This window comes from Pseudomonas sp. GW821-FHT07G10 (assembly GCF_059418545.1).
In genome coordinates, this window is record NZ_JBWKQB010000035.1 from 1 (window position 1) to 56,593 (window position 56,593).

Annotated in this window: 52 protein-coding genes and 1 pseudogene; 13 read left to right on the plus strand and 40 right to left on the minus strand. The window is 57.9% G+C overall.

The window, feature by feature from the left end:
* Window positions 1-190 precede the first annotated feature (190 nt).
* Window positions 191-1,060 (plus strand): XopAW family type III secretion system calcium-binding effector, encoded by an 870-nt coding sequence (gene xopAW, locus AC07O1_RS26690; RefSeq protein ID WP_495090739.1) that lies wholly within the window; start codon window positions 191-193, stop codon window positions 1,058-1,060.
* Window positions 1,061-1,143: 83 nt separating this feature from the next.
* Here the strand turns inward: xopAW and AC07O1_RS26695 are convergent, their stop codons facing one another.
* The 10 genes from AC07O1_RS26695 to AC07O1_RS26740 form a co-directional block, all read right to left on the minus strand.
* Window positions 1,144-2,196 (minus strand): AI-2E family transporter, encoded by a 1,053-nt coding sequence (locus AC07O1_RS26695; protein ID WP_495023167.1) that lies wholly within the window; start codon window positions 2,194-2,196, stop codon window positions 1,144-1,146.
* Between the two features lie 71 nt (window positions 2,197-2,267).
* The gene (locus AC07O1_RS26700; RefSeq protein ID WP_495090740.1) at window positions 2,268-3,086 is read right to left on the minus strand and encodes a DUF4892 domain-containing protein; all 819 of its coding nucleotides are present in this window, start codon (window positions 3,084-3,086) and stop codon (window positions 2,268-2,270) included.
* Window positions 3,083-3,742 (minus strand): glutathione S-transferase family protein, encoded by a 660-nt coding sequence (locus AC07O1_RS26705; protein WP_495090741.1) that lies wholly within the window; start codon window positions 3,740-3,742, stop codon window positions 3,083-3,085. The genes AC07O1_RS26700 and AC07O1_RS26705 overlap by 4 nt, the downstream gene beginning before the upstream one ends.
* Window positions 3,743-3,792: 50 nt before the next feature.
* Window positions 3,793-4,647: an alpha/beta hydrolase gene (locus tag AC07O1_RS26710; RefSeq protein WP_495010661.1), complete on the minus strand. Its 855-nt coding sequence runs from the start codon at window positions 4,645-4,647 to the stop codon at window positions 3,793-3,795.
* Entirely contained in the window at window positions 4,644-5,450 is an 807-nt protein-coding gene (locus tag AC07O1_RS26715) for an alpha/beta fold hydrolase (RefSeq protein ID WP_495010662.1), read from the minus strand. The genes AC07O1_RS26710 and AC07O1_RS26715 overlap by 4 nt, the downstream gene beginning before the upstream one ends.
* Window positions 5,451-5,561: 111 nt before the next feature.
* Entirely contained in the window at window positions 5,562-6,005 is a 444-nt protein-coding gene (locus AC07O1_RS26720) for a hotdog fold thioesterase (protein ID WP_495090742.1), read from the minus strand.
* Between the two features lie 30 nt (window positions 6,006-6,035).
* Window positions 6,036-7,703 (minus strand): AMP-binding protein, encoded by a 1,668-nt coding sequence (locus AC07O1_RS26725; protein WP_495090743.1) that lies wholly within the window; start codon window positions 7,701-7,703, stop codon window positions 6,036-6,038.
* A 128-nt stretch (window positions 7,704-7,831) separates the two neighbouring features.
* Window positions 7,832-8,281 (minus strand): phosphohistidine phosphatase SixA, encoded by a 450-nt coding sequence (gene sixA, locus AC07O1_RS26730; protein ID WP_494993889.1) that lies wholly within the window; start codon window positions 8,279-8,281, stop codon window positions 7,832-7,834.
* Complete coding sequence (locus AC07O1_RS26735) at window positions 8,278-8,625, minus strand: DUF4389 domain-containing protein (protein WP_494993890.1); 348 nt, start codon at window positions 8,623-8,625, stop codon at window positions 8,278-8,280. Before AC07O1_RS26735 ends, sixA begins: the two co-directional genes overlap by 4 nt.
* A gap of 19 nt (window positions 8,626-8,644) precedes the next feature.
* On the minus strand, window positions 8,645-9,670 hold the full coding sequence (locus AC07O1_RS26740; protein WP_495090744.1) for an NAD(P)H-dependent glycerol-3-phosphate dehydrogenase: 1,026 nt from the start codon (window positions 9,668-9,670) through the stop codon (window positions 8,645-8,647).
* A gap of 196 nt (window positions 9,671-9,866) precedes the next feature.
* On the opposite strand from AC07O1_RS26740, the pseudogene AC07O1_RS26745 reads away from it, so the two are divergent.
* The 7 genes and pseudogenes from AC07O1_RS26745 to AC07O1_RS26775 form a co-directional block, all read left to right on the plus strand.
* Window positions 9,867-10,874: pseudogene (locus tag AC07O1_RS26745) on the plus strand (TonB-dependent receptor domain-containing protein); the annotation flags it as partial.
* A gap of 36 nt (window positions 10,875-10,910) precedes the next feature.
* Window positions 10,911-11,843 carry an ABC transporter substrate-binding protein gene (locus AC07O1_RS26750; RefSeq protein ID WP_495090745.1) on the plus strand — a complete coding sequence of 311 codons (933 nt, stop codon included), beginning with the start codon at window positions 10,911-10,913 and terminating at the stop codon, window positions 11,841-11,843.
* Entirely contained in the window at window positions 11,840-13,741 is a 1,902-nt protein-coding gene (locus AC07O1_RS26755; RefSeq protein ID WP_495090746.1) for an ATP-binding protein, read from the plus strand. Before AC07O1_RS26750 ends, AC07O1_RS26755 begins: the two co-directional genes overlap by 4 nt.
* A 303-nt stretch (window positions 13,742-14,044) precedes the next feature.
* Window positions 14,045-14,560 (plus strand): 3-hydroxyacyl-[acyl-carrier-protein] dehydratase FabA, encoded by a 516-nt coding sequence (gene fabA / locus AC07O1_RS26760; RefSeq protein ID WP_494993894.1) that lies wholly within the window; start codon window positions 14,045-14,047, stop codon window positions 14,558-14,560.
* A gap of 11 nt (window positions 14,561-14,571) precedes the next feature.
* On the plus strand, window positions 14,572-15,792 hold the full coding sequence (fabB, locus tag AC07O1_RS26765; protein WP_495010667.1) for a beta-ketoacyl-ACP synthase I: 1,221 nt from the start codon (window positions 14,572-14,574) through the stop codon (window positions 15,790-15,792).
* A 270-nt stretch (window positions 15,793-16,062) separates the two neighbouring features.
* Window positions 16,063-16,479, plus strand: a complete 417-nt coding sequence (locus AC07O1_RS26770) for an OsmC family protein (protein ID WP_495090747.1) — start codon at window positions 16,063-16,065, stop codon at window positions 16,477-16,479.
* A gap of 62 nt (window positions 16,480-16,541) precedes the next feature.
* On the plus strand, window positions 16,542-17,429 hold the full coding sequence (locus AC07O1_RS26775; protein ID WP_495090748.1) for a pirin family protein: 888 nt from the start codon (window positions 16,542-16,544) through the stop codon (window positions 17,427-17,429).
* 139 nt (window positions 17,430-17,568) lie between these two features.
* Here AC07O1_RS26775 and AC07O1_RS26780 read toward each other — a convergent pair whose 3' ends face one another.
* From AC07O1_RS26780 to AC07O1_RS26795, 4 genes are all read right to left on the minus strand, one after another.
* Window positions 17,569-18,297 (minus strand): dienelactone hydrolase family protein, encoded by a 729-nt coding sequence (locus AC07O1_RS26780; RefSeq protein WP_495090749.1) that lies wholly within the window; start codon window positions 18,295-18,297, stop codon window positions 17,569-17,571.
* Window positions 18,298-18,367: 70 nt separating this feature from the next.
* Complete coding sequence (gene htpG / locus AC07O1_RS26785) at window positions 18,368-20,272, minus strand: molecular chaperone HtpG (protein WP_495090750.1); 1,905 nt, start codon at window positions 20,270-20,272, stop codon at window positions 18,368-18,370.
* Window positions 20,273-20,347: 75 nt separating this feature from the next.
* The gene (locus tag AC07O1_RS26790) at window positions 20,348-20,848 is read right to left on the minus strand and encodes a PaaI family thioesterase (protein ID WP_495090751.1); all 501 of its coding nucleotides are present in this window, start codon (window positions 20,846-20,848) and stop codon (window positions 20,348-20,350) included.
* Window positions 20,845-21,321: a PaaI family thioesterase gene (locus tag AC07O1_RS26795; protein ID WP_495090752.1), complete on the minus strand. Its 477-nt coding sequence runs from the start codon at window positions 21,319-21,321 to the stop codon at window positions 20,845-20,847. Before AC07O1_RS26795 ends, AC07O1_RS26790 begins: the two co-directional genes overlap by 4 nt.
* A 159-nt stretch (window positions 21,322-21,480) precedes the next feature.
* On the opposite strand from AC07O1_RS26795, the gene AC07O1_RS26800 reads away from it, so the two are divergent.
* Window positions 21,481-21,732 carry a hypothetical protein gene (locus AC07O1_RS26800; protein ID WP_495090753.1) on the plus strand — a complete coding sequence of 84 codons (252 nt, stop codon included), beginning with the start codon at window positions 21,481-21,483 and terminating at the stop codon, window positions 21,730-21,732.
* Between the two features lie 63 nt (window positions 21,733-21,795).
* Here the strand turns inward: AC07O1_RS26800 and AC07O1_RS26805 are convergent, their stop codons facing one another.
* The 12 genes from AC07O1_RS26805 to sdhC all read right to left on the minus strand — a co-directional run bounded on the left by AC07O1_RS26805 (window position 21,796) and on the right by sdhC (window position 36,379).
* Window positions 21,796-22,197, minus strand: a complete 402-nt coding sequence (locus AC07O1_RS26805) for an MAPEG family protein (protein ID WP_495090754.1) — start codon at window positions 22,195-22,197, stop codon at window positions 21,796-21,798.
* Complete coding sequence (locus AC07O1_RS26810; RefSeq protein ID WP_494993914.1) at window positions 22,197-22,934, minus strand: DUF599 domain-containing protein; 738 nt, start codon at window positions 22,932-22,934, stop codon at window positions 22,197-22,199. The genes AC07O1_RS26805 and AC07O1_RS26810 overlap by 1 nt, the downstream gene beginning before the upstream one ends.
* Window positions 22,935-23,207: 273 nt before the next feature.
* Window positions 23,208-24,521 (minus strand): branched-chain amino acid transport system II carrier protein, encoded by a 1,314-nt coding sequence (brnQ, locus tag AC07O1_RS26815; protein ID WP_495090755.1) that lies wholly within the window; start codon window positions 24,519-24,521, stop codon window positions 23,208-23,210.
* 430 nt (window positions 24,522-24,951) lie between these two features.
* Complete coding sequence (gene sucD / locus AC07O1_RS26820) at window positions 24,952-25,833, minus strand: succinate--CoA ligase subunit alpha (RefSeq protein ID WP_494993916.1); 882 nt, start codon at window positions 25,831-25,833, stop codon at window positions 24,952-24,954.
* Entirely contained in the window at window positions 25,833-26,999 is a 1,167-nt protein-coding gene (gene sucC, locus AC07O1_RS26825; protein WP_008148602.1) for an ADP-forming succinate--CoA ligase subunit beta, read from the minus strand. The genes sucD and sucC overlap by 1 nt, the downstream gene beginning before the upstream one ends.
* Before the next feature lie 232 nt (window positions 27,000-27,231).
* Window positions 27,232-28,668: a dihydrolipoyl dehydrogenase gene (gene lpdA, locus AC07O1_RS26830; protein WP_494993917.1), complete on the minus strand. Its 1,437-nt coding sequence runs from the start codon at window positions 28,666-28,668 to the stop codon at window positions 27,232-27,234.
* Between the two features lie 110 nt (window positions 28,669-28,778).
* The gene (odhB, locus tag AC07O1_RS26835) at window positions 28,779-30,011 is read right to left on the minus strand and encodes a 2-oxoglutarate dehydrogenase complex dihydrolipoyllysine-residue succinyltransferase (RefSeq protein WP_495090756.1); all 1,233 of its coding nucleotides are present in this window, start codon (window positions 30,009-30,011) and stop codon (window positions 28,779-28,781) included.
* Between the two features lie 42 nt (window positions 30,012-30,053).
* Window positions 30,054-32,885: a 2-oxoglutarate dehydrogenase E1 component gene (locus AC07O1_RS26840; RefSeq protein ID WP_495090757.1), complete on the minus strand. Its 2,832-nt coding sequence runs from the start codon at window positions 32,883-32,885 to the stop codon at window positions 30,054-30,056.
* Between the two features lie 262 nt (window positions 32,886-33,147).
* Window positions 33,148-33,852 (minus strand): succinate dehydrogenase iron-sulfur subunit, encoded by a 705-nt coding sequence (locus AC07O1_RS26845; RefSeq protein WP_494993920.1) that lies wholly within the window; start codon window positions 33,850-33,852, stop codon window positions 33,148-33,150.
* Window positions 33,853-33,863: 11 nt separating this feature from the next.
* Window positions 33,864-35,639, minus strand: a complete 1,776-nt coding sequence (sdhA, locus tag AC07O1_RS26850) for a succinate dehydrogenase flavoprotein subunit (protein ID WP_495090758.1) — start codon at window positions 35,637-35,639, stop codon at window positions 33,864-33,866.
* A gap of 3 nt (window positions 35,640-35,642) precedes the next feature.
* Window positions 35,643-36,011, minus strand: a complete 369-nt coding sequence (gene sdhD, locus AC07O1_RS26855) for a succinate dehydrogenase, hydrophobic membrane anchor protein (RefSeq protein WP_494993922.1) — start codon at window positions 36,009-36,011, stop codon at window positions 35,643-35,645.
* Entirely contained in the window at window positions 36,005-36,379 is a 375-nt protein-coding gene (gene sdhC / locus AC07O1_RS26860) for a succinate dehydrogenase, cytochrome b556 subunit (protein WP_494993923.1), read from the minus strand. The genes sdhD and sdhC overlap by 7 nt, the downstream gene beginning before the upstream one ends.
* Before the next feature lie 363 nt (window positions 36,380-36,742).
* Here sdhC and gltA point away from each other — a divergent pair, with 363 nt between their 5' ends.
* A complete protein-coding gene (gene gltA, locus AC07O1_RS26865) occupies window positions 36,743-38,032 on the plus strand; it encodes a citrate synthase (RefSeq protein WP_494993924.1) in 1,290 nt (429 codons plus the stop codon).
* 310 nt (window positions 38,033-38,342) lie between these two features.
* Here the strand turns inward: gltA and AC07O1_RS26870 are convergent, their stop codons facing one another.
* The 5 genes from AC07O1_RS26870 to AC07O1_RS26890 form a co-directional block, all read right to left on the minus strand.
* Window positions 38,343-40,001, minus strand: a complete 1,659-nt coding sequence (locus AC07O1_RS26870) for a cation acetate symporter (RefSeq protein ID WP_495090759.1) — start codon at window positions 39,999-40,001, stop codon at window positions 38,343-38,345.
* A complete protein-coding gene (locus tag AC07O1_RS26875) occupies window positions 39,998-40,309 on the minus strand; it encodes a DUF485 domain-containing protein (protein WP_494993926.1) in 312 nt (103 codons plus the stop codon). The genes AC07O1_RS26870 and AC07O1_RS26875 overlap by 4 nt, the downstream gene beginning before the upstream one ends.
* Window positions 40,310-40,555: 246 nt before the next feature.
* A complete protein-coding gene (gene ycaC / locus AC07O1_RS26880; protein ID WP_494993927.1) occupies window positions 40,556-41,182 on the minus strand; it encodes an isochorismate family cysteine hydrolase YcaC in 627 nt (208 codons plus the stop codon).
* A 56-nt stretch (window positions 41,183-41,238) separates the two neighbouring features.
* Window positions 41,239-41,922 carry an isochorismatase family protein gene (locus AC07O1_RS26885; protein ID WP_495090760.1) on the minus strand — a complete coding sequence of 228 codons (684 nt, stop codon included), beginning with the start codon at window positions 41,920-41,922 and terminating at the stop codon, window positions 41,239-41,241.
* Between the two features lie 83 nt (window positions 41,923-42,005).
* On the minus strand, window positions 42,006-42,872 hold the full coding sequence (locus tag AC07O1_RS26890) for a pirin family protein (protein ID WP_495090761.1): 867 nt from the start codon (window positions 42,870-42,872) through the stop codon (window positions 42,006-42,008).
* A 107-nt stretch (window positions 42,873-42,979) separates the two neighbouring features.
* Here AC07O1_RS26890 and AC07O1_RS26895 point away from each other — a divergent pair, with 107 nt between their 5' ends.
* Complete coding sequence (locus AC07O1_RS26895; protein WP_495090769.1) at window positions 42,980-43,888, plus strand: LysR substrate-binding domain-containing protein; 909 nt, start codon at window positions 42,980-42,982, stop codon at window positions 43,886-43,888.
* A gap of 144 nt (window positions 43,889-44,032) precedes the next feature.
* Complete coding sequence (gene dkgB / locus AC07O1_RS26900; RefSeq protein WP_495090762.1) at window positions 44,033-44,836, plus strand: 2,5-didehydrogluconate reductase DkgB; 804 nt, start codon at window positions 44,033-44,035, stop codon at window positions 44,834-44,836.
* A gap of 22 nt (window positions 44,837-44,858) precedes the next feature.
* On the opposite strand, the gene AC07O1_RS26905 is transcribed toward dkgB, so the two are convergent.
* The 9 genes from AC07O1_RS26905 to AC07O1_RS26945 form a co-directional block, all read right to left on the minus strand.
* A complete protein-coding gene (locus AC07O1_RS26905) occupies window positions 44,859-48,107 on the minus strand; it encodes a transporter substrate-binding domain-containing protein (protein ID WP_495090763.1) in 3,249 nt (1,082 codons plus the stop codon).
* Window positions 48,108-48,734 (minus strand): response regulator, encoded by a 627-nt coding sequence (locus AC07O1_RS26910; RefSeq protein WP_495010688.1) that lies wholly within the window; start codon window positions 48,732-48,734, stop codon window positions 48,108-48,110.
* Between the two features lie 340 nt (window positions 48,735-49,074).
* Window positions 49,075-49,521, minus strand: coding sequence for a response regulator (locus tag AC07O1_RS26915; RefSeq protein ID WP_495090764.1), 447 nt, complete (start codon window positions 49,519-49,521; stop codon window positions 49,075-49,077).
* Between the two features lie 190 nt (window positions 49,522-49,711).
* Window positions 49,712-49,918, minus strand: a complete 207-nt coding sequence (locus AC07O1_RS26920) for an MgtC/SapB family protein (RefSeq protein WP_495090765.1) — start codon at window positions 49,916-49,918, stop codon at window positions 49,712-49,714.
* A gap of 154 nt (window positions 49,919-50,072) precedes the next feature.
* The gene (mgtA, locus tag AC07O1_RS26925) at window positions 50,073-52,838 is read right to left on the minus strand and encodes a magnesium-translocating P-type ATPase (protein ID WP_495090766.1); all 2,766 of its coding nucleotides are present in this window, start codon (window positions 52,836-52,838) and stop codon (window positions 50,073-50,075) included.
* A gap of 649 nt (window positions 52,839-53,487) precedes the next feature.
* The gene (locus tag AC07O1_RS26930; protein ID WP_495090767.1) at window positions 53,488-54,225 is read right to left on the minus strand and encodes a thioesterase II family protein; all 738 of its coding nucleotides are present in this window, start codon (window positions 54,223-54,225) and stop codon (window positions 53,488-53,490) included.
* A gap of 210 nt (window positions 54,226-54,435) precedes the next feature.
* Window positions 54,436-54,855, minus strand: coding sequence for a glycine zipper domain-containing protein (locus tag AC07O1_RS26935; protein ID WP_495090768.1), 420 nt, complete (start codon window positions 54,853-54,855; stop codon window positions 54,436-54,438).
* A gap of 208 nt (window positions 54,856-55,063) precedes the next feature.
* Window positions 55,064-55,300 carry a hypothetical protein gene (locus AC07O1_RS26940; protein WP_494993938.1) on the minus strand — a complete coding sequence of 79 codons (237 nt, stop codon included), beginning with the start codon at window positions 55,298-55,300 and terminating at the stop codon, window positions 55,064-55,066.
* Between the two features lie 158 nt (window positions 55,301-55,458).
* Window positions 55,459-55,830, minus strand: a complete 372-nt coding sequence (locus AC07O1_RS26945) for a cupin domain-containing protein (RefSeq protein ID WP_494993939.1) — start codon at window positions 55,828-55,830, stop codon at window positions 55,459-55,461.
* Window positions 55,831-56,114: 284 nt separating this feature from the next.
* Here AC07O1_RS26945 and AC07O1_RS26950 point away from each other — a divergent pair, with 284 nt between their 5' ends.
* Window positions 56,115-56,471 (plus strand): hypothetical protein, encoded by a 357-nt coding sequence (locus AC07O1_RS26950; RefSeq protein ID WP_494993940.1) that lies wholly within the window; start codon window positions 56,115-56,117, stop codon window positions 56,469-56,471.
* The last annotated feature ends 122 nt before the right edge of the window (window positions 56,472-56,593 follow it).

Below are 56,593 nucleotides of genomic sequence, written 5' to 3' on the forward strand. Positions count from 1 at the left end.
GGCGAGGAACAGCAACGCAGGATATGGGCTGCTGGCGCCGAAGTTGACTAACAGAACTAGCCACACAGGCCACTAGGTACTGCCTTGTGTACCTGTCGGTACAAAACTCACATACCCACGACAACTTCCCCCTTGAGGCTGCATAAGCCGGTGCACCCACCGGTTTTATCCATACGCAAGGAGTGAGCCCATGATTGGTAGCGTCAGCAACTATTCGAGCTATACCAGTACCAGCAGCACCACTGCGACGAACAGCGCCCGCAGTCAGCAATTCCAGAAAGAGCTGTTCGCCAAACTCGACAGCAACGGTGACGGTTCGGTCGATAAGGACGAACTGAAAAGTGCCCTCTCGCAGAAAAGCGATAACGGCGTTCTGGTCAGCCTGACCAAAAACTTCAGCAAGCTGGACAGTGACAGCAGCGGCAGCCTCAGTAGCGAAGAAATGGCCGCTATGGCTCCCCCGCAACCAGTTGCCAGCGATCAGGCGCCGGATACTCAGCTGGCCGATGCGCTGATCAGTGCCCTGGACAGCAACGGTGACGGCGCCATCAGCAATGACGAGCTGAGCAGCGGCCTGACCAACGCTGGCAGCACTGCCGACAGTTCAAAGATATTCTCGGCGCTGGACAAGAATCAGGATGGCAGCGTCAGCAAAGACGAACTGGCTGCCAGCCTCGCCCCGCCACCGCCGCCACCTCAGCAAACGTCCAGTTCAGAGCTTTTCAGCCAGCTTGATGCAAACGGCGACGGCAGTGTCAGCGCCAGTGAACTGAGCAGCGCGCTGCAAGCCAGCGACAGCAGCTCCAACACCTCTAGCGCCTCCAGCAGCACCGACAGCAGCGCGGCGCTGCTCAAAGCACTAGACACTGACAACAGCGGCGGTATCAGCAGCGATGAGCTCAAGACAGCGCTGCAAGCAGGTCGCAGCCAGGACAGCAGCTCTCAGAGTGACAAGGCCAATATCGCTGAAGCCTTGAGCAAGATGATCGCCAACCTGAGCAAACAGTATCAGCTGAACAACGTGGCGACCGTCGGTACAAACCTGAACGTCGCGACGTGAGTCAAAAGCCAGGTAGCGTCGAGTGGTGAGCGAACGCCGCGTCCCCCCTGTAGGAGCGTCGACCGGCTGCTCCTACATCAGCATCAGCGCTTGTCGTCCACTCGCGCCTGACTGACACTCCAATCCGTCAACAGGCTATAGGCCACAGCCAGCAAGGTCGGGCCGATGAACAGGCCGATAAAACCAAACGCAATCAATCCGCCAAACACCCCGAGCAGCACGATCACCAGCGGCAGCGTGCCGCCGCGGCTGATCAGGTACGGCTTGAGCACGTTGTCCACGCCACTGATGATCAGTGTCCCCCAGATCCCGAGGAACACCGCCATGCCGTACTCGCCTTTCCAGGCCAGCCACGCGGTAGCGGGAATCCACACCAGCGGCGGCCCCATTGGTATCAGGCTGAGCAGGAAGGTGGCAATGCCGAGCACCAATGCACCGGGCACACCGGCAATCAGGAAACCGATCAACGCCAGGATCGCCTGTGCAGCGGCAGTGCCGATAACGCCGTTGACCACCCGCTGCACCGTGCCAGCCACCAGTTCGATGTAGTAACCGGCACGATCACCAATCAGCCGTTCCAGCAAGCGATGGACAAACATCGCCAATCGCGGCCCGTCTCGATAGAAGAAAAACACGAAGACGATGCTCAAGGTCAGCTCAAGAATCCCGCCCCCGATCTGCGCGCTGCGTGCCAGCAACCAATTGCCGACCTGCCCCAGATATGGTTTGACCGCGACTATCATGGCCGCGCCCTGTTGGTCGATGCTGTTCCAGATTCCTACCAGCCGCCCGCCGACAAGGGGGACAGCCGCCAGCCAGGTGGGCGCCTGAGGAAGACCATCGACCTGCACATCTTTGATAAACGCCACGACGTCGCGCACATGATCTGCCAGATTGAAACCAAGCCAGACCAGCGGAACCGCCACCAGCAACATCCAGCCCAGAGTCAACAGCGCAGCGGCCAGGGATTCGCGGCCATTCAACCAACGGGTTAGCAAGCGCATCAGCGGCCAACTGGCAAACGCCAGTACCGCGCCCCAGAACATTGCCGACCAGAACGGCGCCATCACCCAGAAACTGGCACCGAACAGCACCAGGAGCAGGATCTGCACCAGCAGACGATCGTTATTGACCATGAAAGATCTCGTGAAAGATGAACGAATAAGAGAGTAGGCGAACGGCCTGGGGCCGTCCGCCCTGAGGGAGCTTAACGCAGTAATTCGACGTGCAGACCTGCCGCTCGCGCGCTGCCGGTCTCCATCCGCGCCGCTCGCACGCCCTGCCCGATCAGCGCCTGCCGCCAGGCCTCGGCGTTAGGGCCGGAAACACTGACCCGCATCGTCGTATCGAGGTTCAGCCCGCGCGACAGCAAGGTCAACCAGACAGGTAACGGCTCACCGTTCAGCTTCGGAAAGTCGAGCTCGCCGGTATCCTTGAGCTGACGCAACAAAGTTGCTGAAGTCGGCATCAACTCGCCAAGCGGTGCGCTGGCGTCAAACTGCTCGACATGCAGGTAAGCCCGGCGATTGCCGCGGGTGATGCTGTACAACGCCACCAGCGAGTTGTCCCGAGGCGCCGCCAGACGCAACAGCAGATACGCCTGCTGATCGTCGGTGCCATACAACTTGGCGTTGCGGAAGACTTCGTTGGCCCACAGGTTGCTTTCCCCGCAATCACGGGCCTGGCACCAGAACAACAACTCGGCGCCCTGCTTCTGCAAGGCCTCACGGGCTACGGTGAAGGCTTCGGTTGAAGAATGCTCGGGCGGCAATTCGTAGGTCACCGAGGTGGCTTGCCCGCGAACGCTGACCTGGCCGTCGTAGCGCAGCTGACCACTGATTTTACGGATCGCTCCCAATGGGTAGATCCGCTCCACGTCTGCCGCTGGCCGGTAGTCGACGATCTGCGCATCGGCCAAACGCGGCACCAACGGCAAATCGTGACTCCCGGGCACATCGGCGGCGAACAACAAAGGACTGAAACAGCACAGACCGAAAATACGGATTAAACGCATGGGTACTTTCATCGAATCAACATGGCCTGGGCGCCCTTGACGACACTGGCGTCGTCGATGCGTGGTGGCACCTGCAAGCCGCGCTGCACCGCAGGACGGGCCTCCATGGTTGCCATCCAGCGCTGCAAGACCGGCAAGCCGTCTACCGAGACACCGGACCACTCATAGCCTCGGACCCACGGATACGTCGCGATATCGGCAATGCTGTAATCACCGGCCAGAAATTCGACGGCGTTCAGGCGGGTGTTGAGCACTTCATACAAACGGCGGGTTTCATGTTGATAGCGGTCGATGGCACCTTGAAGTTTTTCCGGGAAATAGCGAAAAAACACATTGGCCTGACCTTGCATCGGGCCGATGCCCCCCATCTGGAACATCAGCCACTGCATGACCACCGAACGCCCCTTGGGGTCTTTGGGCATGAGTTGCCCGCTCAGTTCGGCCAGATAGACAAGAATCGCACCGGATTCAAACACGACGAAATCGCCATTGGCACGGTCGACAATCGCCGGAATCCGGCCATTGGGATTGATCTTGAGAAAGTCTGGAGCCTTTTGCTCCTTTTTGTCGAAACTCAAGGCATGCACCGTGTAGGGCATGCCGAGTTCCTCGAGCACGATAGAGACCTTGTGGCCATTCGGGGTCGCAGCGGTGTAGAGATCTATCATGGTTGTCTCCCATTTCAACCCGCCCAGCCTCGACAGTTGCCCGCTGCAAGTCAAGGAACGGCGAAGAACCGATTGAAACAGTCTGCAACAAGGGCGGCGCCGGGCTCATCATTCAGGTGCAAATGATGGCCGCCGGGCAGCTGTTCACGGCTAAAGGGTAGACGCTCCAGCAATTCTGGATGTTGGGCCAGCATGCCATCCTCGGCGATCACCAGTTGGGTCGGGCAACTGATGCGCTGTACGAAGGCCATTGCCTGTTCTTCTGTCAGACGTAGCGGCGAAGCCAGGGTCAAACGGCTGTCGCTGCGCCAGGTATAGCCCCCAGGCACGGGCATGAGTCCGCGCTGGGCCAGCAACTCCGCAGCTTCGCGGCTGACGGCGACCAGGCCTTTCATTCGCGCTTCGATGGCGCGATCCAGCGTGCTGTAGACCGGTTTGCGTTTGTCTTGCAGATTCAGTTGAGCCTGTAGGGCCATACCCAGGCGTTCGGCGGCGTTTTCGCCTTTGGCGGTCGGAGGAATGACTCCGTCGATCAGCGCCAACTGCGTCACACGCTCCGGCAGAGCGCCAGCCAGCACCAGCGAAACAATCGCCCCCAGTGAGTGCCCGAGCAGGGCAAAGCGTTTCCAGCCAAGTTGCTCGGCGACTTGCAGCACGTCGTAAACGTAGTCCCACAGCGCGTAACCGGCACCCGGCGGTCGATGTCCGGAATGACCGTGCCCGGCCATGTCCAGAGCAACGATGCGCAACCCCTTTAGCTTCGGCGCCAGGCGCGCGAAGCTGTTGGCGTTGTCCAGCCAGCCATGCAAGGCAATCACTGGCACGCCGTCTTCGGGGCCAAACAGATGCGCGGCCAGCTCAATATGCGGCAGACTCAGACGAACTTCTTCAACAGGAGTTTTCATGCGCAACTCCGCTCACTGCGGCCTTCCCAGCGACTGAACAGACTCTTGAGCAGCGTGGCGGTGTCCTGTGGGCGTTCAAGGGGAAACATATGCCCGCCAGGCATGGTCAGCGACTCGCCGTGAGGCAACCGCCCCACCGAGCTTGCGTGATGGCGCATCACCACACGGCTCTGGCTTCCGCGAACCACCGCCAGCGGCACTTTCAACTGCCGTGCGCGGCCGGGACTGGTATGCGGGACGCCACGGTAAATGCTGATTTCCGTCGCCGGATCGAAACTCAAGCGCAGACGATCACCGACCTTGTGCAGACCATGTTGCAGGTAAGCGTCGAAACATTCCGGGTCAAAGCCGCGAAACAGGGTTTTACCGGCGAAATAGTGCCGCGCGGACTCCATATCAGCGAATTCTTCCCGCCGCCCCAGGGTCCGTCCGGCCGGGGTCAGCCGGTCGATAAAACCGAAGCGCTTGGCTGCACGTATCACCCACTGATCAGCGCGGGTCAGCACTGGAGAATCAAGCATCACTACGCCGCGATAGAGCTGCGGGCAACGCAAAGCCGCATGCAGATGCAGGACGCCACCGAAGGAATGCCCGACACCCCACACAGGCGCAGGCTGCTGCTCAAGGTGATGAATCAGCTCATCCACCAGATTCTGCCAGTTATCGTCCACCGGGAACCGTGGGTCATGGGCATGCTGCGGCAAATGCGCGACGTCATATTCCGGCGCCAGCGCAGCGAACAACTTACCGTAGGTGGCCGAAGGGAAACCATTGGCGTGAGCGAAAAACACCTGCTGCGACATACCCGCGCATCCATAAACGAAAACAGGTATTGATTGTCCGCAAGACACTGCTCAACAGCAATGACCGTAACTGCCAGGAATGGTGACACTCAGGCCAACGCTATGGGCTTTTCAGCGGGCTGGAGGTGTTTCACCCAGCGGCACCACGGCCATGGTCAGCCGGGAGACGCAACTGGCCTTGCCTTCATCGCTGCTCAGGCGGATGTCCCAGACATGAGTGGTGCGGCCGATATGAATCGCTCGCGCTACCGCTGTCACCCGTCCGCTGCGCAACCCGCGCAAGTGGTTGGCGTTGATTTCAAGACCCACGCAATAGAACTTGCTGGCATCGATACACAGGAAACTGGCCATGGAGCCGACCGTTTCGGCCAGCACCACCGAGGCGCCGCCATGCAGCAAGCCATAGGGCTGATGGGTGCGATGGTCGATGACCATGCTTGCAGTCAGGGACTCTTCATCAAAGGATTCGAAACGGATATCCAGTATTTCGCCAATGGTGTTTTTCTGGATCGCGTTCAGTTGTTCAATGTTGGGAGTGGTACGCCACAGACTCATTGCTACATCCTTTATGGGTTTTATATCGTGTCAATCCTGCCACAGCACCGCTTCGCAACGCTCGCTCCACTCCTGGAAGCGCGCGCCATAGGCAGTCTCGATCACGTTGCGTTTGATTTTCAAGGTTGGAGTCAGGAAACCGTTTTCCACCGCCCAACTGTCTTTTACCACCACCAACCGACGCAAGCGTTCGTGTTGATCGAGCACGCCATTGACCTCTTCAAGCAAGGCTTCCAGGCTGGAATGCAAACTACTGCGAGCCGCACTGGCAGCATCTTGAAGGCCGACCGCCGACAGCACACACAGCCCCAGCGGCGCGCTCAAACCGTCACCAACCACACACACCTGCTCGATTCGTGAATGCACCGCCAGACGATTTTCGATCGGTGCCGGCGCAACATATTTGCCTTTGCTGGTCTTGAAGATTTCCTTGATCCGTCCGGTCAGCCGAAGATTGCCTTCGGCGTCCCCCTCGCCTTTGTCGCCGGTGCGCAGGAAACCATCTTCGGTGATGGTTTCAGCGGTTTTCTGCGGATCCTTGAAGTAACCGAGCATGCTCGCCCCGCTACGCACCAGCACTTCGCCCGACGGATCGATACGCACCTCGACTTCCGGACAAGGTCCACCGATCCAGCCTGGTTTGTGCGAGCCTCCACGACCGACGTGGGAATAGCCGCAATTCTCGGTCATGCCATAGACCTCCAGCACATCCAGACCGAGCCGTTGGTACCACTCAAGCAAGGTCTGTGGCACCGGCGCGGCACCGGACAAGGCAATGCGCAAGGCATCGAGCCCCAACCCGACAAGCACTTTGTGTCCTACCCACCGGCCAATGACCGGCAAGCCCAGCAGGAAATCCAGGCGTTTGGCGGGCATTTTGCTGTACACGCCCATCTGGAACCTGGTCCAGATCCGCGGCACACCGAACAGCGCGGTAGGCCGGGCGCGCTTCAGGTCAGTGAGGAAAGTGTCCAGGCTCTCGGCAAAAAATACCGTTTGCCCTGTGTAGATCGACGCCAGTTCGACAAACATTCGTTCGGCCACATGACACAGCGGCAAGTACGACAGCAGTCGATCCGACGCCCCCAGACCAAACAGTTGCGTGCCGTGGGTGGTGGCGAAACCGAGATTACCGAAGCTATGCATCACACCCTTGGGCAGGCCGGTGGTACCAGAGGTGTAAATGATCGTCGCCAATTGCGAGGCCGTGGGCAGCGGGTCGTCCTGAATGGGTGAACTGCGTTGCAAGTCGGCCCAGCTGAAATCGAACGCCCCTGGCGGACATAGCGGCAGACTGATGGTCGGCAATCCGGGCTTGACCCCGGACGCCATGCCCGGCCAGTCATCCAGCTTGCCGATAAACACCAGCGCCGACTCTGAATGTTCGAGCACCTGGGACACCGAGTCGGAGGTCAGGTTGGGATACAGCGGGACGGACACATGTCCGGCCATCCAGATCGCCAGGTCGGCGATGATCCAGTGCGCACAGTTTTTTGAAATGATTGCGATATGACTGCCTGGCGGCAGCTCCCGTGAGCGGAGCCAGTGAGCTGCACAGCGGGCCTGATGGCCGACATCGGACCAGCTCAGGGTTTCGACCTGCCCGCCACCCAGCGGCTGAACCAGAAAACGCTGGCGGGGATGACGAGCTTCACGCTCGTAGAACACTTCCAGCGGCAAACGAAAAGTGCGAGACATACGCCCCCTCCCTTTTGTTTTATGTGGAGGCAAGCGTAGTCAACCAAGCAGTTGCTTGGTTGACTATTTCACAGAGAAGTCAGGGAGCAGAAGTCATGAACTTGTGGCGAGCGGGTTCGACTTTATGCTTACGGATGTTTGACACTTTTGAGAGTCATCAAACCCGCCAGCGGCCAGTCACCTTCGAGTTCGGCCAGGCCAGCGGTGCCCACCCGCTGCAGTTCGCGCCAGTGACCGTGTTGCAGATAGGCAATCAGGTTGCTGACCAGCGGGTTATGGCTGACCAGCAGCACGTTGTCCAACGAGTCGAGCTCATCCACCACTGCCGGCGGATCGTTGTCGGGAGTCAGCCACTTCACGGTGTGGACCTCAGGCTCGAAGCCCAGGGCTTCGCGCACCAATTGCGCGGTCTGCTGCGCCCGAGTGTAAGGGCTGGCGTAGATGGCGCTGATCGGTTGGCCGATCAGCTGCGCAGCGCTGCTCAGCACTTCCTTGCGGCCATTCTCGGTCAGGTTGCGTTCGGCATCGCTGCCGGCGTTGGGCTCGGCTTCACCGTGACGCAGCACCCAGAGTTTCATAGCTTCGGCTCCTCATCCCGTGCCGGATGCGGTGCAGGCGGTACGGCATGCGGCGCTTCGCCTTCGGGTGCGCGCGGGGTCGGCCAATCGGCGAACGGCCAGGGTTTCTGGTCACTGTGGAAACTGCCGAAGCGACCGATCTGCGCCAGGAACTGGCTCAGGCTGTCGCCGAAATTCATCAGGCTGGCACTCGGCGCACCGTAGATCAGCCGGTAAATGAGTTGCACCAGCACCACAGCGCCGAGGATGAATTGTGCCACTTGCCAGACCAGTACATACACGAGCATCCACATCACACGCAGCAAAATGGACTCGTATTTGGCTTCGTTCTTTGGATCGTTCATGTCTCGCTCCTTGTCGTGCTCAATTGAAACCACTGGTGGAGATAAAGTCGACATCGGTTTTCGGCTCGCCGCGCATCAACAACTCGATAATCTGGTTGAGCGTGCGCCCTTCGAACAAAATCGCATGCAACCCGGCGACCAACGGCATGTAGACCCCCAACTCCTGAGCCTTGACCTTGAGCACCTTGAGGGTGTTGACGCCCTCGGCGACTTCGCCCAAACGGGTCACGGCGTCCTCCAGGCTCAAGCCCTGGCCAAGGGCAAAGCCCACTTGATAATTGCGGCTCTTGGGTGACGAGCACGTGACAATCAAGTCGCCAACCCCGGCCAGGCCAAGAAAGGTCATGGGGTTTGCGCCCTGACTGACCGCGAAACGGGTCATCTCCGCCAATGCCCGAGTGATCAGCATACTCTTGGTGTTTTCACCCATGCCCAATGCTACGGCCATGCCGGCAATGATCGCGTAGACGTTTTTCAGTGCCCCGCCCAACTCCACACCAAATCGGTCGGCGCTGGCGTAAACGCGGAAAGTACGGCCATGCAGCGCCGCCTGGACGCGCTGGCAGAGTTCTTCGTCTTCACTGGCGACCACCGTAGCGGTCAATGCGTGCTCGGCCACTTCCCGGGCCAGGTTCGGCCCGGACAACACGCCGATTCGTGCTTGCGGAGCGATTTCTTCAAGAATCTCGCTCATCAACTTGAAGGTCTGTGCCTCAATGCCTTTGGTCAGACTGACCAGCAGTTTGCCGCTCAGGCGCTCGGCATGGGGAGCCAACACCGAGCGCAACGCGCTGGATGGTAACGCCACGAAACACAGATCGCAGTCGATCAGCGTCGCCAGCAGGTCAGTGACCGGCTCCACCGCAGGGTGAACCTTGATGCCCTTGAGGTAGCGCGGATTCTCGCGGTGCACCCGAATGGCCTCGGCCTGTTCAGGGTCACGCATCCATTGGCGCACCTGGTGACCGTTCTCGGCCAGCAAATTGGCCACGGCGGTACCAAAACTTCCGCCTCCCAGGACCGCAATAGGGCGCTGTTCAGTCATATGCAATCCGTTAATCCATACCAGTGGCGATGCCCGCATTATACGGGGCAGCCTTCAGGCGGCCAGCCCCACAATCAATTACCGCTAATTGCCGGGATCTGACTGTTTCGACCTATGAATGGCGGGGGTTATCGACTGGAAAACCCGCCCAGCTCGGTTAACATGCCCGCCTATTACCTGCTATCAAGGCTGTGCCGTGTACCTTGGCCCTTCCAATCCACCCTCATCACTGGTCCTGGCGCTGATGTTCAGCAACCCGCTGTTGGCCGACGATCTGTTTCTTGACAACCGGCCACTGCCGCAAGTGCTGACCGCTACACGCCTGAAACAGTCCCCAGCGGCAGTTCCCGGCAGTATGACGATAATCGACAGTGAGCTGATCAAGACCAGCGGCGCCCGGGATATCAGCGAACTGCTGCGCCTGGTGCCCGGGATGATGGTCGGCAGTATCAGCGGCAATCAGGCCACGGTGAACTATCACGGTACCAACGCCAGCGAAGCGCGGCGCATGGAGCAATGGAAAGGTGGCGCCAGGCAAACCCTGTGCGGCGATATCGACCAAGGCCCCCGTGAATCACGCTACGATCTCGAACTGCAGGACACCCCGAGCCTGTCCGATAGCCTGCGGCTGGTCAGCGGGATGAACTATCGTTACGACAAGGCAGACTCCGAGACCTGTTTCAATGGCACCCTCGACGACACCATCTGGCGCTTGTTCGATCAGCTTGAGTGGAGAGCAAGCGAGCACTGGCTGCTCCAGGGCGGTGCCATGTTCGAAGACACCCGGTTGACTGGCAGTTCGCTGACTCCGCGGATGGCGGTCAATTATCTGATCAACCCGCGCCACGGCCTGCGCGCCGTGCATTCAGAAGCCATCCGTTCGCCTGACATGTTCGAGAACAACGTCAACTGGAGTTATCGGGTCACCAACCTGAACCCCAAAGCCTACGGACAATCCAGCGCCCAATACTTTGTCAAGACTCGCGGCCCGGGCGATCCCGAAAAAGAACGCATGCGTTCGCGAGAATTGGGTTACAACGGCTTTTTTGCCGATATCGGGCTGACCGTCGACATGAAGCTGTTCTATGACGAAATAACCGGAATGATCAGCGAACCGCTGCGTAACAACCAATACATCGCCAGCAACTCGAACGCCTCACGTTTCTCAGGCACCGAAACCCAGCTCGACTGGCGGATGAGCGCCACGTTCTCTACTTCAGCGCGGAGTTAGAGTTCTAGCATGGATGAACGTCCGTCACAGGAGACACCAGCCCCTGGCCATCTGCTCAGATCAGTGTGCCTGGCCTTTGTCTGCCTGTTCGCAAGCGTTACGGTCCGGGCCGCCGACATTTTGCTGACCGGTGCCGAAGATAGCCCCGGCGTGCAGTCCTTCACCCAAGCCTTGAGCCAACTGCGTCCCAAAGACACGGTGCACTTCAGTTCGCTGACTGAGCTGCCTGCGCCGAGCAAACTGCCGTCAGGCACACGACTGATCCTGCTCGACCTGCCGAGCCTGGACTGGCGCCTGCAAGACGCCCAGGGACCGGCCACATTGGTACTGCGCATCAGTCGGCTGCAAGCACGGCAACGTCTGGGCAACAGCTTGCCCGCCCGACTCAGTCTGCTGTGGAGCGACCCTCCACTGGACCGGCAACTGCGCCTGGCCCAAAGCATCCTGCCGCAAGCCCGGCGAGTTGGCGTGCTCTATCACAGCCACAGCGAATTTCTCTTGAAAGAACTGCGTCAGGCCGCACAACTGCTGGGCCTGGAAATCGTCGCCGAGCGATGGGACAACACCAGTGACAGCCGCCCGCTTCAGGCATTGCTGAAAGACAGCGACGTGCTACTGGGCCTCGACGATTACGACCTGTACAGCCCGAAAACCGCGAAAAATCTGCTACTCAGCAGTTATACCCGGCAACGGGCGCTGATCGGCCCCAATGCCGGCTTCGTCAAGGCCGGTAGCCTGGCCAGTACCTACAGCGATCAAAACGACTGGCTGGCCACTCTCGACACCCTGCTCGACCGCCCGACCGCCAGCTGGCCGCGCGCACTGTATCCGCAACGATTCAAAGTATTGAGCAACCCGCAAGTGGCACGCTCACTGGGCATCGAGCCGATCGACGAACAGTCTGTCGCGACCCGGTTGGCCGAAGGAGAAAACCGCCCATGACCTTCCGTCGTCGCTGGGACATCAATACCCGCACCCAGATCATCAGCCTTGGCCCGGCGTTGCTGCTGACATTGCTGCTGATCAGCTTCTTTACCTTCGTGCGGATTCAGGATTTGCGCCAGGAGCTGAACCACACCGGACAACTGATCGCCAACCAACTGGCGCCGGCCACCGAATACGGGGTGATTTCCGGCAACAATGAGGTGCTCGAGAGCTTGTTGAAAGCCACCCTGACGATCTCACATGTGCGTTTTCTGGAAGTACAGGACAGCACCAACAACATACTGGTGTACGTCGAACAGCCCTCGGAAACTGTCAGTCGATCGCAACAGGTCGAAGTATTCCAGGCGCCAGTACGCTTGCAACGGATCAAGCTCAACAATGATTTCTTTCAGGACGGCAGTTCACCGGCCATAGCACCTGCCGAGGACTATCTGGGTCGGGTGATCGTCGGTATGTCTAACGATGCCTTCAGTCAGCGCCAGCAAGGAATCCTGCTCAAGGCCGCAATCCTCGCGTTGTTTGCCTTGTTGTTCACCTTCCTGCTCGCCCGCCGCCTGGCCGCACGCCTGTCGCAGCCAATCAGCGCCATGGGTAACGCGGTCAAGGCCATTCAACAGGGCGACTACAGCACCCCGCTGCCGATCGTCGACGATGCCGAACTTGGCAGCCTGTCACGGCATATCAACAACCTCGCCGCCGGTCTCGAGCAAGCCAGCCGCGAACAGCATCAGGCGATGGCCCAACTGATCCAGACCCGCGAAGAAGCGGAAAAGGCCAACAACGCCAAATCCGACTTCCTGGCCATGATGAGCCACGAACTGCGCACGCCAATGAATGGCGTGCTGGGCATGCTGCAATTGCTCGAAACCACCGAGATGACAGAGGAACAGGTCGAATACGCGGCACTTGCCTCAGAGTCCACCGAACACCTGCTCAAGGTGATCAACGACATCCTCGACTTCTCGCGCATCGAGCGTGCCGCGCTGGAACTGGAACATATCCCGTTCAACCTTGCCGATCTGATCACCAGTTCCGCCCAGGCATTCCAGCACAGTGCGCTGCAGCGCGGCCTGAGCCTTGAGCTGAGGATCCCGGCCGGCATGGAGTCGCTGCAGGTTCAGGGCGATCCGACACGAATCCGGCAGATCCTGGTCAACCTGATCGGCAATGCGCTGAAATTCACCGAACAAGGCAGCGTGACAATTGAACCGCAATGGCAATCTCTGGACCATCAGGTGCTGTGGTTTACCTGCAGCGTGCGTGACAGCGGCATCGGTATCCCGGAGCAAAGCCTGGAGCTGATGTTCAATGCGTTTCAACAGGCCGACAGCACGATTTCCCGACGCTATGGCGGCACCGGGCTTGGTCTGCCGATCGCCCGTACACTCGCCGAGCGGATGGGCGGCACCCTGCGCGCCCGGAGCGAGGAGGGACGCGGCTCGGTCTTTACTCTGGAGATACCGTTGGCGTTGTATCAGCAAAGCTTGCCGACGCTTACAACGCGGGTACCGTCAGGACATACCCATGGCGAGGGTCGCAATGTGTTGCTGGTCGAGGATAATCCGGTCAACCGGACAGTGATCGAGGCAATGCTGCGCAGTCTGGGCTTTACCGTCAGCGTCGCCACCGACGGCGCACAAGCCATTCGCAGCGCTGAGAGCCTGATATTCGAAGCAATTCTGATGGACTGCCGGCTGCCGCTTATCGACGGCTATGAAGCCACCCGCCAGATCCGCCAACTGCCGGGTTGCGCCGAGCTGCCGATCATCGCCCTGACAGCCAATGCCTTGCAGGGAGACCGTGAAGCCTGTCTTGACGCCGGAATGAATGATTATCTGGCCAAGCCGTTCAAACGTGCTGATTTGCAGCAAATTCTGCAACGCTGGGTGCACTAGGGTCTGTTGACGTTTGGTGACAACCGCGACGGCACCAAACGTCAACAGACCCTGGCACAGAGGTTTCGACGATCTGCGACTGGCGTGAAATGCGAAAGTGCGGCAGTCTTAGGCACCCAAACAGGCCCTGAAACGCGCCTGAATAAAATTTTCAGTGCACAAGTGTACATTCATACCCTTTGTGCTGTGACTTTCACTACAACGCAATAGTCTATGAGTAGGCTGTCGATTCGAGGCATGAACGCTTCGATCGGTCGGGAAGATTTGCCCCACCCTGCCGCATGGGACTATTGAGGAGCTCGCATGACCAAACAAAACGCCTTTACCCGGGAAGATCTGCTGCGCTGCAGTCGCGGTGAGCTGTTCGGCCCAGGTAACGCGCAACTGCCCGCCCCGAACATGCTGATGGTGGATCGCATCACCCATATCAGCGCAGAGGGCGGCAAGTACGGCAAAGGTGAATTGGTCGCCGAGCTGGATATCAATCCGGACCTGTGGTTCTTCGCGTGCCACTTCGAAGGCGACCCGGTGATGCCTGGCTGCCTGGGCCTGGATGCCATGTGGCAACTGGTCGGTTTCTTCCTGGGCTGGCAAGACCTGCCAGGCCGTGGTCGCGCATTGGGTTCGGGAGAGGTAAAATTCTTTGGCCAGGTCTTGCCGACTGCCAAGAAAGTTACTTACAACATTCAGATCAAACGCGTCATGCGCGGCAAGCTGAACATGGCCATCGCCGATGGTTCTGTCACCGTCGACGGTCGCGAGATCTACACCGCCGAAGGCCTTCGGGTCGGCGTATTTACTTCCACTGACAACTTCTAAGGGTTATCCGCATGCGCCGCGTCGTTATCACTGGTCTGGGCATCGTTTCGTGCCTGGGCAATGACAAAGAGACCGTCTCCGCTAACCTGCGTGCAAGTCGCCCTGGCATCCGTTTCAATCCGGAATATGCCGAAATGGGTCTGCGTAGCCAGGTTTCCGGCTCCATTGACCTTAACCTCGAAGAGCTGATCGATCGCAAGATCTATCGCTTCGTCGGCCACGCAGCGGCTTACGCTTACCTGGCCATGAAAGATGCCATCGCCGACTCCGGCCTGACCGAGGAGCAAGTCTCCAACCCGCGTACCGGCCTGATCGCCGGTTCCGGCGGCGCGTCGACCCTCAACCAGATGGAAGCGCTGGACATCCTGCGCGAGAAAGGCGTCAAGCGTGTCGGCCCATACCGCGTTACGCGGACCATGAGCAGCACGGTTTCCGCTTGCCTGGCCACACCCTTCAAGATCAAGGGCCTGAACTACTCCATCGCTTCTGCCTGTGCCACCAGTGCTCACTGCATCGGTACTGCCATGGAACAGATCCAGATGGGCAAGCAGGACATCGTTTTTGCCGGCGGCGGTGAAGAAGAGCATTGGAGCCAATCGTTCCTGTTCGACGCCATGGGCGCACTGTCCAGCCAGTACAACGACACCCCGGAAAAAGCTTCCCGTGCTTACGATGCCAAGCGTGACGGTTTCGTCATCGCTGGCGGTGGCGGCATGGTCGTGGTTGAAGAGCTGGAACATGCTCTGGCTCGCGGCGCGAAGATCTATGCGGAAATCGTCGGCTACGGCGCGACCTCCGACGGCTACGACATGGTCGCTCCAAGCGGCGAAGGCGCCATCCGCTGCATGCAGATGGCCATGTCCACCGTCGACGCACCGATCGACTACCTGAATACCCACGGCACTTCGACTCCGGTCGGCGACGTCGCGGAAATGAAAGGCGTACGTGAAGTTTTCGGCGACAAGGCTCCAGCCATCAGCTCCACCAAGAGCCTGTCCGGTCACTCCCTGGGCGCCGCTGGCGTTCACGAAGCGATCTACTGCATGCTGATGATGGAAGGCAACTTCATGGCGGGCTCCGCCAACATCGACGAACTGGATCCGGAAGTGGCTGACATGCCAATCCTGACCAAGACTCGCGAAGACGCCACCATCAATACCGTGATGAGCAATAGCTTCGGTTTCGGTGGCACCAACGCCACCTTGGTACTGAAGCGCTGGCAGGGTAAGTAAGCCCTCGCCGTCTCGCCACATAAAAAACGCCCCGACTGGTTCGGGGCGTTTTTTATTGGGTTTTAAAAAGACAAGACCACGGTGCTCGAGGGTGTGACGCAGAAATGACCGACCGACGATAGAGCAAAGCGCCGAAACCTCCGTGGCAAGGGGAGCCGTGCAAAGAAAGTGGAGCGCCTGAAGGAACAGATGTTCTATAACTGAATGCTGTTTCCCCCCGCACTATTGTTTCCCGGTGCGCGACCTTTCTCACTGCCTATGAGGTTTAACATGACCATTACCGTCAATACCGAATCCAGCGAAAGCTTTCGTCACAGCATCCAGATCGACGACCATCAACTCTTCACCGATCTGCCCAAGGCCCAGGGCGGCGAGAGTTCCGCGCCAGAGCCCCACGATTACTTCGATGCCGCGCTGGGTGCCTGTAAAGCCCTGACCCTCAAGTTCTACGCGCAAAAGAAAGGCATCCCGCTGACCGGGGTCACCGTCGAAGTCAAACATGACAACAGCCAGGAACAGAAAGGCAAATACGCCCTGCAGGTCAAACTTACCCTCAAGGGTGTGCTCACCGACGCTCAGCGCGAAGAACTGCATCGTGTGGCTGATCGCTGCCCGGTGCACAAGCTGATGACTACCAGCGAAGTCACCATCGAGACCCTGTTATCGGAAGGCGCTTTCAGCCAGTAGCGGCAGGTGCCGTCGCAGCGGGTTATGCTCTGTCGTATAACCCGCTGAGCCTGGAACGCACCATGAACACACTGATCGTGATCCGCCCGCGTACCGAGGATGTCGAAGGACAACCGATCCTGCGCCCGCTGCCTTCGGCCAAGTGCCGCAGCGTCGGCCCTTTCGTGTTTTTCGACCACATGCTCAAAACCCGCTATCCGGCAGGCAAAGGCATGAACATCCGTCAGCATCCGCATATCGGCCTGTCCACGCTGACCTACCTGTTCGAAGGGGAAATCCAGCACAAGGACAGCCTCGGCTCGGATCAGCAGGTGAAACAGGGTGACGTCAGCTGGATGACTGCCGGCAGCGCCATCGCCCATGTCGAACGCACCCCCGAATCACTCAAGGCCAGCGGCTTCAGCATGCACGGCTTGCAAATCTGGCTGGCCTCCCCGAAAGAACACGAACAAGGTCCGGGCCATTACAGCCATTACCCGGCCGACCGCCTGCCGACCAGCGACAACCTCGGAGTGAAGATCCGGATGATTGCCGGTACAGGCTTTTGCCTGGAATCACCGGTACCGGTGCTCTCCCCTACGCTGTACGCCGAATTGCACCTGCAAACGGCGACAACCTTGTTGATCCCCAACGAACATGAAGAACGCGCGCTGTATGTGCTCGACGGTGACGCACAATTGAACGGCGAGCCTGTTGAAGCACACTCACTGGTGGTTTTACCGGTCGGAGAAGTCATGACCCTGTTCGCGGAAAGCGATTGTCATGCGGTGCTGTTCGGCGGCGCCCCAATGGACGGGCCCCGCAGGATCAACTGGAACTTCGTTGCCAGTGACCCGGCCCTGATCGACCAGGCCCGCGCACGCTGGGCGGCCGGGGATTGGCCGACGGTGCCGGGTGAGAGTGAGCGGATTGAGCTGCCGGTGGGGCGGAGCAAACCGACTCCGCTCTGACGATGATGATGAAGATCGTTCCCACGCTCTGCGTGGGAATGCCGCCATGGACGCTCCGCGTCCGCTTCTGAAGCTGTGACGCAGAGCGTCACGGGATGCATTCCCACGCGGAGCGTGGGAACGATCAGCGGTTGCCAGGTCAGCCCTTGAACACTTCATCCAGCAAATTGTGCATCGACACAAATGCCCGCCTCGCGGTCTTGGCGTCGTACATCATCTTGCCCGGCACATTGGCATGAGGATCAGTGAAGGAATGCACTGCGCCACCGTAGCTGAGCAGTTGCCAGTCGACGCCAGCCGCATTCATCTCATCTTCGAAAGCTGGCAGTTGCTCTTTGGCCACCAATGGATCGCAGGCGCCGTGAAGCACCAGCACCGAACCCTTGATGTTCTTGGCATCCGCCGGATTCGGCGTATCCAGCGTGCCGTGGAACGACACCGCCGCTTTCAACGGCGCGCCTGTGCGGGCCAGCTCCAGCGAGCAGCAACCACCGAAACAGAAACCGAACGCCGCCAATTTCGAGGCATCAACTGCTGCTTCGCCCTGATATTGCAGAGCCTCGAACGCCGCCTGCATACGCTTGCGCAGCAAGGCCCGGTCATTCTTCAACGGCATCATCGCCGCGCCCGCCTCGTCTGCATTTTTTGGACGAACTGACTGACCATAAAGGTCAGCAATCAACACCACATAACCTTTGGCGGCCACAGACTCGGCAATCTTTTCGGCCCCCGTGCTGACGCCCATCCAGTTCGGCGCCATCAACAGGCCCGGGCGTACGCCTTCATGGCTGGTATCGAACACCAGACGGCTTTCATAGGTTTGGCCATCGACCTGATAGACCACGGAACGAATAGTGACTTGGCTCATTTCAGACTCCCGACAGGAACACCCCCAGAATAAAAAAACCCGCTGCGAAGCGGGTTTTTTTACAACTTTGTTAAACCGACAGCTCAACCAGCAGCTTGTTTAACCGGCGCACATAGGCAGCCGGGTCTTTCAAGCTGTCACCGGCTGCCAGGGCGGCCTGATCGAAGAGGATGTGCGACAGATCGCCGAAACGCTCTTCGCTCTGCTCGTTGTCGAGCTTGCCGATCAACGGGTGAGTCGGGTTGAATTCGAAGATTGGCTTGGAGTCCGGGACTTTCTGGCCGCTGGCTTCGAGAATCTGACGCATCTGCATGCCCAGGTCCTGCTCACCAATGGCCAGGATCGCAGGGGAATCGGTCAGACGATGGGAAACCCGTACTTCGCTGACAGCTTCGCCCAAAGCGGTTTTGATGCGATCGACCAGACCTTCTTTGGTCTTGGCGACTTCTTCGGCAGCCTTCTTGTCCTCTTCCGAGTCCAGGTTGCCCAGGTCCAGATCACCGCGCGCCACGTCGACAAAGCTCTTGCCGTCGAAATCGCTGAGGTAGCTCATCAGCCACTCATCGATACGGTCGGTGAGCAGCAGCACTTCGATGCCTTTCTTGCGGAAGACCTCCAGGTGCGGGCTGTTCTTGACGGCTTCGTATTTCTCACCCGTCAGGTAGTAAATCTTGTCCTGACCTTCCTTGGCGCGAGCCAGGTATTCGGTCAGGGCAACCACTTGCTCGCCGCCTTCTTCTTGAGTCGACGCGAAACGCAACAGACCGGCGATTTTCTCTTTGTTGGCGAAGTCTTCAGCCGGGCCTTCTTTCATGACCTGACCGAAGTTCTTCCAGAAGCCTTTGTATTGCTCGGGCTCGTTCTTCGCCAGTTTGTCCAGCATGTCGAGAACGCGCTTGGTCAGCGCCGACTTCATGGAGTCGATGATCGGGTCTTTCTGCAGGATTTCCCGCGACACGTTCAGCGACAGATCGTTGGAGTCGACCACGCCTTTGATGAAGCGCAGGTACAGCGGCAGGAACGACTCAGCCTGATCCATGACGAATACGCGCTGCACATACAGCTTCAGGCCACGTGGCGCCTCACGCTGATACAAGTCGAACGGAGCACGGCCCGGCACATAAAGCAGTGAGCTGTATTCCAGCTTGCCTTCAACCTTGTTGTGGCTCCAGCTCAGCGGGTTCTCGAAATCGTGGGCAACGTGCTTATAAAACTCCTGATACTCCTCATCCTTCACTTCAGTGCGAGGGCGAGTCCACAGAGCGCTGGCGCGGTTGACGGTTTCCCATTCAAGCGCTGGCGCCTCTTCGCCTTCAGCAGCAGCCTGCTCTTTAGGCAGCTCGATCGGCAAGGCAATGTGGTCAGAGTACTTCTTGACGATGTTGCGCAGACGCCAACCATCGGCGAATTCGTTTTCACCGGATTTCAGGTGCAACACGATGCGAGTACCGCGGTCGGCTTTCTCGAGGGTAGCGACTTCGAATTCGCCTTCGCCCCTGGACGACCAATGCACGCCTTCGCTGGCAGCGAGGCCGGCACGACGGCTGAACACATCGACTTTATCGGCAACGATGAAGGCGGAGTAGAAACCGACGCCGAACTGACCGATCAGGTGCGAGTCTTTCTTCTGATCGCCCGAGAGGTGTTTCATGAAATCGGCAGTACCCGATTTGGCGATGGTCCCCAGGTGGGTGATCACATCTTCGCGGCTCATACCGATACCGTTGTCTTCGAGGGTGACGGTTTTCGCGTCCTTGTCGAAGCTCACACGGATTTTCAGTTCGGCGCCGCCTTCCAGCAAGTCAGGCCTGGACAGCGCTTCGAAACGTAATTTGTCGACCGCGTCAGAGGCGTTCGAGATCAATTCGCGAAGGAAAATTTCCTTGTTGGAATACAACGAATGGATCATGAGGTGCAGCAGTTGCTTCACCTCGGTCTGGAAGCCCAGGGTTTCCTTTTGAGTTTCCACGCTCATGGTCATCAAACTCCAATTGGATGGCATTGGCCGCGCCCCGGAGGGTTGGCGGCGGGATGTCATCAAAGTTGGGGGCTAAGACGGAGATTTCAAGGGCGCGGGTGCGACAGAGGAAACAACCAACGTCGCGCCCTGACTTTCTTCAATCTTGAAATGCGCCCGCGCCGTAGCGATAGGCTCTGCCTCAGCGCTTTGCCACGCGGTGATCGCCACGTTGGCCACCCGTCGCCCCTGACGGCAGACCTGGCATTTGGCATAGGTATCGCGAAACTGCCCGGCGCGCAGATAGTCGAGGGAGAAGTCGATAACTTTCGGTACACCGGGAGACCCGGTGAAGACCAGTAAATGCAACGCCGCGGCCAACTCCATGAAACCGGCAATCACCCCTCCATGAATGGCTGGCAATAACGGGTTACCAATATTGTCTTTGTTGGCCGGCAGGCAAAACAGCAACTCATCGCCCAGGCGCGAGCACTCGACACCGATCAACCTGGCGTAGGGGATCAGCTCCAGCAGCGCGGCGTAATCACCTTGCGCATGAGCCTGCTGCAATTGTGCCTTGAAGTTGTCCGTCATACCGCACCGCCACTGATTGCACCGCCAAAGCCTTTTGTTCCTTTGATGCCCTTGCCCATGCGCATAAAGGTCCCCACCACATGGGCAATTGGATGTTCAGGGTCATGCTGATAGGCAAAACCTCGAGCGAATATCACGTCGGTCGTCACTCGATAGCACTGGGCAAAACCATAGACATCCTTATGCGGCTCGGCCGGATGCATATAGTCGATGCGCAGGTCCAGGGTCGGACAGACCTCGAACTCCTGCAACACGCATAAGGTAGCCATGCCACAGGCTGTATCCATCAACGACGTCAATGCCCCGCCGTGAATCACGCCGGTTTGCGGGTTTCCGACAATTTGCGGACTGTAGGGCAATATCAACGTAATGCCGTCCGTCGAGGCGCTGTGAACGCTAAGCCCCAGCACCTGGCAATGGCGCAGGGCCGACAGAAAGCGCGTCGCGCGCTCAAAAATGGGGGTTTGCGCCATTCGAATAACTCTCTTGTTAGTGTCGAAACGTTGCAATTAATGAACCACGTAAAAGTTCCATAACAAGGGCGCTTAATATATCTGTGTATTTCAAGGAACTTAATCCGTGGAGATGTGCTCGAAAGGCCAGAAGATATCTTCACTAAGGAGAAACACCCCATGCGTAAGACTTTAGCTATTGCCTTGATGTTGACCGCGACCCTCGGTCTCGCTGCCTGCGGTAAAAAAACCGAGGACAAAGCTCAAGCAACCATCCAACCTGCTGAACAAGCCCAGCAGAAAATGAGCGAAGCTCAGGATAAAGTGAACGAGGCGGCGAAAGAAAACGCCGATGCTGCCAAAAATCAGGCTGATTCCAGCAAACCAGCTACCGACGCAGCCGCTCCAGCAGCGACGCCTAAGACCTACTAATCCGGTTTTAGCGCTTCAAACGTAAAGCCCGCCTGGTGCGGGCTTTACTTTGTCCAAAAAAACTCAAACCAATACAGTGTGAAAGGTCGGACTAAGCATCAATAACAACGAACACACTAACCCGACAAACCAGACCAGACTGCGCTGCCAGGCCTGATCCGCCCAATAGCACAATAAGTAAAAGATTCGCGCGATCACAAAGATGATCGCCAACCAGTCGATCAGCCATCCCGCCATCTGCGTGACATGCGCCATCAACACCCCCACCGAAAACAATATGAAGGCTTCAAAACTGTTCTGATGTGCCGCCACTGCGCGTGCACCAAAGCCCGTGAGCTGTGCCTGTTGAGTGCGAGGCAAATGGTTGTTGTAACCGCCCTGCTCTTTCATTGCCCTGGCTACTGGCATACGCGCCACGAAAATCAGCAGCGCACTGATAAACACACACCAGAACGGGATACTCATCAGCTCATCTCCTTGCTCACCTCAGGCAATGGCACCTCTGTAGGGGTATAGACCATGACGTCCAATACGTCGGAATGAAATTCCCGGCGATACAACACCAGCACCACACCGGCACTCATCAACATGAATAGCCAGGGACTGACGAACCAGGCCAGCATGGTCATCCCGAAATAATAAGAACGCAGCCCGAAGTTGAACTGGTTGGCCGCCATGGAAATCACCCGCGCTGCACGCATGGCAAAGGCTTTGCGCTCCAGTTCGGACACATGTCGCTCGCCAATCATCGGCGCCGAGCCGATCAGGATCGCCGCGAAGTTGTACTGACGCATGCACCAGCTGAACGTAAAGAAGGCATAGACAAATACCATCGCCAGGCACAACAGCTTGATCTCCGACATCCCCTGAGAAGCCTGCTGCACCATCGGAATATCCGCCAGCAGCGACAGCGCTCGCTCGGAAGCGCCGAGCACGGTGAGAATGCCGGCCAGGATGATCAATGTGCTGGAGGCAAAGAACGAGGCGTTGCGCTCCAGATTGCCGATCACACTGGCGTCGGCGATGCGGTTGTCGCGCAATAGCATGCGGCGCATCCAGTCTTCCCGGTACAGGTGCAGCACGCTGGCCAGACACGCTGTATCACGGCCCTTCCAGGTCGCGTAACGGGTGTAGCCGCCCCAGCAGATGACGAACCAGAGCGCGGCGAGGATGTGAATCAAATTGGCTTGAACGAACGACATGCAGGTCCTTGTGAGGTATCGGTAGAAACGAAAACGGCAGGAGCGAGCTTGCTCCGGGCGGCGATCCGACGATAGCGGACTTGTCATCAATATCACTATTGAATGTTATGCCCTCATCGCGAGCAAGCCCGCTTGCACACTGCTTCGACGTTAGCTCAAGGAAAAAGACACCGCCCCTCGCCCATAAAAAAATGCCCCGTATCGATTGATACGGGGCATTTCCATTTTATTCAGAGCGCTGCTCAAAGCCCGCTTGTGGCGGGCGCTGGAAACTTAAGCCAAGGCTTCGCTGCGTTTACCCAACAGACGGTCGCAGACCACTGCGGCCACCAGGGTGATCACCGAAGGCACCAGCCACGCCAGACCTTGCTCGCTCAGTGGCAGGTGCGACAGCTGGGTTGGCATCCAGTCAGCCAGGCCTGCGCCTTTCAAGGCGTCGATCATGCCGAACAGGAACGACACCAGCATCACCGGGCCAACGATGCGCCCCTGCTCTTGCCAGAAGTCCTTGCAGAAGCTCAGAGCGACCAAGGCAATGCACGGCGGGTAGATCGCCGTCAGCACCGGGATGGAGAACTGGATCAGCTTGGTCAGGCCCAGGTTAGACACCAGCAACGAGAACGCCGCCAGGATAATCACCAGGGTCTTGTAGGACAGTGGCAGCACCCGGCTGAAGTATTCGGCGCAGGCGCAGGTCAGACCAACCGCCGTTACCAGGCACGCCAGGGAGATCAGCACCGCGAGGAAGCCGCTGCCCAGGGAGCCGAAGGTGTGCTGCACATAACCATGCAATACCGCCGCGCCATTGGTTGCGCCAGCGGCGACTTCGTGGCTGCCAGAGCCCAGACGGAACAGGCTGATATACACCAACGCCAGACCCACACCGGCAATCAGGCCGGCAATGATCGCGTAACGGGTGATCAAGCGTGGCGACTCCACGCCACGGGAGCGAATGGCGTTCACGATGACGATACCGAACACCAGAGCGCCCAAGGTGTCCATGGTCAGGTAACCATTGATGAAGCCTTGAGAGAACGGTGCGGCAACATACTCAGGGGTTGCAGTACCGATGTCACCGGCCGGCAAGGCAAAAGCAGCTATGCCCAGCACGGCCAATGCGATGATCTTCAACGGTGCCAGGAAACGCCCCACGGTATCCAGCAGACGGCCTGGATACAGCGAAATGAAGAACACCAACAGGAAATACACCGAGCTGTAGAGGAACAACCCCAGCGGGCTCTCACCAGTCAGCGGCGCCAGACCCACTTCGAAGGACACGGTTGCGGTGCGCGGCGTGGCGAACAATGGACCGACTGCCAGGTAGCACGCGGCGGCCAACAGACCACCGGCGACTTTACCAATCGGGCTGCTCAAAGCGTCCATCGCACCACCGACCTTGGCCAGTGCGACGACAGTGATCACCGGCAAACCGACTGCGGTGATCAGAAAACCCAGCGCCGCCATCCAGACATGAGGCCCGGACTGCAAACCGACGATAGGTGGGAAGATGATATTGCCAGCCCCTACGAACAGGGCAAACGTCATAAAACCAAGTGCCAGGATGTCCTGGCCGTTCAACACTTTCATTAAGGAAATACCACACTACTGAATCGGAATTTAGAGAGGGATTTCCCTATGGATGAGGGAAATGCTGTCGGTCCGTATGAGACTGACCCGTTTAGCGTGCAGCTTCCTTGTGGGACGCAGACGCAAAAATGGCTGCTAGCCTAACGAATTTGCACGACAAACGCACTGTTAGGGGGCGAACTATCCGATCTGCGACATTTTCATGTCGCGTTTTTGCATGTAATTGGTTTGTGCCTGCAAGTAGATCGTTCCCACGCTCTGCGAGGGAATGCATCCCGTGACGCTCTGCGTCACATTCAAAGGCGGAACGCGGAGCGTCCCCGGCGTTCCCACGCGGGAGCGTGGGAGCGATCAGCCATGCCTGGCGCACAACGACAAAGGCCACCCGAAGGTGGCCTTTGTCTGGTGGAGCGTCAGCTAAGCGCGAGGCTTACTTGACAGCCCAGCCAGTCAGCTCGGCCAGGGCCTTGCCGATGTCTGCCAGCGAACGCACGGTTTTAACGCCTGCGTCTTGCAGAGCAGCGAATTTCTCGTCTGCAGTGCCTTTGCCGCCAGAGATGATTGCGCCAGCATGGCCCATGCGCTTGCCCGCAGGAGCAGTCACACCAGCGATGTAGGAAACAACCGGTTTGGTCACGTGTGCCTTGATGTAGGCAGCCGCTTCTTCTTCAGCCGAACCGCCGATCTCACCGATCATGACGATCGCTTCGGTCTTAGGGTCTTCCTGGAACAGCTTCAGGATGTCGATGAAGTTGGAGCCCGGGATCGGGTCACCACCGATGCCGACGCAAGTCGACTGACCGAAACCGGCGTCAGTAGTCTGCTTCACAGCTTCGTAAGTCAGGGTGCCGGAACGCGAAACGATACCGACCTTGCCTGGCAAGTGAATGTGACCTGGCATGATGCCGATCTTGCATTCGCCTGGAGTGATCACGCCTGGGCAGTTAGGACCGATCAGGATCACACCCAGTTCGTCGCACTTGACCTTGGCATCAAGCATGTCGAGGGTCGGGATGCCTTCGGTGATGCAAACGATCAGCTTGATGCCGCCGAACGCTGCTTCAAGGATGGAATCCTTGCAGAAAGGAGCTGGAACGTAGATCACGCTGGCGGTGGCGCCAGTGGCTGCTACAGCGTCTTTCACAGTGTTGAAGACAGGCAGGTCCAGGTGAGTGGTGCCGCCTTTGCCTGGAGTTACGCCGCCAACCATCTTGGTGCCGTACTCGATGGCTTGCTGGGTGTGGAAACTACCTTGCGAACCGGTAATACCCTGGCAGATAACTTTGGTGTCTTTATTGATCAGGACGCTCATTACTTGCCCTCCGCAGCTTTAACAACTTGTTGAGCAGCGTCGGTCAGGCTGGTAGCAGCGATGATGTTCAAACCGCTTTCTGCCAATACTTTAGCGCCCAGCTCAGCGTTGTTGCCTTCAAGGCGAACAACAACCGGGATTTTCACGCCGACTTCTTTCACTGCGCCGATGATGCCTTCGGCAATCATGTCGCAACGAACGATGCCGCCGAAGATGTTGACCAATACTGCAGCGACGTTAGTGTCGGACAGGATGATCTTGAACGCTTCGGTAACGCGTTCTTTGGTAGCACCGCCGCCCACGTCGAGGAAGTTGGCTGGTTTGCCGCCATGCAGGTTGACGATGTCCATGGTGCCCATGGCCAGGCCAGCACCGTTGACCATGCAACCGATGTTACCTTCCAGCGCTACGTAGTTCAGTTCGAACTTGGCAGCGTGCGCTTCGCGCGGATCGTCTTGCGACGGATCGTGGAAAGTCTTCAGCTTAGGCTGACGGTACATTGCGTTGGCGTCGATGTTGATCTTGGCATCGAGGCAGTGCAGGTCGCCGTCAGCCTTGATCACCAGCGGGTTCACTTCCAGCAGAGCCAGGTCGTGATCCTTGAACAGCTTGGCCAGACCAACGAAGATCTTGGCGAACTGAGCAACTTGCTTACCTTCCAGACCCAGCTGGAAAGCCAGCTCGCGACCCTGGAATGGCTGAGCGCCAACCAGTGGATCGATAGTGGCCTTGAGAATTTTCTCAGGGGTGTCGTGAGCGATTTTCTCGATGTCCACGCCACCTTCGGTGGAAGCCATGAACACGATGCGACGGCTCGAACGGTCAACGACAGCGCCCAGGTACAGCTCTTTAGCGATATCAGTGCACGATTCAACCAGGATCTTGGTGACTGGCTGACCGTTGGCATCAGTCTGGTAAGTCACCAGACGCTTGCCCAACCACTGTTGAGCGAATGCTTTGGCGTCTTCTTTGCTGCGAACCAGCTTGACGCCGCCCGCTTTACCGCGACCACCAGCGTGAACCTGGGCTTTGACAACCCACTCGGTGCCGCCGATTTTGTCGCAAGCTTCTGCTGCCGCTTCCGGAGTGTCTACTGCGAAACCCTGGGATACTGGCAGGCCGTATTCAGCGAACAGCTGCTTACCCTGATACTCATGAAGATTCATGCTTATTACCGTCTTCGTTAGGTACTGCGCATTCGGTGCTGCACTCGTTCAAGTGCCGCACCACCTGTGACTGCTGCTTGCACAGTCTCGACAAACCCCAACCCCAAACGACACTAATGCCGTGCGGGGCCGGTATTGCTGAAACTACGCAAGACTGCGTCCGGCCCAAATTCCGCGGTGAGTCTTGCGCACAAGGCTCACGACGGGCATTGCGCCGTGGTTTCTTATTGTCTTAACGCTTTTTGCGGTTGGCGATGTGAATGGCGCCGCCATTCACTGCCAGCGCTGCTTCGTGCAACGCTTCGGACAGGGTCGGATGGGAGAAAACCATCATGCCCAGGTCCTCGGCACTGGTGCCGAATTCCATGCCGATTGCGCCTTGCTGAACCAGTTCTGCAGCGCTCGGGCCAATCACGTGGACGCCCAATACGCGGTCAGTCTTGGCATCAGCGATGACTTTTACAAAACCGCCGGTATCGTTGGCTGCCATGGCACGACCACTGGCGGCGAACGGGAAGGTGCCGACGTTAACTTCAACGCCTTCAGCTTTCAAGGCCTGCTCGGTTTTACCGACCCACGCGATTTCCGGGTGAGTATAGATAACCGAAGGGATCAGGTCATAGTTCATCTGGGCTTTGTGGCCCTTGATGCGCTCGACAACCATGATGCCTTCTTCCGAAGCCTTGTGCGCCAACATCATGCCACGAACCACGTCACCGATCGCGTAAACGCCCGGAACGCTGGTAGCGCACTGGTCGTCAACGAAGATGAAGCCACGTTCGTCGATGGTCACGCCGCAATCGGCAGCCAGCAGATCGGTGGTCACTGGACGGCGACCAACGGCTACGATCAGCTTGTCGAAAGTGATGGTCTGTTCGCCGTTGGCGTCGGTGTAAGTCACCACGACTTCTTCGCCGTTGACTTTGGAACCGGTGACGCGAGCGCCCAGCTTGATATCCAGACCTTGTTTGGTCAGGGTTTTCAGAGCTTCTTTGGCAACGGCGGTGTCAGCAGCCATCAGGAACGTGTCCAGGGCTTCCAGGACAGTCACTTGAGCGCCCAGACGGGACCATACCGAACCCAGTTCCAGACCGATCACGCCAGCGCCGATCACGCCCAGACGCTTTGGAACCGATTGGAATTCCAGAGCACCAGTCGAATCGACGATGACTTTCTGGTCAACCGGAGCCGGTGGAATGTCGATCGGACGCGAGCCCGACGCGAGGATCACGTTTTCGGCTTCGATGATTTCGACAGTGCCGTCAGGCTTGGTCAGTTCGACTTTCTTGCCGGCCAGCAGTTTGCCGTGGCCTTGCAGGGAAGTCACACCGTTAGCCTTGAACAGGGTGGCAACACCGGAGGTCAGGCCTTTGACGATGTTGGCCTTGCGGCCGACCATTGCTGGCACGTCCATGGTCACGCCAGCGTGATTGATGCCGTGGATAGCAAAACCATCCTGGGCTTCGTGGAATTTCCAGGAGCTGTCGAGCAGCGCCTTGGAAGGGATGCAGCCGACGTTCAGGCAAGTACCGCCAAGGGCCAGTTTGCCCTCCTGGTCGGTATATTTCTCGATGCAGGCAGTCTTGAGGCCAAGTTGCGCAGCTTTAATGGCGGCTACGTAGCCGCCAGGGCCTGCGCCAATCACTACCACGTCGAATTTCTGAGTCATGTGTCATTCCTTCTCGAATCAAACCGGACGGTCCCTTGCAGGAACCGTCGTGGGACGAAGCTAGGCATTTCAGATGGACCCGCCATCACTGGTGAGCCCAAGCAACGAAATCAGATATCCAGCAGCAGACGAGCCGGATCTTCCAGCAGGTTTTTGATGGTAACCAGGAAAGTCACAGCTTCTTTACCATCGATCAAACGGTGATCGTAGGACAGAGCCAGATACATCATAGGACGGATGACGACCTGACCGTTGATTGCCATCGGGCGCTGCAGGATGTTGTGCATGCCCAGGATAGCCGCTTGCGGCGGGTTGACGATCGGAGTCGACATCATGGAGCCGAAAGTACCACCGTTGGTGATCGTGAACGTACCACCGGTCATCTCGTCCATGGACAGCTTGCCGTCGCGGGCTTTCTTGCCGAAGGTGGCGATGCCGCCTTCGATTTCAGCCAGGCTCATCAGTTCGGCGTTACGCAGAACCGGTACCACCAGACCACGGTCGCTGGATACGGCAACACCGACGTCGGCATAGCCGTGGTAAACGATGTCTGCACCGTCGATCGAGGCGTTGACAGCCGGGAAGCGTTTCAGCGCTTCGGTGGCCGCTTTCACGAAGAACGACATGAAGCCCAGGCGTACGCCGTTGTGGGACTTCTCAAACAGGTCCTTGTACTTCGAACGCAGCGCCATGACTTCGGTCATGTCGACTTCGTTGAACGTAGTCAGCATCGCCATGTTCGACTGGGCTTCTACCAGACGCTTGGCCACGGTGGCCCGCACGCGGGTCATCGGTACGCGCTTCTCGATGCGGTCGCCAGCAGCGAACACAGGAGCAGCGGCAGCCGGAGCAGCGGCCTTGGCAGGTGCGACAGCAGGAGCAGCTTTCTTCGCAGCTACAGCAGCGACCACGTCTTCCTTGGTCACGCGACCGCCTTTACCGGTACCGGCAACACTGGCGATGTTGATGGCATTTTCTTCTGCCAGCTTGCGGGCAGCTGGAGCTGCGACAGGATCATCTTCGCCAAATGCAGCCGGAGCAGCAGCTTGAGCAGCAGCTTGAGCGGCGGCAGGTGCAGCAGCGGCAGCCGGAGCTGCAGCAGCACCGCCTTCACCGATGGAGCCCAGAACTTCGTCGGACAGAACGGTGTCGCCTTCGTTCTTGACGATAGCGCCCAGCACGCCGTCAGCAGTGGCCAGTACTTCCAGCACGACTTTGTCGGTTTCAATGTCGACGATCAGTTCGTCACGCTTGACGGCGTCGCCCGGTTTTTTGTGCCAGGTGGCAACGGTGCCATCGGCAACCGATTCCGGGAAAGTGGGGGCTTTGATCTCGATAGCCATTATCTGTGGTTCCTTAAATTCGGTTTCAGGTGCGCGAAGGCGTTAAACAGTAAAGGCGTCTTGCAGCAGTTTTTCCTGCTGCTCAGCGTGCATCGATGCGTAACCACAAGCAGGTGCAGCAGAAGCATCACGGCCCGCGTACTCAAGTACGAGAGACTTGTTGAGGTTGCTGATGCTGCGACGCATGTGGTGTTGGCTGCAGTACCACGCACCCTGGTTCATCGGCTCTTCCTGACACCAGACGGCATGCTTGACGTTGGTATAAGGAGCCAGGACTTCTTTCAAGTCGTCCTCAGGGAATGGGTACAGCTGCTCGATACGCACGACGGCGATGTCGTCACGACCTTCGGCACGGCGTTTTTCCAGCAGGTCGTAGTAGACCTTGCCGCTACACAGAACAATGCGCTCGACCTTTTTCGGGTCTTGAACATCGATTTCCGGGATAACGGTCTGGAACGAACCTTCGGCCAGATCCTCCAGAGTCGAGATGGCCAGCTTGTGACGCAGCAGCGACTTCGGAGTCAGGACTACCAGTGGTTTACGCAGCGGGCGAATCACCTGACGGCGCAGCAAGTGGTAGATCTGAGCTGGCGTCGTCGGCAAGCACACCTGAATGTTGTGCTCGGCGCACAGCTGCAGGTAACGCTCCAGACGAGCCGAGGAGTGCTCCGGCCCCTGACCTTCATAACCGTGCGGCAGCAGCATGGTCAGACCGCATAGACGGCCCCACTTGTGCTCGCCGCTGGTGATGAACTGGTCGATAACCACCTGGGCACCGTTGGCGAAGTCGCCGAACTGGGCTTCCCAGATAACCAGGGCATTTGGAGTGGTGGTCGAGTAACCATACTCGAACGCCAGCACCGCTTCTTCGGACAGGAACGAGTCGTACAGGTCAAAACGCGGCTGACCGTCGTACAGGTTCTGCAGCGGGATGTAGGTGCCCGCGTCTTTCTGGTTGTGCAGGACAGCATGGCGGTGCGAGAACGTACCGCGGCCGATATCCTGGCCAGTCATGCGAATCGGGTGACCTTCGAACGCCAGGGTCGCGTACGCCATGGTTTCAGCGTAACCCCAGTTGATCGGCAGGCCGCCGGCTTGCATCTTCTGGCGGTCTTCGTAGATCTTGGCAACCTGGCGCTGAACCACGAAGCCTTCCGGGATTTCCAGCAGCTTGGCGGACAGTTCCTGCAAGGTCTTGAGATCGAAGCGAGTGTCGTGACGCGCGGTCCAGGCGTGGCCCAGGTACGGACGCCAGTCCACGAACAGCTCTTTGTTCGGCTCTTTGACCAGGCTTTTCACTACGTGCAGACCGTTGTCCAGCGCGTTGCGGTATTCGTCGATTTTCGCCTGAACACGCTCTGCGTCCAGCACACCGCTCTGGGTCAGACGATCGGCATACAGCTCACGGGTAGTGCGCTGCTTGGCGATCTGCTGATACATCAGAGGCTGGGTGCCGCTTGGCTCGTCGGCCTCGTTGTGGCCGCGACGACGGTAGCAGAACATGTCGATCACCACGTCGCGCTTGAACTGCATGCGGTAGTCGATGGCCAGCTGGGTCACGAACAATACGGCTTCCGGATCATCACCATTCACATGGAGGATCGGTGCCTGGATCATTTTCGCAACGTCGGTAGCGTACTCGGTGGAGCGGGCATCCAGCGGATTGCTGATGGTGAAACCGACCTGGTTGTTGATCACCAGATGGACCGTGCCGCCAGTCTTGAAGCCGCGGGTCTGCGACATCTGGAAGGTTTCCATGACCACGCCCTGACCTGCGATTGCAGCGTCACCGTGGATGGAAATCGGCAGAACCTTTTCACCGGTAGGGTCGTTACGACGATCCTGACGGGCACGAACCGAACCCTCGACCACCGGAGACACGATTTCCAGGTGGGACGGGTTGAACGCCATCGCCAGGTGAACTTCACCGCCGGTGGTCATGACGTTGGACGAGAAGCCCTGGTGATACTTAACGTCACCGGAACCCAACTCGACCTTCTTCTTGCCTTCGAACTCGTCGAACAGCTCGCGCGGGTTCTTGCCGAAGGTGTTGACCAGCACGTTCAGACGACCACGGTGGGCCATGCCGATAACGATTTCCTTGGTGCCGTAGGAACCGGAACGCTGGATCAGCTCGTCGAGCAGAGGAATCAGGCTCTCGCCACCTTCCAGACCGAAACGCTTGGTGCCCGGGTACTTCGTGCCCAGGTATTTTTCCAGACCTTCGGCTGCGGTGACACGCTCAAGCAAGTGGCTCTTGATGTCGGCGGAATACGTTGGACGGCCACGCACGCTTTCCAGACGCTGCTGGAACCAGTGACGCTGCTCGGTATCGACGATGTGCGTAAACTCGGCGCCGATGGTGCGGCAATATGTCTGCTGCAACGCTTCGTGAATTTCGCGTAGGCTCGCTTCCTCTTTGCCGATGAACAGGTCGCCGGCACGGAAGGTCGTATCAAGATCGGCATTGGTCAAGCCGTAATGATTGATCGACAGGTCTGCAGGTGCAGGACGCTGCCACAGCCCCAGCGGGTCAAGCTGGGCTGCCTGGTGGCCACGCATACGGTAGGCCTGGATCAATCGCAGCACTTCAACTTGCTTCTTCTCGTGCTCACTGCTCACGCTGCCGGCGGAAACCGGTTGAGCGCGGCGCTGGTTCTTTGCCAGCAAGACGAAATGATCGCGGATTGTCGAGTGCGAAACATCGATGGCAGTGCTGCCGTCGGTAGGCAACTTCTGAAAGTAGGTGCGCCACTCTTCTGGCACAGCGTTAGGGTCGTGCAGGTAGAGCTCGTAGAGCTCTTCCACATAGGCAGCGTTACTACCGGATAGGTAGGCGCTGTTCCACATGCGCTGCATCACGCTTTCTTGCATGCTTGGTCACCCTCGGTTAGGGGAACACCACCGGCGAAGACACCGAGCAAACTTGAAAAAGTCCGAATGCAGCGACCAAAACAAGCCACTTAGGATCACGCTGATAGTCCGGGTACCAGCCCGGATGCCCCTGCTTGTCTCATTTCTTCAAAATAAGAGCCACAGCTTTTTGAGCTGCCGCTCAGGTTAAAACTACGGCGCCGGTTGAAGCCTGCGCCGCAGCATTTACGGGTACAGCGGTCCTACGGTTACAACGACTGAATCAAATGCCGCTTTGCAGCAGCATGTTACGCACGTGTCCGATGGCCTTAGTCGGGTTCAGGCCTTTCGGACAAACGCTGACGCAGTTCATGATCCCGCGGCAGCGGAATACGCTGAACGGGTCATCCAGCGAAGCCAGACGCTCGGAAGTCCGGGTGTCACGGCTGTCTGCCAGGAAGCGATAAGCTTGCAGCAGCGCAGCTGGACCCAGGAATTTGTCCGGGTTCCACCAGAAGGACGGGCAAGAGGTCGAGCAGCAAGCGCACAGTATGCACTCGTACAGACCGTCGAGCTTTTCACGCTCTTCCGGAGACTGCAGACGCTCGATGGCCGGAGCCGGCGTGTCGTTCTGCAGGAATGGCTTAACTTTTTCGTACTGCTTGTAGAAGATGCTCATATCGACGACCAGGTCACGGATAACCGGCAAACCTGGCAGCGGACGAACGATCAACTTGTTGCCTTTTACGACAGCAGACAGCGGCGTGACGCAGGCCAGACCGTTTTTGCCGTTGATGTTCATGCCGTCGGAGCCGCAGACACCTTCACGGCAAGAGCGACGATAGGAGAAACCTTCGTCCTGCTCTTTGATCAGGGCCAGCACGTCCAGCACCATCAGGTCTTTACCGTTGGTATTGACCTGGAATTCCTGCATGAACGGCGCGGCGTCCTGATCAGGGTTGTAACGATAAACACTGACATTCAACATATCGGCCACCCTTAATAAGTCCGAATCATTGGTTCAAAGGTCGGGACTGTTTTTGGCGAGAAGTTCACGGCACGCTTGGCAACGCGCTTCTCACCAGGGAAGTACAGGGTGTGGCACAGCCAGTTGACGTCGTCGCGATCTTCGAAGTCTTCACGGGCGTGAGCACCGCGGGACTCTTTACGGGTTTCTGCAGCAATCGCCGTAGCTTCGGCCACTTCAAGCAGGTTTTGCAGCTCGAGCGCTTCGATACGCGCAGTGTTGAACGCCTGGCTCTTGTCGTTGATCTTGACGTTGGCGATACGGCCACGCAGATCAGCCAGCTGAGCAATACCCTTCTGCATGTATTCACCAGTACGGAATACACCGAAGTAGTTCTGCATGCAGCTTTGCAGCTCTTTACGCAGGGTTGCGACATCTTCGCCTTCGGTACGCGAGTTCAGGCCATCGAGACGCGCCAGAGCAGCGTCGATGTCAGACTGGCGGGCGCGAGTGTAGTCAACGCCTTCTTTCAGGGTTTGTTCCAGGAAGAGACCGGCCGCACGACCGAACACCACCAGATCGAGTAGCGAGTTACCGCCCAGACGGTTCGCACCGTGAACCGAAACGCACGCCACTTCACCGACCGCGAACAGGCCAGGGATGATGGTATCGACGCCGTCGGCATCCTGAGTGATCGCCTGACCATGAATGTTGGTGGCAACGCCGCCCATCATATAGTGGCAGGTTGGAACCACTGGAACCGGAGCAACAACCGGGTCAACGTGGGCGAACGTCTTGGACAGTTCGCAGATGCCTGGCAGACGGCTGTGCAGTACTTCTTCACCCAGGTGATCGAGTTTCAGCAGTACGTGGTCGCCATCCGGACCACAACCGTTACCGGCGATGATCTCTTTAACCATGGAGCGGGCTACAACGTCACGACCGGCAAGGTCTTTGGCGTTCGGAGCATAACGCTCCATGAAACGCTCGCCGTGCTTGTTGATCAGGTAACCGCCTTCACCGCGGCAGCCTTCGGTAACCAGTACACCAGCGCCGGCGATGCCGGTTGGGTGGAACTGCCACATTTCGATGTCTTGTACCGGCACGCCAGCACGCAGAGCCATGCCGACGCCGTCGCCGGTGTTGATCAGGGCATTGGTGGTGGACGAGTAGATACGGCCTGCACCGCCGGTCGCCAATACAGTTGCGTTGGCGCGGATGTACGAGGTTTCACCGGTTTCGATGCAGATCGCGATGATGCCGACGAATGCGCCGTCTTCGTTCTTCACAAGGTCGACTGCGTAGTATTCGTTAAGGAATACGGTGCCAGCTTTCAGGTTCGCCTGATAAAGGGTGTGCAGCAGCGCGTGACCGGTTCGGTCGGCAGCAGCGCAGGTACGAGCGGCCTGGCCGCCTTTACCGAAGTCTTTCGACTGGCCGCCGAACGGACGCTGGTAGATGCGGCCCTGTTCGGTACGGGAGAACGGCAAACCCATGTGCTCGAGCTCGAAGACCGCTTCCGGGCCTACGGAACACATGTATTCGATAGCATCCTGGTCACCGATATAGTCGGAACCCTTGACGGTATCGTACATGTGCCAGCGCCAGTCATCGTTCGGATCGGCCGAAGCGATGGCGCAGGTAATGCCACCCTGAGCGGATACGGTGTGCGAACGAGTCGGGAAAACCTTGGTGATAACGGCAGTCTTGTGACCACCTTGTGCCAGCTGCAGCGCAGCGCGCATGCCAGCACCGCCGCCGCCAATGATAATGGCGTCGAACGAAAGCGTATTAACTGTGTTAGCCATGAATCAGATACCCCAAAGAATCTGCACGCCCCAGACGAAGTAAGCGAACATCGCAACGCCGCATACTGCCTGGAAGAGGAAACGTATTGCAGTCGCCGACTTGCCGAACGCCATTGGCGTCAGGTAATCGGTAGCGATGGTCCACATGCCAACCCAGGCATGAGCGCCCAGAGCGACCAGAGCCAGCAGACTGAAGATACGCATCCAGTTGTTTGCGAACAGTTCATGCCATTGGGCGTAGCCAAGGCCTGGGTGCGCAATGATGTATCCGATCAGGAAAATGAAGTAAGCCGCGAGAACAACCGCAGACACACGTTGTGCCATCCAGTCATAGAGGCCCGAACGCGAAAGGTTCGTGACATTAGTTACCATATCCAAACTCCTGCCAGAACGATTACCACCACGGAAACGGCGATAACGATTTTCGAGCCTCGTTGGCCGCCTTCCAGCGTCTCACCGATGCCCATATCCATGATTAAGTGGCGCACACCGGCTACCAGGTGATACAGCAAGGCGGACAGGATGCCCCAAATCACTAGCTTGGCTAGCGGACTGGTCAGACACGCTTTCACCTGACCGAAGCCTTCTTCTGAACTCAGCGACTTGTCCAATGCATAAAGCATGATGGCAAGGCTGACAAAGAGGATGACACCGGATATACGGTGAAGAATGGACGTGTAAGCAGTGACTGGGAGTTTGATGGTCCTTAGGTCTAGGTTTACAGGTCGTTGGCTATTCACGGCTTTTTTTCACACTGAAGAGCCCCTAACAATCAGGGCAAAGTTGTTGGGGAGTGCACTGGTCAGGTACCCACCACCCAGGGAGTGCGACCCCCATTAAAGCAGGCCCAAAAGCCCCTGGCGGTCGGAGGCCGAGTATAGACAGTTAGGTCACTAATGACAACGCAATCACCTTCCCCTAATAGCTCATTGCACAAGTGGAATAAAAGGCGTAAATGGCGGGGAATTTCGAGGAAAAAGTCCGGTTAAAGCCTTCTGGGGCAAGACTTTAGGCAAATTGACATTCAAATTTATCTCACTATAGTGGTGCGGGCCCTGCGTGGGGGGTCTGTCTGATGATTTCAAGCATAAATAGGAGGCCACATGGCTGACAAAAAAGCGCAGTTGATCATCGAGGGCGCAGCCCCCGTCGAGCTGCCCATTTTAACCGGCACCGTTGGTCCCGATGTTATCGATGTTCGGGGCCTGACGGCCACGGGCCGTTTCACCTTTGACCCAGGCTTCATGTCGACTGCCTCTTGCGAGTCGAAGATCACCTATATCGACGGCGACAACGGCATCCTGCTACACCGCGGCTACCCGATCGAACAGCTGGCCGAGAAGTCGGACTACCTGGAGACCTGCTATCTGCTGCTCAACGGCGAACTGCCGACCGCAGAACAGAAGGCCCAGTTCGTCAGCACCGTGAAAAACCACACCATGGTCCACGAGCAACTGAAGAGCTTCTTCAACGGCTTCCGTCGTGACGCCCACCCGATGGCCGTCATGTGCGGCGTAGTCGGCGCCCTCTCGGCCTTCTACCACGACTCCCTGGACATCAATAACCCGCAGCATCGCGAAATCTCCGCGATCCGCCTGGTTGCCAAGATGCCAACCATGGCAGCGATGGTTTACAAGTACTCCATGGGCCAGCCCATGATGTACCCGCGCAACGACCTGACGTACGCGGAAAACTTCCTGCACATGATGTTCAACACCCCGTGCGAGATCAAACCGATCAGCCCGGTACTCGCCAAGGCCATGGACCGGATCTTCATCCTCCATGCCGACCACGAGCAGAACGCATCGACTTCTACCGTACGCCTGGCGGGCTCTTCGGGTGCCAACCCGTTTGCCTGTATCGCTGCCGGTATCGCTGCACTCTGGGGCCCGGCTCACGGCGGCGCCAACGAAGCAGTGTTGAGCATGCTCGACGAAATTGGCGATGTATCGAACATCGACAAGTACATCGCCAAGGCCAAAGACAAGAACGATCCGTTCAAGTTGATGGGCTTCGGTCACCGGGTTTACAAAAACCGCGACCCACGCGCAACCGTGATGAAGCAGACCTGCGACGAAGTACTGAAAGAGCTGGGCATCACCAACGATCCACAACTCGAACTGGCCATGCGCCTGGAAGAGATCGCCCTGACCGATCCGTACTTCATCGAGCGCTCGCTGTACCCGAACGTCGACTTCTACTCGGGGATCATCCTCAAGGCGATCGGCATTCCAACCAGCATGTTCACCGTGATCTTCGCCCTGGCGCGGACCGTCGGCTGGATCTCCCACTGGAAAGAAATGCTCTCCAGCCCGTACAAGATCGGTCGCCCGCGCCAGCTGTACACCGGCTACGAGTCGCGTGACATCCCCAATCTGGAAGACCGCAAATAAGACCTGTCTTGCGATAACGTCCTGGATTCAGCGAGTACGGCCTCTTTAATAGAGGCCGTATTTGTTTGTGTGATGCCCTGCCCCCGCCCTCCTGGAATTGCCGCGAACGCCCTACCGCTATCGCGAGCAACCCCACAGTAAATCGATATCCCCCCAACCAAACCACAGGCCGGCTGTCAGGCCGCCATCGCGAGCAAGCTCGGCTCCTACAGAAGTCTTATGCACAACCAACAAAAAATGCCCCGATCTCTCGACCGGGGCATTTCTATTTAACGCAGCTTATATATAGAAGCTCATACATGTCTGTACGTTAGTGCGACACCGCCCCACTCGCGCCCAAACCGGTCTGCGAGCGTACGAATTGCGGGAAGAACAGCGCCCGCTCATTGTCAGCCGCAGCGGACTTGTCAGTGATGGAGAAGAACCAGATCCCGACAAAGGCAATGGCCATCGAGAACAGCGCCGGGTACTCATACGGGAAGATCGCCTTCTCGTGCCCCATGATCTGCACCCAAATGGTTGGGCCAAGGACCATCAGACCAACGGCACTGACCAGCCCCAGCCAGCCACCGACCATCGCACCGCGAGTGGTCAGCTTCTTCCAGTACATGGAAAGCAGCAGCACCGGGAAGTTGCAGCTGGCAGCGATCGAGAACGCCAGACCCACCATGAACGCGATGTTCTGGCTTTCGAACAGAATACCCAGAACGATCGCCAACACGCCCAAGGCGATGGTGGTGATCTTCGAAACACGGATCTCATCCTTCTCGTTAGCCTTGCCCTTCTTGATCACACTGGCGTACAGGTCGTGAGACACCGCCGTGGCCCCGGCCAGGGTCAGACCGGCAACCACCGCCAGAATGGTGGCAAATGCCACCGCCGAAATGAAGCCGAGGAAGATACTGCCGCCCACCGCATTGGCCAGGTGCACCGCCGCCATGTTGTTGCCGCCCAACAGCGCCCCCGCAGCGTCCTTGAAGGCCGGGTTAGTGCTGACCAGCAGGATAGCGCCAAAGCCGATAATGAACGTCAGGATGTAGAAATAGCCGATGAAGCCTGTGGCGTACAACACACTTTTACGGGCTTCTTTGGCGTCACTCACGGTGAAGAAGCGCATCAGAATATGCGGCAGACCTGCGGTACCGAACATCAGCGCCAGACCGAGGGAGAATGCCGAAACCGGATCCTTCACCAGCCCGCCGGGACTCATGATCGCCTCACCTTTAGGGTGAACCTTGACCGCTTCGGAGAACAGCGTGTTGAAATCGAAGTTGACGTGCTTCATCACCATCAGTGCCATGAACGACGCACCGGACAACAACAGCACGGCCTTGATGATCTGCACCCAGGTGGTCGCCAGCATGCCGCCGAACAACACATAGAGGCACATCAGGATCCCCACCATAACCACCGCGACATGGTAATCGAGCCCGAACAGCAGCTGAATCAGCTTGCCGGCGCCGACCATTTGCGCAATCAGGTAGAACGCCACCACCACCAGCGAACCGCAGGCTGACAAGGTGCGAATCTGGGTTTGCCCAAGGCGGTAGGACGCCACGTCGGCAAAGGTGTATTTACCCAGGTTACGCAGACGCTCGGCGATCAGGAACAGAATGATCGGCCAGCCCACCAGGAAGCCGATCGAATAAATCAGACCATCGTAGCCAGAGGCGAACACCAGCGCGGAAATCCCCAGGAAGGACGCCGCCGACATGTAGTCACCGGCAATCGCCAGACCGTTCTGCAAACCGGTGATCTTGCCACCCGCCGCGTAGTAGTCGGCTGCCGACTTGCTGCGCTTGGATGCCCAATAAGTGATGCACAGCGTCGCACCGACGAAGACCACGAACATCAGGATCGCCGAAACGTTGAGCGGTTGTTTGTGTACTTCGCCGGTGAGCGCCTCGGCAGCCCAAACTGCCGGTGCGAAGGCTGCAATGCCTAAAGCTGCCAATAGACGCCGGATCATTGCTGAGCCTCCTTGAGAATCGCATTGTTCAGGTCGTCGAATTCGCCGTTGGCGCGTCGAACGTAGATTGCAGTGAGGACAAAGGCCGAAACAATCAGCCCGACACCAATCGGTATCCCCCAGGTAATCGATGACCCAGGGCTGATTTTCGCCCCCAGTAAATGCGGTCCGTAGGCAATCAAAAGGATGAAGCCCGAGTAAAGCCCAAGCATGATCGCCGAGAGAATCCAGGCGAACCGCTCTCTTTTGCTGACCAGCTCCTTGAAACGCGGGCTGTTTTGAATCGAGAGGTAAATGCTGTCGTTCATTGTTTTTATCCTCGCAGCACAGATTTAGTTAGAACGTATTCCACTCTATGCCGCTGCGGAACGGGTTCCAGACGACCTTAGTATTAGAACGATATTAGCGCTGCCGCCAATGACTCCCCCCCAAAACAAAAACAGGGGCCTCTTGCGAGCCCCTGTCTGACCTGTATCCGTAGCAGTTACCGAAGGCTACGCTCGGCTCGCTCCGCGCTCGGACGCAGGCTATGCCAGCTGCTACGGAGCCCGTCCTTATTTGCCGTTGGTCAAGGTGTTGTAGCTGGTCATCAGGTTGCGGTAGTCAGGGATGTGGTTGGAGAACAAGGTGGCCAGCCCTTCCACATCGTTGCGCCAGTCGCGGTGCAGCTCGCAGGCCAGGCCGAACCAGGTCATCAACTGTGCACCGGATGCCGACATGCGATCCCAGGCCGACTGCCGGGTGAGTTCATTGAAGGTGCCGGAAGCATCGGTAACCACAAACACTTCGAAGCCTTCAGCCAGTGCCGAAAGCGCCGGGAATGCCACGCAGACTTCGGTGACTACGCCGGCGATGATCAGTTGTTTTTTGCCGGTGGCCTTGATCGCCTTGACGAAGTCTTCATTGTCCCAGGCGTTGATTTGCCCTGGGCGGGCAATGTATGGCGCCTCCGGGAACAGCGCTTTCAATTCCGGCACCAGCGGACCGTTGGGGCCGGTCTCGAAACTGGTGGTGAGGATCGTCGGCAGCTTGAAGTACTTGGCCAGATCGGCCAGGGCCAGCACGTTGTTCTTGAACCGGTCCGGTTCGATATCGCGAACCAGCGACAGCAGGCCAGCCTGATGATCGACCAACAGAACGGCGGCGTTGTTTTTATCCAGACGTTTGTAAGAGGTAGTCATTGCAGTAGTCCTCGCTTCTTATCGATGCCGAATAGAAGTCGGCGTCGGGTACTCGGTTAGCGCTGGGAATCCAGCACTTCGTGTTCGTTTGCCACTTGCTGAGCCTTGAGGTAGCTTTCGATCAGCAATTGATAATGCGGCATGGCCTGGGCGTAGACGGCAGCCCACTGTTCGGCGTCGGGGCGGTTCCACGAACCTTGCAGCTCAGAAAGCGTAGCCATGATGTCGATCGGCACCACTCCAGCCTGAGACAAACGTGCAATTGTCAGATCAGTGGCAAGTCTGGAGTGGTTGCCCGAGGCATCAACCACTGCGAATACCTTGTAGCCTTCATGCACGGCGGCGATTGATGGAAAGGCCAGGCAGACGCTGGTCAGTGTGCCTGCGATCACCAGGGTTTTCTTGCCGGTGGCTTTCACTGCCGCGTGAAATTCCGGGTTGTCCCAGGCGTTGATTTCGCCTTTGCGGGCGACGTATTGAGCGTGCGGTGCCTCTTGGTGAATCTCCGGGATCAACGGCCCGTTCGGCCCCTGGGGCACCGAGGCTGTGGTGATCACCGGCATTTTCAACAAGGTCGCGGCTTTGGCCAGGGCGATGGCGTTGGTGCGCAGTTGCGGGACGTCTATATCCTTGACGATCTGGAACAGCCCGCTCTGGTGGTCGATCAACAGCAGCGCACTGTCGTTGGGGTCGATGGTCGGTTTCAGGCCATTGAAGTTGGCCGCATAGGTCATGTTCATGAGCGTTTCCTCTATATTTTTGGCGACAGCCATCCCTGGCCAGTGAACCGACCTACGTGTCCTGTGTAGAGCGGAGTTCTGTATCAGCCGTGCATCTGACCGAATTGACCTGATTGGAAGTCGGCGAAAGCCTGATGAATTTCCTGCTCGGTGTTCATCACGAACGGACCGTGGCCGACGATGGGCTCCTCGATAGGCTCGCCGCTGAGCAACAGCACCACCGCATCGTTATTGGCTTCCAGCACCAACTGATCACCGTTGCGTTCGAACAACGCCAACTGCCCTTCGCGAACCAGTTCCAGACCGTTGACCTGAACCGTGCCGCGCAACACCACCAACGCCGTGTTATGGCCTTCGTGCAGGTCCAGCGTCAGCGCTTTACCGGCATTCAAGCGAATGTCCCAGACATCAATCGGGGTGAAGGTCCGCGCCGGTCCTTTGTGGCCATCGAATTCACCGGCGATCAGCCTCAGGCTGCCGACCTTGTCTTTAAGCGCCAGGTTCGGAATATCGCCATCGAGAATGGTCTGGTAGCCGGCGTCAGCCATCTTGTCCCGGGCAGGAAGGTTGACCCACAACTGGACCATTTCCAGAGTGCCGCCACTGCGGGCGAAATCTTCGGAATGGAATTCTTCATGCAGGATCCCCGAAGCTGCGGTCATCCACTGCACGTCGCCAGGACCGATCTTGCCGCCGCTGCCGGTTGAGTCACGGTGTTCCAGCTCGCCCTTGTAGACGATGGTCACGGTTTCGAAACCGCGATGCGGGTGTTGACCCACGCCACGGCGCTGTGTGGTCGGCGCGAATTCAGTGGGGCCGGCGTGATCGAGCAGCAAGAACGGGCTGATGTGTTTGCCCAGGCTGTCATAGGAAAACAATGTGCGAACCGGGAAACCATCGCCCACCCAATGCGCTCTTGGGCTGGTGTAGATACCGATGATGTTTTTCATGGTGTGCCTCCGAAAGTGGGTGAGTGAAACCATGGACACACCTTAAATCCGACACCTTTGCTACGCTAGACTGCAAAAATCACCCATAGCGTTCTATTTGGAGAACGATAGTGGAAGACCTGAACACCCTTTACTACTTCACTCAAGTCGTGGAACACGGTGGTTTCGCCGCTGCCGGGCGAGCCTTGTACATGCCCAAGTCAAAACTCAGCCGACGTATTTCGCAGCTGGAAGAACGCCTCGGCGTGCGGCTGATTCACCGCACCAGCCGGCACTGTTCGTTGACCGAGATCGGCCAGGAGTACTACCAGCGTTGCCTGGCCATGCGGGTGGAGGCTGAAAGTGCGGCGGAGGTCATCGAACGCAACCGCTCCGAACCTCAAGGACTGGTGCGTATCAGTTGCCCCACGGCGCTGCTCAATTCATGGGTGGGGCCGATGCTGACCCGTTACATGCTCAAGTACCCGCGGGTGGAACTGTTTATCGAAAGCACCAACCGCCGGGTCGACTTGATCCACGAAGGGTTCGATATCGCCCTGCGGGTGCGATTTCCGCCACTGGAAAGCAGCGATCTGATGATGAAAGTGTTGGGCAACAGCACTCAATGCCTGGTGGGCAGCCCGAGCTTTCTGACGCACCTGTCGTCACCCTCCTCCCCCGCCGACCTCAGCGGCCTGCCGAGCCTGCATTGGGGGACGGCGCAGCGCGAATATCACTGGGAACTGTTCGGCCCGAATGCCGCCAGCGCCGTGATCGGCCATCATCCGCGGATGGTCACTGACGACCTCATCGCCCTGCGCCACGCGGTGCTGGCCGGCATCGGTATTGCCCACCTGCCCAGCGTGGTGGTGCGCGAAGATCTCGCCGCTGGCAGGCTTATCCAGCTGGTGCCGGGCTGGACGCCAAAATCCGGCATCGTCCACGTCATATTCCCCTCGCGCCGTGGATTGCTGCCATCGGTGCGGACCTTGATCGATTTCCTCGGTGAAGAGTTCAGTCAGAGCGACATTGCCTGATTCCAAAGGCTCGGGGGTAAGGATCGGCTACCCGAACTCATTCGTGACTTGCGGTAAACATTGCTTTGCCGTTTCGGCGGTTTTTCCATGCGGTGCAGACCGGGATACTCGTGGCCATTCCCACTGCAACCATTGGAGTCATGCATGTCTATTCCCGCGTTCGGTCTCGGTACTTTTCGTCTACAGGGCCAGGTGGTCATCGATTCGGTGAGCAGCGCTCTTGAGTTGGGCTACCGGGTAATCGACACCGCGCAGATCTACGAGAACGAAGCTGAAGTCGGCCAGGCCATCGCCGCCAGCGGTATCCCTCGCGAAGAGCTGTTCATTACCAGCAAGATCTGGGTTGCCAACTTCGCCAAAGAGACGCTGATCGAGAGCCTCAAGGAAAGCCTGCGCAAACTGCAGACCGACTACCTGGACCTGACCCTGATTCATTGGCCATCCCCTGAAGACCAAGTGCCGGTCGCCGAATTCATGGGTGCGCTACTGGAGGCCAGACAGCAAGGCCTGACCCGGCAGATCGGCATTTCCAACTTTACCGTCGACCTGATGAAACAAGCCATCGCCGCCGTCGGTGCCGAGAATATCGCCACCAACCAGATCGAACTTCACCCCTACCTGCAAAACCGCACAGTCGTCGGGTTTGCTCAAAGCCAGGGCATCCAGATCACGTCATACATGACCCTGGCCTACGGTGAAGTCCTGAAAGATCCGTTGATTCAGCACATTGCCGATCGGCATCAGGCCACCCCAGCGCAAGTCACGCTCGCCTGGGCCATGCAGTCCGGATACGCCGTGATTCCGTCCTCCACCAAGCGCGCCAATCTGCAAAGCAACCTGAAGGCCTGTACCTTGACCTTGAGTGCTGCCGACATGGAGCTGATCAGCACCCTTGAACGAGATTACCGCCTGACCAGCCCCAAAGGCATCGCGCCAATCTGGGATTGAGCCACTAACGCGCGTGCTGTGGTCAGTGCTGCGCCAGGAAGTGAGCCAGGCGCTCCATGGCGTGTTGCAAAGCCGCGACCGCGTGCGTCAGCGACGCGGCGTCGCGTTCGCCTATGGCCCTTTCCAGATGTTCGCAACACAGGATCAAGCGGTGCGCATTGACGACCCGAGCGCCGCCCTTGATCCGGTGTGCCAGATCCCTGAGGCCATCACGGTCGCGGTTGGCGTAAAAATCCTGCAGCCGGGCCAGGTCCTTTTCATTGCTGGAGGCCAGTTCACTCAGCAAATCGTTGATCAACATCCGGTCTGCGCCGACCCATTGCTCCAGACTGCTCAGGTCAATTTCAGCAGATGTTTGCCCCGTGGCCTGTTCAAGCGGTATCGACGTCGCGCCTGAAGTCCTGGATGCCAGTCGAGCGCTCAGGTCTTGCAGGCTGATGGGTTTGAACAGGCAGTCATCCATCCCCGCCTCCATGCAACGAACCTTCTCCTCGCGCTGGGCATTAGCGGTAAAACCAAGGATCAAACAGGCTTCAAGACCGTTGGCCTTCTCTTCATCACGAATGGCGCCGGTCAGTTCGTAGCCGTTCATGGCCGGCATATTGCAATCGGTGATGACCACATCGAATGGATGATTTCGCCACAGTTCAAGGCCCTGCTCACCGTCCTCGGCCTCCTGCGTACAATGACCCAGATAGCTCAACTGCCGGGCCAGCAACAGACGATTGGCCGGATAGTCGTCGACCACCAGAATATTCAGCGGCTCAGTGGGCAACTGCTCGACCGTGGCGGCTGGTGTCGGTTGAGCCAGCGCCTGCAAAGCCAGCACCTCCAGCGTGACCTCAATCTGCGTCCCTTCGCCCAGAACACTGCTCAGCTGCAATTGGCCACCCATCATTTCACATAGCGAACGGCTGATGACCAACCCCAGGCCCGATCCGCTACGCGCTGATTGGACGGGGTTGTCAGCCTGAGTGAACGGGCTGAACAAGCGTTGCTGATCATGAAGGCTGATACCGATGCCGGTATCCTCGACCCGTATTCGAATGGCCAAATGCTCTTGGTGAGTTCCAGGTTCGACCTGCACGGTCAAGCGCACTTCACCCCGGTGGGTGAACTTGATGGCGTTGCTCAGTACATTGGAAATAATCTGTTTGAAGCGCAACGGGTCGATCAGCACTTCACGGTCACTCTTGAGGTCCAGATCCAGGACCAATCGCAGGTGCTTGTCCCGTGCCAGCCCTTCGAAGACTCTTGCTACAGACATAACCAGTGTGTGCAGATTGACCCGTTCCCGGGTCAACGAAAGATGCCCTGACTCAATCCGCGCGATGTCTAGAATGTCGCCGATCAAGTCCAGCAAATCACGCGCCGCGGCGGAAGCCACCTCAATCGAAGAACGGTCAGTGACGCCCTTCTCGGCACTTTTCATCGCCAGTTCGAGCATGCCGATCAGCGCGTTCATCGGCGTACGGATTTCATGACTCATGGTCGCCAGAAACGTGGTCTTGGCCCGATTGGCATCGTCCGCGACGTCCTTGGCTTCCTGCAGCTGAAGCAGCAGTTGCTGACGCTTGCGGATCAGGCTGCGCTGATAGGCAATCCAGCCCAACGCAAGCAACAGCAAGCCTGCAGCGAACGCAAACCCCTGAATGATCGCCGCACGATTGCGCAACCAGTAACTGTCTTGCACTGTTGCCTCATTGCGCCAACGATTGGTCAGCTCATCCATTTCTTCCGGCGGGATGCTCAACAAGGCTTTATTCAGAATCGAATACAACTCGAGGGCGCCGTGGCTGGTGGCAAAGGTAACGCGCGCCGGTTCCGTGCCCACAGTACTGGTGATATGCAAACGATCGCGGTATCGCCGGGAAATCATGTAACGCGCACTGATCAGTGAGCTCAGCGCGGCATCGGCCTGTCCATTGGCTACCATTTCCATTGCCTGAGCCTGGTTTTCCACATCGATGAAACGGATGCCGGGAGCCGCCGCACGCACAAATTCTCGCAGCCCGTTGCCTTGAACCAGCGCCAGGCTCTTGTCGACCATGTCGTCCAGCGTGCCGGGACTTGTGGGGTCCGTACTTGTGACTAATACAAACGGGTTGACCAGATACGGTCGTGTGAAAAGCAAATCGGCCTCGCGCTCTGTGCTGGGCGTAATAACGGCCAGAAGATCGGCCGTGCCATCTTTGACTTTCTCGATTTGCTTGTTCAACGAGCTGCCCCGCAGCACGTCGAATTTCAGCCCGGTGCGCAGGCTGATCCTGGCCAGAACCTGAGCACTGAGCCCACGGAATTCGCCTTTTTCATCAAAAAATGAAAGAGGTACGAAGTCATCGATGATCGCTACTTTCAGCCGCGGATTTTTTTCCAGCCAGCGTTGTTCGCTGGCGCTGAAGTGCAATCCTTGCTGGCCGGTCAGGCTCGTGCTGTCGGCGCTCCAGCGACGCAGGATGGCCATGCGCTCGTCGGCCGGAATCGCCGCCAGGGCCGCGTCGATAATACGCCGCAAGCGCTGGTTGTCGCGGCCCATGGCGAAGGCAAAAGGACTCATCTCCAGTTGGGAGAAGTCCGCCAGCTGGACATTGTTCAGGTAATTATTGTTGATCAGGTAATTGGCGCTGATGGAGTCACCGAGGTACACATCGGCCTGACCAAACGCCACGGCACCAATGGCACTCAGGGTCGAGGGGTAAAGTTGCAGGCTGGCATCAGGGTAGTAGGTGCGAACCACCCAGGGCGGCAGGTAGTGATTGAGCATGGCCAGGCGCTTGCCTGCCAGGTCGGCGGGCAAGTCACTGCTGTCGCCAGTGCGGGTGACCAGGGTCGGCAAGTCGTCGGCGTAAGCTCGGGACATGCTCAACTGCGGGTCGACCGCTTCAAAGCCGTTGGCCGTACCTAACAAGTCCAGCTCCCCGCGTTTCAGCGCGGCAATGACGGCCTCACGAGATTCATAGCGCTGCACTTCGATCCTGATGTGCAGCAACTGGGCGAGCAGATCCGCGTAGTCCGCGGTAATCCCTTCAAAGTCGTGGTTATTGAGGGTCAGGTCGAATGGCGCATAGTCCGGCGACGAGGCGCCGAGCTGCAATACGCCCTTCTCCTTTAGCCAGCGCCAGTCCGCATCATCCAGCTCGACGCGGTAATCCTGAACCGTCGAGCGCCCCAGCAGATGCAAGGCTTGCATCTGGGCACTGGCGCCCGACGAAAGAAACAGCACCTCGAAATACACCAAGGCTACCAGCCCTTTGCGCAGGAGCGTCTTCATTCAGATCACATGATTACGCCTGGCCAAATCCCTCAAATGAACTGCCGACGTTACATTGAGTTTTTCGATCAAGCGGGTTTTGTACGTGCTGACGGTTTTGTGGCTCAAGAGCATCGACACGGCGATTTCCTTGTTACTTAAACCACGGGCGAGTGCTTGAAAAATCGTCAACTCACGGTCCGACAATTTTTCGATCAATTGCATTTCCGTGCACTGGAGATGGTCCGGGTTCACCGAGCTGGAAGGTAAACGAGGGAAGTAGGTATAACCGGACATCACTGCACCGATCGCTTTGCTCAACTCCTCCAGATCATTGGTTTTTGATATGTAGCCCAACGCGCCGCTTCTCATACAGCGGGCGGAATAGAACACCGGCTCATGGGAGGTGTACACCAACATCCGGCATGGCGACTCCAGGTCCTTGAGCCGGTTCAAGACTTCCAGACCATCGAGTCCGGGCATGGCGATATCCAGCACGACGAGGTCCGGTTTATGTTCGCGGGCCATTTGCACGGCCTCAACGCCATTGCGGGCCTCCAGAATCGCCTGGAACTTTTCCTTCTGAAGCACCATCTTGACCGCGGCTCGAATGACCGGATGATCATCCACAACCAGTGCTTTACTCATGAAAACTCCTATAAAGCATCCCACCGCCAGGCATCTGCGGTTCAACCGCGAGGGACTGACAGGCTGGGCAGCGCCGCTGCGCCTGCGCTAATACTCTTGCACGCCGGGGTGAGCTCAACTACCTGTAAGAAATGACAGTTCAGACGAACGGTAACGTTGAAACCTGCGCGTTCAGGTGCGAAATGACGGACGCCAGGTGGCTTGTTGCTAAAGATTGTAGGCGTCAACCTTGCCATTCGCCGATTCAAAACGAGCGATAACAAATCAGGGAATGACGTCCAAAACCATCGGGGAGCAACGTGAGAAGTGAAGGCTTGAACAGGCTCGCGCCCCTGAGCCTTTAACCCGCTTTGTTCTGATAAACATCGTGCAGCCATGGCAGCACAGGTACCTTGGCTTCATGGGGGTGGGGATCGACTATTTCCATCAATTGCCTGACCCACTCAAAGTCCGGCATTCGCGCCTGGATTACCTGCACCCTCCGAGGTTGGCTAACCTTGCTCGCAGTGATGTGTAGCTGCTGGCCATCGTAGACAATCCCACGATGTATCTGCTGATTGTCCCCACAGAACGTCAGCAAATCGAGGTCGACTCCGGCCGTCAGTGATGCGCTGATCATCACCAGATCGAACGGCTCGCTAGCGTACTCCACCAGGGTTAACAGCTCTTCTACGCAATGCACCGGAGCGATGCGGAAATACCCCAGCTGATTCAAAATCCGCTCGATGTTCATTCGATGGAAATGCTGCTCATCGGCGATCAGGATTCGTAACGTTTTATTCAACATTTTGGCAACCATGACAAATGCGTTCCAGCCGACTTGCGTCAGCCAACTTCCGTGAGGGCAGCAGGCTATGCGAGACACGGCCAGTTTTATGTAGGACTTATCTCAAAGAAACCTGCCATTTCCCTACGGATACGCATTTGTCCCAAGGTGTTGCTGCGAGGTGGATCAAACTGAATGATGGCAGGCGTAACTACTCCGTCGTACTCGGACTCCAGAACGCCTGCACCACCAGTGTCGAAGTGGAAATACGCGCCACCAGTACGTTGGTCCGCAGCCCTGCTGTGCGCTGGCGGTACTGGCGTTCAAAACCTATCAGTCCACCGAGGATGAACGCCGCACTGAGGCTGACCAGGGTGTCGACCAGAGAGTCCAGGTTGATGTTGTTGATCGCTTGCATGAATGCCTTCCTTGATTCTTGTGGCGAGAGGCTTTCTATCGTTCCCACGCGCAGCAAAGGAATGCAGCCCGTGACGCTGCTCGTCACAATTCAGAGCAGACGCAAAGCGTCCAGTGAGGCATTCCCACGCGGGAGCGTGGGAACGATCATCGGTTTATTGCCAGCCGAACCGGCGGATGTAGAAGCCTTTCACCGCCTGGGTCAGTGCCATGTACGCCAGTAGAATCACCGGCAGGAACACGAAGTACAGCGACGGCAACGCCTGCAGTTTGAAGTAGTGCGCCAACGGCCCCATCGGCAGGAAAATCCCGACCGTCATGATGATCCCGGTCATTACCAGCAACGGCGTGGCTGCGCGGCTTTGCAGGAATGGAATCTTCGGTGTACGGATCATGTGCACGATCAGTGTCTGGGTCAGCAAACCGACCACGAACCAGCCCGACTGGAACAAGGTTTGGTGATCCGGCGTATTGGCATCAAAGACATACCACATCAAGGCGAAGGTCAGCAGATCAAAGATCGAACTGATGGGCCCGAAGAACAGCATGAAACGCCCGACATCGCCCGGCTGCCAGCGTTGTGGTTTTTTCAGCATTTGCTCATCGACGTTATCGAACGGGATGGCGATCTGCGAGATGTCATACAGCAGGTTCTGCACCAGCAGGTGCATCGGCAACATCGGCAGGAACGGAATGAACGCGCTGGCCACCAGCACCGAGAACACGTTGCCGAAATTCGAGCTGGCAGTCATTTTGATGTACTTGAGCATATTGGCGAAGGTCCGACGGCCTTCCAGCACGCCCTCCTCCAGCACCATCAGGCTCTTTTCCAGAAGGATGATGTCGGCCGCTTCCTTGGCGATGTCCACCGCGCTGTCCACCGAAATACCAATGTCGGCGGTGCGTAGCGCCGGCGCATCGTTGATCCCGTCGCCCATGAAACCGACCACATGCCCGTTACCTTTGAGCAGTCGAACGATGCGCTCCTTGTGGGAAGGTGTCAGCTTGGCGAAGACGTTGGTGGTCTCCACCGCGACGGCCAATTGGGCATCGCTCATGCGTTCGATGTCATTGCCCATCAACAGGCCTTGTTGCTCCAGCCCGACTTCACGGCAGATCTTCGCGGTCACCCGTTCGTTGTCGCCGGTCAGCACTTTCACTGCCACGCCGTGGGCTGCCAACGCTTTGAGCGCGGGCGCGGTGCTTTCCTTCGGTGGATCGAGAAACGCCACGTAGCCGATCAGCGTCAGTTCCTGCTCATCCGCCAGGCTATAGATATCGCGCCCGGTTTGCATGGCTCGCGCGGCAACTGCCACCACCCGCAGGCCTTCTTCATTGAGCTCGGCGGTGACCTGACGAATCCGCGCCAGCAACTCATCGGTCAAGGCTTCCTCGGCCTCGCCATGGCGCACACGTTTGCACACCGCCAGCACCTCCTCCACCGCGCCTTTGCAGATCAGCAAATGCGCTTGATCCTGCTCCGCCACCACCACCGACATGCGCCGCCGGGTGAAGTCGAAAGGAATCTCGTCGACCTTCCGGAACGCGGTGCCGACTTTCAGCTCACGGTAGACTTCAACGTGCTCAAGCACCGCCACATCCAGCAGGTTTTTCAGGCCGGTCTGGTAGTAGCTGTTGAGGTAAGCCATTTCCAGCACGTCCTCGGACTCTTTGCCCCAGACGTCGACATGTCGCGCCAAAAAGATCTTGTCCTGGGTCAGGGTGCCGGTCTTGTCGGTGCACAGCACGTCCATGGCGCCGAAGTTCTGGATCGCATCAAGGTGTTTGACGATGACTTTTTTGCGCGACAGAAACACCGCCCCTTTGGCCAGGGTTGAGGTGACGATCATCGGCAGCATTTCCGGGGTCAGGCCCACGGCGATAGACAGCGCGAACAGCAGCGCTTCCATCCAGTCACCTTTAGTGAAACCGTTGATGAACAGCACCAACGGCGCCATCACGAACATGAAGCGAATCAGCAGCCAGCTGACCTTGTTGACCCCCGTCTGAAACGACGTCGGCGCACGATCAGTGGCACCGACCCGCTGGGCCAGGGCTCCGAAATAAGTGCTGTTGCCGGTGGTCAAAATCACCGCCGTTGCCGCGCCGGAGACCACGTTGGTGCCCATGAACAGGATGTTCGTAAGTTCCAGCGGGTTGCGGGTCTCGCCGTCTTGCTGACGGGGGAACTTCTCTACCGGCATCGATTCGCCGGTCATCGCTGCCTGGCTGACGAACAGGTCCTTGGCGCCGAGCACACGGCAATCAGCGGGGATCATGTCGCCGGCCGAGAGCACGATCAGATCGCCAGGCACCAGTTGTTTGATCGGCAACTCGATGCGCTGCGCGCCTTTGACCGCCACCGAAGCGCCATGGAACCTGCCGAACACCGGCGCAGCTTCAACGCTGAAATCGCGACGCATCACCGTCGCGGTATTGCTCACCATCGCCTTGAGGGCATCGGCGGCCTTGTTGGACTTGGCTTCCTGCCAGAAGCGCAGCAGTGTGGAGAGCACGACCATAGAGAAAATGACCGTGGCGGCTTTCATGTCATCGGTCAGCCAGGAGATGACCGCAAGCAACGTCAGCAGCAGGTTGAAGGGGTTTTTGTAGCAGTGCCACAGGTGGGTCCACCATGGCAGGGGTTGCTCGTGCTCGACCTCGTTGAGGCCATATTGCTCACGCAGCGCATTGGCCTCGATATCGCTCAAGCCATCGCTGTGGCTGCCAAGTTTTTCCAGCAATACAGGCGCTTCACTGTTGGCCGCAGCGACCAGGGTTTGCGCCAGAGTCGGCGGTACCTCACGGTTGACGGTGACGTCAGTGAAACTTTCCAACAGCGCCAGTCGGCGGAAGTGCCGGGCAAAGTGCCGGGTCCGCAGGAAGCCGGCAAAGATTTCTTTCAACAGGGTGAGCTTCATGGTGTTACTCCCGCACCGCCTGCGCCTCACCCTCTTTCAGGTGACTACGCAGGCAGCCTTAAATCGGAACAGTCAGTCATAATTTTTGTGGTCTCGAGGAAGGGCTTTACGCCCGCAATAATCGCAGTCGTACCGGCAGCGCAGGTCGATGTTGCCGGCGATGAGTCAGAATATTGATGATGCCCATGGCTGTTCCCCCCTAACGGTCAGAGCCAGGAAACTACGAGCAGGTATGGCCGACCCGAGGCCTTGCCCGAGTAACCGGCAAAGCGGGTTTGGCCCGCCGGTCAAAAATGACAGGCGCGTCCGTAGCACAGCGATGCGGCTCAAGGCCGGGCATCACGCACTGTTCAGTGTCGATGAGAGAGACGTCGGGATGCAGGCCAGGACTGGCCGCGATCGGAATGCCGTTTCTCGCTTTTCGGCGAGACAACGGCACAGGAGACTGCGCGTTATCTTGCCGAGAATATACCGGTTACCGAAACCGGCCGACTACTGTCACTCGAACAAGTACCCACTGTGGGTCTCCGCTATTGATGAAAACGCGCGAAGCTTACGCGCCGTTTTCCGGTGAGTAAACCTTCTATACATTTGCGCCTGGTGAATCAGAAAATTCTTCAGGAAGGGTTCAGGTTGGGGGCGAAGACGGCTAACCGACTGGCATCAAGGCATGCCGCCGGTGATGAACCTGCAGGTGACTCTTGATCACCCGCAGCACTTTGGCCTCATGCTCATGGATGAAGAAGTGCCCACCCGCCAGCATGTCTATCGAAAAGCTGCCGTGGGTCTCCTTGCTCCAGCCAATCAACTGCTCGGTGCTGGCCCTGTCGGAGGTGCCGCCGAGGACATGCACCGGGCATTTGAGCAGAGGCCGGGCCAGCGGATGGAAACTGCCGCATAACAGAAAGTCCGCGCGCAGGACCGGTAACGCCAGGCTCATCAGTTCTTCATTGGCCAGCACTTCTTCACGGGTCCCTTCAAGGGTGCGCAACTGGTCGATCAGCTGCGCGTCCGTTCTGGGCACGGCCAGTTCCCGATCGTACTCCGCGCGCAGGGTCGGCGCCGCAGTGCCCGAGGCAAACAAAGCCACCGGTTCCGGACACCCCAGCGAGCGAAGCGCATGGGCCATCTCGTACGCCAGCAAGGCGCCCAGGCTATGGCCGAACAACGCATAGGGCGCCGTCAGGGACGGCTTGCACTCGCTGGCCAGTTGCAGCACCAGCGCGTGCATATCGGTCTGTAATGCTTCGTCAAAACGTGCGCCACGGCCCGGCAACTCCACCGGTTGCAAATGCAGCCACTCAGGCAGTTTGCGTCGCCAGCGGCTGTAGACCATGGCACTGGCCCCGGAATACGGCAGGCACAACAGTGTCAGTTTGGTCACCACGCTTACCTCAATGGGTTGTCTGTAAAGAGAACGGACGAAGGCACGCGTAAATTAGCGATCCTGAATGACTCTACTGCTCAAACGTCGGTAACTCTCTACCTCCGCACTCAATACCACCACACCCGCTACCTGCGACTCACCGGAAGTCGATACCTGAAATCGAAAAAGCCCGGCACTGGGCCGGGCTTGAACACGCCAACCAATCAAAACTCAGTCGTGTTTGAAGTTGTGCTTGTGTTTGTGCCTCCTGCCACCGGAATGACTCTTGCCACCGTCGTTGGACAAGTTGCTACCCACTGCGCCACCCGCTGCGCCGCCGAGGCCGGCACCGATGGTGGATCCGGTCGACCCGCCCACCTTGTTACCTATGATCGAACCACCTGCCGAGCCGAGACCGCCACCAATGGCGGCATTAGTCTTGCTGCCCTTGCGAGCGCCTACCGCACTCCCCGCTGCGCCGCCAACACCCGCGCCAATCGCCGCACCGGTGCTGCCCCCCATTTGCCGGCCAACCATATTCCCTAACGCACCACCAAGGCCACCACCAACGGCGGCCGTACCATCGCCCGCCGCCATCGCACCTTGGGCGAGCAAAAGCCCAATAACCAGAGTAGGCAGTGTTAAACGCATGATGTGAACCTCAAGAATGCTGACTATTGGGAAAATGAATATTTTGGATAATGACATGTCCAGCCTCTGGGTCTACCAGACCTGACTAGTTGTGAAGGTTGGACATTTCGTTTAAGGAAAGAGTTTTCACACAGGCAAAAAAAACCTGTTCGCACCCCGCTCGATCACTCGCTCGCAGGTCCCGCTGACGGGTACCAAACGTTGACCACTACTGAGGTTTTTCGCCATTGCCAATGCGCTTGGCAACATCTATCGCCAGGTCCATCGCGCCCTCCATGTCCAGATTATGGATCTCAGGCCTGTAGCCCTCCACGATTGGTTTCCCGTCCGGCGTGTAAGCGGCAACGAGCAACTGCAGGGAGCCGTCCTTCAGGATCTGCGCCTTCACCTCAATCTTGCATCCATTCGAAAGCGTTTCCACGTAATCCACATGGCGCTCAGTCATAACCGCATCCTTCTGAAGTTTAAATCCCAGTAAGGCATACGCCATCCACTCACGCCACTCCTGACGACGTATCCCCATGCTTACCGGAACAAAAGGGGTAGATCTGTTTAATCTACCCCCCTTTTCCCAGTCCTGAATCACAGACACACCCCACTACCTCAGACCTTCTTGGCATAGTTACTTGCACCAAACCAATCCACCACCACCACAGTCTCGTCCCCGACCACCCAAGCGTCGTGACCTCTAGGCAGTGACGTGATGTCTCCCGGCCCTGCAATGATCTCAGTACCGTCATCCATGCGAATGGCAAGCTTACCGGCGACGTGATACTGGAAGTGCGGGGCCTGGCAACTAGGTGTCTGTGCCAAAGGTTGAATGTCATTCGACCAGCGCCACCCAGGTTTGAATGTGAAGCGTCCAACCTCTGAATTGCCAATCTTGAGGATTTCCGCTTTTCCATGTGGAAACTCGCGGGTTTCATCGGGTTCCGAGAAGGATTTGTGCTCGGTTATTTGCTCATGAGCGAACATGATATGGGCCCTCAATTGAGTGGCTGGAAAGCCTGCAGGCAGCGCAAAAGCGTCTAACCGCCAACAAGCCATCGGCATCGCCCCCATTGATGCGCCTGATAATTCTAGTCCTTAAATCGTGGGAAGCTGACGATCGAAATCATTGAAATCCCGTTGATCGGGCCCTCGATACTTTTCCAGACATGCCGGGAAAAATGGCGTTGCATTTCATCGCCACAATATTGACGTCGGCACGCGATAAGCGCGCAATACTTCTTCACCGATTGCCGCCAGGGAAAATCAAAATGGCAAACATCACAGTGTTAGCGGGGGATTTCCTGCAGGGTGATGGAGAATATCGAAATGGCACTTTTACCCTCAGAACCCCCCTCAATCGATGGCCTGGAATCACCCTCCCCCTTTCGGCGCTGAAAACGCTGGAGGTTGCCAATGAGGAATCTATAAAGAAAGTCAAAGACGCCATAGGTCTCGGTATAGCAGGCGCAATGTTGCTCGGTCCCATAGGGGCTATCGCCGGTTTTATGTTGGCGGGCAAAGAGACCGAGGTGACTTTTATAGCGACACTCAAGGACGGTCGAAAGCTGCTGGCTGCTGTTGACAGTACGACCTATCAAGAGATTTCACGGCGAGTTCATGCATAGCGTCTTCCTTTGAAAGCACACCGCACCACTGAGGTGGTGCGGCGTACCTAGTGGCCTGTGTGGCTAGTTCGTTAGCTCAAATTCGGATGCCGGCGGCCCAGAGCCAAGGCGCTGTGACGAGT

What these genes read in the sequence shown, in the direction of transcription:
- AC07O1_RS26935 (WP_495090768.1), bottom strand. Translation starts at nt 54,855, where the DNA reads ATGCGTTTAACACTGCCTACTCTGGTTATTGGGCTTTTGCTCGCCCAA.
- AC07O1_RS26700 (WP_495090740.1), bottom strand. Translation starts at nt 3,086, where the DNA reads ATGAAAGTACCCATGCGTTTAATCCGTATTTTCGGTCTGTGCTGTTTC.
- AC07O1_RS26800 (WP_495090753.1), top strand. Translation starts at nt 21,481, where the DNA reads ATGCGTAAGACTTTAGCTATTGCCTTGATGTTGACCGCGACCCTCGGT.
- ycaC (WP_494993927.1), bottom strand. Translation starts at nt 41,182, where the DNA reads ATGACTACCTCTTACAAACGTCTGGATAAAAACAACGCCGCCGTTCTG.
- AC07O1_RS26915 (WP_495090764.1), bottom strand. Translation starts at nt 49,521, where the DNA reads ATGTTGAATAAAACGTTACGAATCCTGATCGCCGATGAGCAGCATTTC.
- AC07O1_RS26890 (WP_495090761.1), bottom strand. Translation starts at nt 42,872, where the DNA reads ATGAAAAACATCATCGGTATCTACACCAGCCCAAGAGCGCATTGGGTG.
- sdhA (WP_495090758.1), bottom strand. Translation starts at nt 35,639, where the DNA reads ATGGCTAACACAGTTAATACGCTTTCGTTCGACGCCATTATCATTGGC.
- mgtA (WP_495090766.1), bottom strand. Translation starts at nt 52,838, where the DNA reads ATGAAGCTCACCCTGTTGAAAGAAATCTTTGCCGGCTTCCTGCGGACC.
- AC07O1_RS26920 (WP_495090765.1), bottom strand. Translation starts at nt 49,918, where the DNA reads ATGCAAGCGATCAACAACATCAACCTGGACTCTCTGGTCGACACCCTG.
- AC07O1_RS26770 (WP_495090747.1), top strand. Translation starts at nt 16,063, where the DNA reads ATGACCATTACCGTCAATACCGAATCCAGCGAAAGCTTTCGTCACAGC.
- sixA (WP_494993889.1), bottom strand. Translation starts at nt 8,281, where the DNA reads ATGAAACTCTGGGTGCTGCGTCACGGTGAAGCCGAGCCCAACGCCGGC.
- AC07O1_RS26845 (WP_494993920.1), bottom strand. Translation starts at nt 33,852, where the DNA reads ATGTTGAATGTCAGTGTTTATCGTTACAACCCTGATCAGGACGCCGCG.
- AC07O1_RS26725 (WP_495090743.1), bottom strand. Translation starts at nt 7,703, where the DNA reads ATGTCTCGCACTTTTCGTTTGCCGCTGGAAGTGTTCTACGAGCGTGAA.
- sdhD (WP_494993922.1), bottom strand. Translation starts at nt 36,011, where the DNA reads ATGGTAACTAATGTCACGAACCTTTCGCGTTCGGGCCTCTATGACTGG.
- fabB (WP_495010667.1), top strand. Translation starts at nt 14,572, where the DNA reads ATGCGCCGCGTCGTTATCACTGGTCTGGGCATCGTTTCGTGCCTGGGC.
- AC07O1_RS26750 (WP_495090745.1), top strand. Translation starts at nt 10,911, where the DNA reads ATGGATGAACGTCCGTCACAGGAGACACCAGCCCCTGGCCATCTGCTC.
- AC07O1_RS26755 (WP_495090746.1), top strand. Translation starts at nt 11,840, where the DNA reads ATGACCTTCCGTCGTCGCTGGGACATCAATACCCGCACCCAGATCATC.
- dkgB (WP_495090762.1), top strand. Translation starts at nt 44,033, where the DNA reads ATGTCTATTCCCGCGTTCGGTCTCGGTACTTTTCGTCTACAGGGCCAG.
- AC07O1_RS26780 (WP_495090749.1), bottom strand. Translation starts at nt 18,297, where the DNA reads ATGAGCCAAGTCACTATTCGTTCCGTGGTCTATCAGGTCGATGGCCAA.
- AC07O1_RS26705 (WP_495090741.1), bottom strand. Translation starts at nt 3,742, where the DNA reads ATGATAGATCTCTACACCGCTGCGACCCCGAATGGCCACAAGGTCTCT.
- AC07O1_RS26940 (WP_494993938.1), bottom strand. Translation starts at nt 55,300, where the DNA reads ATGACTGAGCGCCATGTGGATTACGTGGAAACGCTTTCGAATGGATGC.
- sucC (WP_008148602.1), bottom strand. Translation starts at nt 26,999, where the DNA reads ATGAATCTTCATGAGTATCAGGGTAAGCAGCTGTTCGCTGAATACGGC.
- htpG (WP_495090750.1), bottom strand. Translation starts at nt 20,272, where the DNA reads ATGAGCGTGGAAACTCAAAAGGAAACCCTGGGCTTCCAGACCGAGGTG.
- AC07O1_RS26740 (WP_495090744.1), bottom strand. Translation starts at nt 9,670, where the DNA reads ATGACTGAACAGCGCCCTATTGCGGTCCTGGGAGGCGGAAGTTTTGGT.
- AC07O1_RS26795 (WP_495090752.1), bottom strand. Translation starts at nt 21,321, where the DNA reads ATGGCGCAAACCCCCATTTTTGAGCGCGCGACGCGCTTTCTGTCGGCC.
- AC07O1_RS26875 (WP_494993926.1), bottom strand. Translation starts at nt 40,309, where the DNA reads ATGAACGACAGCATTTACCTCTCGATTCAAAACAGCCCGCGTTTCAAG.
- AC07O1_RS26790 (WP_495090751.1), bottom strand. Translation starts at nt 20,848, where the DNA reads ATGACGGACAACTTCAAGGCACAATTGCAGCAGGCTCATGCGCAAGGT.
- AC07O1_RS26950 (WP_494993940.1), top strand. Translation starts at nt 56,115, where the DNA reads ATGGCAAACATCACAGTGTTAGCGGGGGATTTCCTGCAGGGTGATGGA.
- AC07O1_RS26910 (WP_495010688.1), bottom strand. Translation starts at nt 48,734, where the DNA reads ATGAGTAAAGCACTGGTTGTGGATGATCATCCGGTCATTCGAGCCGCG.
- AC07O1_RS26805 (WP_495090754.1), bottom strand. Translation starts at nt 22,197, where the DNA reads ATGAGTATCCCGTTCTGGTGTGTGTTTATCAGTGCGCTGCTGATTTTC.
- sucD (WP_494993916.1), bottom strand. Translation starts at nt 25,833, where the DNA reads ATGAGCGTCCTGATCAATAAAGACACCAAAGTTATCTGCCAGGGTATT.
- AC07O1_RS26810 (WP_494993914.1), bottom strand. Translation starts at nt 22,934, where the DNA reads ATGTCGTTCGTTCAAGCCAATTTGATTCACATCCTCGCCGCGCTCTGG.
- odhB (WP_495090756.1), bottom strand. Translation starts at nt 30,011, where the DNA reads ATGGCTATCGAGATCAAAGCCCCCACTTTCCCGGAATCGGTTGCCGAT.
- AC07O1_RS26870 (WP_495090759.1), bottom strand. Translation starts at nt 40,001, where the DNA reads ATGATCCGGCGTCTATTGGCAGCTTTAGGCATTGCAGCCTTCGCACCG.
- brnQ (WP_495090755.1), bottom strand. Translation starts at nt 24,521, where the DNA reads ATGAAAGTGTTGAACGGCCAGGACATCCTGGCACTTGGTTTTATGACG.
- AC07O1_RS26945 (WP_494993939.1), bottom strand. Translation starts at nt 55,830, where the DNA reads ATGTTCGCTCATGAGCAAATAACCGAGCACAAATCCTTCTCGGAACCC.
- AC07O1_RS26715 (WP_495010662.1), bottom strand. Translation starts at nt 5,450, where the DNA reads ATGTCGCAGCAGGTGTTTTTCGCTCACGCCAATGGTTTCCCTTCGGCC.
- AC07O1_RS26905 (WP_495090763.1), bottom strand. Translation starts at nt 48,107, where the DNA reads ATGAAGACGCTCCTGCGCAAAGGGCTGGTAGCCTTGGTGTATTTCGAG.
- AC07O1_RS26710 (WP_495010661.1), bottom strand. Translation starts at nt 4,647, where the DNA reads ATGAAAACTCCTGTTGAAGAAGTTCGTCTGAGTCTGCCGCATATTGAG.
- xopAW (WP_495090739.1), top strand. Translation starts at nt 191, where the DNA reads ATGATTGGTAGCGTCAGCAACTATTCGAGCTATACCAGTACCAGCAGC.
- AC07O1_RS26735 (WP_494993890.1), bottom strand. Translation starts at nt 8,625, where the DNA reads ATGAACGATCCAAAGAACGAAGCCAAATACGAGTCCATTTTGCTGCGT.
- AC07O1_RS26695 (WP_495023167.1), bottom strand. Translation starts at nt 2,196, where the DNA reads ATGGTCAATAACGATCGTCTGCTGGTGCAGATCCTGCTCCTGGTGCTG.
- AC07O1_RS26720 (WP_495090742.1), bottom strand. Translation starts at nt 6,005, where the DNA reads ATGAGTCTGTGGCGTACCACTCCCAACATTGAACAACTGAACGCGATC.
- AC07O1_RS26885 (WP_495090760.1), bottom strand. Translation starts at nt 41,922, where the DNA reads ATGAACATGACCTATGCGGCCAACTTCAATGGCCTGAAACCGACCATC.
- gltA (WP_494993924.1), top strand. Translation starts at nt 36,743, where the DNA reads ATGGCTGACAAAAAAGCGCAGTTGATCATCGAGGGCGCAGCCCCCGTC.
- AC07O1_RS26775 (WP_495090748.1), top strand. Translation starts at nt 16,542, where the DNA reads ATGAACACACTGATCGTGATCCGCCCGCGTACCGAGGATGTCGAAGGA.
- fabA (WP_494993894.1), top strand. Translation starts at nt 14,045, where the DNA reads ATGACCAAACAAAACGCCTTTACCCGGGAAGATCTGCTGCGCTGCAGT.
- AC07O1_RS26840 (WP_495090757.1), bottom strand. Translation starts at nt 32,885, where the DNA reads ATGCAAGAAAGCGTGATGCAGCGCATGTGGAACAGCGCCTACCTATCC.
- lpdA (WP_494993917.1), bottom strand. Translation starts at nt 28,668, where the DNA reads ATGACTCAGAAATTCGACGTGGTAGTGATTGGCGCAGGCCCTGGCGGC.